The sequence below is a fragment of the Amycolatopsis sp. NPDC005232 genome, from assembly GCF_040607795.1.
GTDB lineage: Bacteria > Actinomycetota > Actinomycetes > Mycobacteriales > Pseudonocardiaceae > Amycolatopsis.
Map to the genome: position 1 here is coordinate 56,048 of NZ_JBEXHL010000033.1, position 49,587 is coordinate 105,634.

General features: G+C 69.7%; 44 protein-coding genes and 1 pseudogene (1 of these 45 running past the window's edge). 27 read left to right on the forward strand and 18 right to left on the reverse strand.

Annotation, left to right across the window (positions count from 1 at the left end):
• The 3 genes from ABZU76_RS40775 to ABZU76_RS40785 form a co-directional block, all read left to right on the forward strand.
• On the forward strand, positions 1 to 719 hold the 3' portion of the coding sequence (locus tag ABZU76_RS40775; protein WP_354880359.1) for an FCD domain-containing protein. The gene continues 7 nt to the left of window position 1, outside the view; only the last 719 of its 726 coding nucleotides appear in the window; the start codon falls outside the window, past its left edge; its stop codon occupies positions 717 to 719.
• 100 nt (positions 720 to 819) lie between these two features.
• Positions 820 to 2,280 carry an alpha/beta fold hydrolase gene (locus ABZU76_RS40780; RefSeq protein ID WP_354880362.1) on the forward strand — a complete coding sequence of 487 codons (1,461 nt, stop codon included), beginning with the start codon at positions 820 to 822 and terminating at the stop codon, positions 2,278 to 2,280.
• 46 nt (positions 2,281 to 2,326) lie between these two features.
• Complete coding sequence (locus ABZU76_RS40785) at positions 2,327 to 2,671, forward strand: nuclear transport factor 2 family protein (protein WP_354880365.1); 345 nt, start codon at positions 2,327 to 2,329, stop codon at positions 2,669 to 2,671.
• A 44-nt stretch (positions 2,672 to 2,715) separates the two neighbouring features.
• Here the strand turns inward: ABZU76_RS40785 and ilvA are convergent, their stop codons facing one another.
• Both ilvA and ABZU76_RS40795 read right to left on the reverse strand, forming a co-directional pair.
• Positions 2,716 to 3,972: a threonine ammonia-lyase IlvA gene (gene ilvA / locus ABZU76_RS40790; protein ID WP_354880368.1), complete on the reverse strand. Its 1,257-nt coding sequence runs from the start codon at positions 3,970 to 3,972 to the stop codon at positions 2,716 to 2,718.
• 355 nt (positions 3,973 to 4,327) lie between these two features.
• A complete protein-coding gene (locus ABZU76_RS40795; protein WP_354880371.1) occupies positions 4,328 to 5,755 on the reverse strand; it encodes a short-chain fatty acyl-CoA regulator family protein in 1,428 nt (475 codons plus the stop codon).
• Between the two features lie 229 nt (positions 5,756 to 5,984).
• Between ABZU76_RS40795 and aceA the strand changes: the two genes are divergently transcribed.
• Both aceA and aceB read left to right on the forward strand, forming a co-directional pair.
• Positions 5,985 to 7,274: an isocitrate lyase gene (gene aceA / locus ABZU76_RS40800; protein WP_354880374.1), complete on the forward strand. Its 1,290-nt coding sequence runs from the start codon at positions 5,985 to 5,987 to the stop codon at positions 7,272 to 7,274.
• A 66-nt stretch (positions 7,275 to 7,340) separates the two neighbouring features.
• Positions 7,341 to 8,948 (forward strand): malate synthase A, encoded by a 1,608-nt coding sequence (gene aceB / locus ABZU76_RS40805; RefSeq protein ID WP_354880377.1) that lies wholly within the window; start codon positions 7,341 to 7,343, stop codon positions 8,946 to 8,948.
• A gap of 371 nt (positions 8,949 to 9,319) precedes the next feature.
• Here the strand turns inward: aceB and ABZU76_RS40810 are convergent, their stop codons facing one another.
• A complete protein-coding gene (locus ABZU76_RS40810; RefSeq protein WP_354880380.1) occupies positions 9,320 to 9,898 on the reverse strand; it encodes a TetR/AcrR family transcriptional regulator in 579 nt (192 codons plus the stop codon).
• A gap of 94 nt (positions 9,899 to 9,992) precedes the next feature.
• On the opposite strand from ABZU76_RS40810, the gene ABZU76_RS40815 reads away from it, so the two are divergent.
• Both ABZU76_RS40815 and ABZU76_RS40820 read left to right on the forward strand, forming a co-directional pair.
• Positions 9,993 to 10,451, forward strand: a complete 459-nt coding sequence (locus ABZU76_RS40815; RefSeq protein WP_285969729.1) for a nuclear transport factor 2 family protein — start codon at positions 9,993 to 9,995, stop codon at positions 10,449 to 10,451.
• A gap of 59 nt (positions 10,452 to 10,510) precedes the next feature.
• Complete coding sequence (locus tag ABZU76_RS40820) at positions 10,511 to 11,293, forward strand: class I SAM-dependent methyltransferase (RefSeq protein ID WP_354880384.1); 783 nt, start codon at positions 10,511 to 10,513, stop codon at positions 11,291 to 11,293.
• A 51-nt stretch (positions 11,294 to 11,344) separates the two neighbouring features.
• Here ABZU76_RS40820 and ABZU76_RS40825 read toward each other — a convergent pair whose 3' ends face one another.
• From ABZU76_RS40825 to ABZU76_RS40835, 3 genes are all read right to left on the reverse strand, one after another.
• Positions 11,345 to 11,923: a metallophosphoesterase family protein gene (locus tag ABZU76_RS40825; protein WP_354880387.1), complete on the reverse strand. Its 579-nt coding sequence runs from the start codon at positions 11,921 to 11,923 to the stop codon at positions 11,345 to 11,347.
• A 152-nt stretch (positions 11,924 to 12,075) separates the two neighbouring features.
• Positions 12,076 to 12,696 carry a phosphoribosyltransferase family protein gene (locus ABZU76_RS40830; protein ID WP_354880390.1) on the reverse strand — a complete coding sequence of 207 codons (621 nt, stop codon included), beginning with the start codon at positions 12,694 to 12,696 and terminating at the stop codon, positions 12,076 to 12,078.
• A 444-nt stretch (positions 12,697 to 13,140) separates the two neighbouring features.
• Positions 13,141 to 14,394 carry a glycosyltransferase family 4 protein gene (locus ABZU76_RS40835; RefSeq protein ID WP_354880392.1) on the reverse strand — a complete coding sequence of 418 codons (1,254 nt, stop codon included), beginning with the start codon at positions 14,392 to 14,394 and terminating at the stop codon, positions 13,141 to 13,143.
• A gap of 79 nt (positions 14,395 to 14,473) precedes the next feature.
• Between ABZU76_RS40835 and ABZU76_RS40840 the strand changes: the two genes are divergently transcribed.
• The gene (locus ABZU76_RS40840; RefSeq protein ID WP_354880395.1) at positions 14,474 to 16,276 is read left to right on the forward strand and encodes a sugar-binding domain-containing protein; all 1,803 of its coding nucleotides are present in this window, start codon (positions 14,474 to 14,476) and stop codon (positions 16,274 to 16,276) included.
• A gap of 76 nt (positions 16,277 to 16,352) precedes the next feature.
• Here the strand turns inward: ABZU76_RS40840 and ABZU76_RS40845 are convergent, their stop codons facing one another.
• The 3 genes from ABZU76_RS40845 to ABZU76_RS40855 are packed head-to-tail and all read right to left on the reverse strand — an operon-like array spanning position 16,353 to position 19,166.
• Positions 16,353 to 16,841 (reverse strand): glutathione peroxidase, encoded by a 489-nt coding sequence (locus ABZU76_RS40845; protein ID WP_354880398.1) that lies wholly within the window; start codon positions 16,839 to 16,841, stop codon positions 16,353 to 16,355.
• Positions 16,842 to 16,857: 16 nt separating this feature from the next.
• Entirely contained in the window at positions 16,858 to 18,396 is a 1,539-nt protein-coding gene (locus ABZU76_RS40850) for a glycoside hydrolase family 57 protein (RefSeq protein WP_354880401.1), read from the reverse strand.
• A complete protein-coding gene (locus tag ABZU76_RS40855) occupies positions 18,393 to 19,166 on the reverse strand; it encodes a class I SAM-dependent methyltransferase (protein ID WP_354880404.1) in 774 nt (257 codons plus the stop codon). Before ABZU76_RS40855 ends, ABZU76_RS40850 begins: the two co-directional genes overlap by 4 nt.
• A gap of 53 nt (positions 19,167 to 19,219) precedes the next feature.
• Here ABZU76_RS40855 and ABZU76_RS40860 point away from each other — a divergent pair.
• Positions 19,220 to 19,646: pseudogene (locus tag ABZU76_RS40860) on the forward strand (hypothetical protein).
• On the opposite strand, the gene ABZU76_RS40865 reads toward ABZU76_RS40860, so the two are convergent.
• A complete protein-coding gene (locus ABZU76_RS40865; RefSeq protein ID WP_354880407.1) occupies positions 19,627 to 20,463 on the reverse strand; it encodes a DegV family protein in 837 nt (278 codons plus the stop codon). The pseudogene ABZU76_RS40860 and the gene ABZU76_RS40865 overlap by 20 nt on opposite strands.
• Before the next feature lie 243 nt (positions 20,464 to 20,706).
• On the opposite strand from ABZU76_RS40865, the gene ABZU76_RS40870 reads away from it, so the two are divergent.
• From ABZU76_RS40870 to ABZU76_RS40885, 4 genes are all read left to right on the forward strand, one after another.
• Positions 20,707 to 21,492, forward strand: coding sequence for an electron transfer flavoprotein subunit beta/FixA family protein (locus ABZU76_RS40870; RefSeq protein ID WP_354880410.1), 786 nt, complete (start codon positions 20,707 to 20,709; stop codon positions 21,490 to 21,492).
• Between the two features lie 28 nt (positions 21,493 to 21,520).
• On the forward strand, positions 21,521 to 22,480 hold the full coding sequence (locus ABZU76_RS40875) for an electron transfer flavoprotein subunit alpha/FixB family protein (protein WP_220237584.1): 960 nt from the start codon (positions 21,521 to 21,523) through the stop codon (positions 22,478 to 22,480).
• 163 nt (positions 22,481 to 22,643) lie between these two features.
• Complete coding sequence (locus ABZU76_RS40880) at positions 22,644 to 23,426, forward strand: GNAT family N-acyltransferase (RefSeq protein WP_354880413.1); 783 nt, start codon at positions 22,644 to 22,646, stop codon at positions 23,424 to 23,426.
• Entirely contained in the window at positions 23,423 to 24,328 is a 906-nt protein-coding gene (locus ABZU76_RS40885) for a lysophospholipid acyltransferase family protein (protein ID WP_354880416.1), read from the forward strand. The genes ABZU76_RS40880 and ABZU76_RS40885 overlap by 4 nt, the downstream gene beginning before the upstream one ends.
• Positions 24,329 to 24,850: 522 nt before the next feature.
• Here ABZU76_RS40885 and ABZU76_RS40890 read toward each other — a convergent pair.
• Positions 24,851 to 25,756, reverse strand: a complete 906-nt coding sequence (locus ABZU76_RS40890) for an NADP-dependent oxidoreductase (protein ID WP_354880419.1) — start codon at positions 25,754 to 25,756, stop codon at positions 24,851 to 24,853.
• A gap of 149 nt (positions 25,757 to 25,905) precedes the next feature.
• Here ABZU76_RS40890 and ABZU76_RS40895 point away from each other — a divergent pair, with 149 nt between their 5' ends.
• The 4 genes from ABZU76_RS40895 to mnmA all read left to right on the forward strand — a co-directional run bounded on the left by ABZU76_RS40895 (position 25,906) and on the right by mnmA (position 30,964).
• Positions 25,906 to 27,192, forward strand: coding sequence for a LuxR C-terminal-related transcriptional regulator (locus tag ABZU76_RS40895; protein WP_354880422.1), 1,287 nt, complete (start codon positions 25,906 to 25,908; stop codon positions 27,190 to 27,192).
• A gap of 45 nt (positions 27,193 to 27,237) precedes the next feature.
• On the forward strand, positions 27,238 to 28,608 hold the full coding sequence (locus ABZU76_RS40900; protein WP_354880425.1) for an MFS transporter: 1,371 nt from the start codon (positions 27,238 to 27,240) through the stop codon (positions 28,606 to 28,608).
• A 64-nt stretch (positions 28,609 to 28,672) separates the two neighbouring features.
• Complete coding sequence (locus ABZU76_RS40905; RefSeq protein ID WP_354880428.1) at positions 28,673 to 29,869, forward strand: cysteine desulfurase family protein; 1,197 nt, start codon at positions 28,673 to 28,675, stop codon at positions 29,867 to 29,869.
• A 3-nt stretch (positions 29,870 to 29,872) separates the two neighbouring features.
• The gene (gene mnmA, locus ABZU76_RS40910; protein WP_354880431.1) at positions 29,873 to 30,964 is read left to right on the forward strand and encodes a tRNA 2-thiouridine(34) synthase MnmA; all 1,092 of its coding nucleotides are present in this window, start codon (positions 29,873 to 29,875) and stop codon (positions 30,962 to 30,964) included.
• 9 nt (positions 30,965 to 30,973) lie between these two features.
• Here the strand turns inward: mnmA and ABZU76_RS40915 are convergent, their stop codons facing one another.
• The 4 genes from ABZU76_RS40915 to ABZU76_RS40930 all read right to left on the reverse strand — a co-directional run bounded on the left by ABZU76_RS40915 (position 30,974) and on the right by ABZU76_RS40930 (position 34,786).
• Complete coding sequence (locus tag ABZU76_RS40915; RefSeq protein WP_354880434.1) at positions 30,974 to 32,257, reverse strand: DUF222 domain-containing protein; 1,284 nt, start codon at positions 32,255 to 32,257, stop codon at positions 30,974 to 30,976.
• 164 nt (positions 32,258 to 32,421) lie between these two features.
• On the reverse strand, positions 32,422 to 32,874 hold the full coding sequence (locus ABZU76_RS40920) for a GNAT family N-acetyltransferase (protein WP_354880437.1): 453 nt from the start codon (positions 32,872 to 32,874) through the stop codon (positions 32,422 to 32,424).
• A gap of 57 nt (positions 32,875 to 32,931) precedes the next feature.
• Positions 32,932 to 33,975, reverse strand: a complete 1,044-nt coding sequence (locus ABZU76_RS40925) for an MBL fold metallo-hydrolase (RefSeq protein ID WP_354880440.1) — start codon at positions 33,973 to 33,975, stop codon at positions 32,932 to 32,934.
• A gap of 106 nt (positions 33,976 to 34,081) precedes the next feature.
• Positions 34,082 to 34,786, reverse strand: coding sequence for a scramblase (locus tag ABZU76_RS40930; protein WP_354880443.1), 705 nt, complete (start codon positions 34,784 to 34,786; stop codon positions 34,082 to 34,084).
• 132 nt (positions 34,787 to 34,918) lie between these two features.
• Here ABZU76_RS40930 and ABZU76_RS40935 point away from each other — a divergent pair, with 132 nt between their 5' ends.
• The 4 genes from ABZU76_RS40935 to ABZU76_RS40950 are packed head-to-tail and all read left to right on the forward strand — an operon-like array spanning position 34,919 to position 39,389.
• Complete coding sequence (locus ABZU76_RS40935) at positions 34,919 to 35,956, forward strand: methionine synthase (RefSeq protein ID WP_354880446.1); 1,038 nt, start codon at positions 34,919 to 34,921, stop codon at positions 35,954 to 35,956.
• A 46-nt stretch (positions 35,957 to 36,002) separates the two neighbouring features.
• Positions 36,003 to 36,719 (forward strand): hypothetical protein, encoded by a 717-nt coding sequence (locus tag ABZU76_RS40940; RefSeq protein WP_354880449.1) that lies wholly within the window; start codon positions 36,003 to 36,005, stop codon positions 36,717 to 36,719.
• An 11-nt stretch (positions 36,720 to 36,730) separates the two neighbouring features.
• Positions 36,731 to 38,905: an NAD-dependent DNA ligase LigA gene (gene ligA, locus ABZU76_RS40945; RefSeq protein WP_354880452.1), complete on the forward strand. Its 2,175-nt coding sequence runs from the start codon at positions 36,731 to 36,733 to the stop codon at positions 38,903 to 38,905.
• Positions 38,898 to 39,389 (forward strand): GNAT family N-acetyltransferase, encoded by a 492-nt coding sequence (locus tag ABZU76_RS40950; protein ID WP_354880455.1) that lies wholly within the window; start codon positions 38,898 to 38,900, stop codon positions 39,387 to 39,389. The genes ligA and ABZU76_RS40950 overlap by 8 nt, the downstream gene beginning before the upstream one ends.
• Before the next feature lie 400 nt (positions 39,390 to 39,789).
• On the opposite strand, the gene ABZU76_RS40955 is transcribed toward ABZU76_RS40950, so the two are convergent.
• On the reverse strand, positions 39,790 to 40,443 hold the full coding sequence (locus ABZU76_RS40955) for an amino acid-binding protein (RefSeq protein ID WP_220237598.1): 654 nt from the start codon (positions 40,441 to 40,443) through the stop codon (positions 39,790 to 39,792).
• Between the two features lie 221 nt (positions 40,444 to 40,664).
• On the opposite strand from ABZU76_RS40955, the gene gatC reads away from it, so the two are divergent.
• Genes gatC through ABZU76_RS40975 form a run of 4 tightly spaced genes read left to right on the forward strand, consistent with a single transcriptional unit; the run spans position 40,665 to position 44,499 of the window.
• Positions 40,665 to 40,964 (forward strand): Asp-tRNA(Asn)/Glu-tRNA(Gln) amidotransferase subunit GatC, encoded by a 300-nt coding sequence (gene gatC / locus ABZU76_RS40960; RefSeq protein ID WP_220237599.1) that lies wholly within the window; start codon positions 40,665 to 40,667, stop codon positions 40,962 to 40,964.
• Entirely contained in the window at positions 40,961 to 42,478 is a 1,518-nt protein-coding gene (gene gatA / locus ABZU76_RS40965) for an Asp-tRNA(Asn)/Glu-tRNA(Gln) amidotransferase subunit GatA (RefSeq protein WP_354880460.1), read from the forward strand. The genes gatC and gatA overlap by 4 nt, the downstream gene beginning before the upstream one ends.
• Positions 42,475 to 43,980 carry an Asp-tRNA(Asn)/Glu-tRNA(Gln) amidotransferase subunit GatB gene (gene gatB, locus ABZU76_RS40970; protein WP_220237601.1) on the forward strand — a complete coding sequence of 502 codons (1,506 nt, stop codon included), beginning with the start codon at positions 42,475 to 42,477 and terminating at the stop codon, positions 43,978 to 43,980. Before gatA ends, gatB begins: the two co-directional genes overlap by 4 nt.
• Positions 43,981 to 44,499, forward strand: coding sequence for a hypothetical protein (locus ABZU76_RS40975; protein WP_354880463.1), 519 nt, complete (start codon positions 43,981 to 43,983; stop codon positions 44,497 to 44,499).
• Positions 44,500 to 44,980: 481 nt separating this feature from the next.
• Here the strand turns inward: ABZU76_RS40975 and ABZU76_RS40980 are convergent, their stop codons facing one another.
• Positions 44,981 to 46,195 (reverse strand): PQQ-dependent sugar dehydrogenase, encoded by a 1,215-nt coding sequence (locus ABZU76_RS40980; protein ID WP_354880466.1) that lies wholly within the window; start codon positions 46,193 to 46,195, stop codon positions 44,981 to 44,983.
• Positions 46,196 to 46,253: 58 nt separating this feature from the next.
• Between ABZU76_RS40980 and ABZU76_RS40985 the strand changes: the two genes are divergently transcribed.
• Together ABZU76_RS40985 and ABZU76_RS40990 are read left to right on the forward strand one after the other, a co-directional pair.
• The gene (locus tag ABZU76_RS40985; protein ID WP_354880469.1) at positions 46,254 to 47,162 is read left to right on the forward strand and encodes a 2-hydroxyacid dehydrogenase; all 909 of its coding nucleotides are present in this window, start codon (positions 46,254 to 46,256) and stop codon (positions 47,160 to 47,162) included.
• A 66-nt stretch (positions 47,163 to 47,228) separates the two neighbouring features.
• A complete protein-coding gene (locus tag ABZU76_RS40990) occupies positions 47,229 to 47,804 on the forward strand; it encodes a DoxX family protein (protein ID WP_354880472.1) in 576 nt (191 codons plus the stop codon).
• A 178-nt stretch (positions 47,805 to 47,982) separates the two neighbouring features.
• On the opposite strand, the gene ilvD is transcribed toward ABZU76_RS40990, so the two are convergent.
• Positions 47,983 to 49,587, reverse strand: a 1,605-nt coding sequence (gene ilvD / locus ABZU76_RS40995) for a dihydroxy-acid dehydratase (RefSeq protein WP_354880475.1), incomplete at its 5' end; no start/stop codon positions are given.

The following is a 49,587-nucleotide window of genomic DNA, read 5'->3' on the forward strand; positions in this document are numbered from 1 at the left end:
CCGACCTGGGTTCACCGGCGCTGACGGGCATCCGGCGCCTGTCCGCGCTCGAGACCGTGCGGGCCCGCATCGCCCTCGCGATCGAGCTGGGCCTGCTGGGCCCGGGGGAGCGGTTGCCGCCCAACGGCGAAATCGCGCGTGCGCTGGGCGTCGGTGACATCACCGTGCGCCGGGCGCTGGTGTCCTTGTGCGAAGACGGCGTGCTGGTGCGCCGCCGCGGCCGCAACGGCGGCACGAGCGTGGCCCCCGACGCGCCGGCGGGCCGGGTCGGGGCGGTGAACGCGTACCGCGAGTCGGCGGACGAGGTCCACGACCTGATCGACCATCGGCTCGTGATCGAGGCGGGGCTCGTCCAGCTCGTCGCCACGCGGCGAACCGACGAGGACGTCGAACGGCTGCGCGACCTCGTCCGCCGCATGGACGACGCCGCCGGGTGGGCCGAGTTCCACGAGCTCGACGCCGAGTTCCACCTCGCCGTGGCCGCCTCGGGCGCGCCGGCGGCGGCGGTGAGGCAGTACGAACTCGTGCTGCGCGAGCTGTACCGCTTCTACCTGCCGTACCGGATGTCGGCGCTGCGGGCGTCCAACCGGGAGCACGAGGTGCTCGTCCGCGCGATCGCCACGCGCAATCCCGACGAAGCGGCGATCATGACTCGCGCCCACGTCGGTGATCTGCACCGGACGATGTTCGTCGGCCTGCCGAACGTGTCCGGTTCCTGACGCACGACAGTCCACTACGGACTGATCTCGGCTCATCGGTGACACACATCAGCCGATCGGCTGATCCGGGTCATCGCGCGCGTGTCCGATGATCATCACCATGCCGAAGTTCCGTTTACTCGTCCCGGTTGTCGCGGCCGTCGCGATGGTCCCCCTCGTGCCGGCGCTCGCGTCCGCGCAAGGGCTCGACTGGAAACCCTGCGTGTCCATCGCGAAGGGCTGGGATGCGGACGACCAGCGCACCGAGTGCGCGCTGGTGCCCGTGCCGCTCGACTACTCCGACCCCGGCGGCCGCACGATCGACATCGCCGTCAGCCGAATCCGCGCGACGGGCACGCGCACGGGCGCGATCGTGTTCAACCCCGGCGGCCCCGGCCAGTCGGGCATGAAGATGCCGCTCACGATGTCGGAGAGCAAGGCGTCCGGCCTGCTGGAGCACCACGACCTCATCGGCTTCGACCCGCGCGGTGTCGACTACAGCGCGAGCCTCCAGTGTGACGAGGACGACGCCCAGCCCGACCCGTCGTTGTCCGAAAAGGACCAGGCGCGGTTCCTCGCCGAGCACAAAGCCGCGGCCAACGCGGCGTGCTTCGCGAAGGACCCTGCGCTCGTGAAGTCGTTCACCACGCCCAACATCGCCCGCGACGTCGACCGCATCCGCGAAGCGCTGGGCGAACAGAAGATCGGTTACTACGGCGTCTCCTGGGGCACGGCCCTCGGCGCCGAGTACCGGACGCTCTTCGACAGCCACGTCGACAAGATGCTGCTCGACTCCGTCATGCCGCCCGAGCTGAGCGTCACGACCATGGACGACGACCAGGCCGCCGCGGGGGAGAACACGTTCCGCGAGTTCGCCGCGTGGGTCGCGCGCTACGACTCCGTCTACCACTTCGGCGGCATCGAACCCCAGGTCGAGAAGGCTTTGCTCGACCTGCGCGCCGAACTCGCCGCGCACCCGCGCACCGGCCCCGATGGTTCGCCGCTCAACGGCGAAACCGTCAACCAGTTCTTCGCCTACCCGCGCCGCCAGTGGGTGGAAGCCGCCGGCCAGCTCTCCGCCATCCGCGACGGCGGCGCTCCGGCAGCACAGCCCGACGCCGCGGCCTCGCCGAAAACCGGCTTCGGCTGGGACACCGAACGGACCGGTGGCAACTTCTTCCAGCAGAACGCCCTGCTCTGCAACGAATCACCCAGCCCCCGCGACTTCGACACGGTCTGGCAGCACCGCCTCGACCGCATCAAGGCCAACCCGGTCGCCGGCTCGTTCGGCATTTACGAGCAGATGTGCGTCGGCTGGCCAGCGCCCGCGACGCAGTGGCAGTTCAGCGCCGGCAAGAGCCCTCTGCAGCTCGTCGGCCACGCCTTCGAGCCGGTCACGCCCATCGGCTGGGCCCTCGCCATGCAACGGCAAATCGGCGGCTCCCTCATGACCGTCGAAGACGACGCCCACGGCTCACTCTCGAGCCTGCCCTGCGCCGCCGCGGCCGTGACGTTCTTCGACACCGGCCAGACGACCACGCAGTCCTGCCCCGGCGAGCCGATCCCAGCTCCGAAGGCGTAGCCGCTGAACGACGAAACCCACGTGACGCCGCGGATACCCTCACCTCGTGAGCGAGATCCTGCGGCGTCACGTGGCCGCGTTCAACGACCGCGACCTCACCACTCTGCTCGCGGGTTTCACCGACGATGCCGTCTGGATCACGGGCACGACGGTTGCCCGCGGCCGCGCCGAGCTGGCCGACCTTTTCGAGAGCGCCATGACCCAGCTCCTGCCGACCCTCACCATCGACGAGATCCTGATCGACGGCGACCGCATGGCCGCCCAGCTGACCGAGCGACTCACCCACGGTGGAGAGGAGCACACGTTCCCGATCGCCGGCTTCTACCGCCTTCGAAACGGCCGCATCGCTTCCGCCAAGATCTATCGCGAGGGCAGCGCAGAACGCGACTGAACCCGTTGCCGTTCAGTGGCGAATGCTTCTGACCAGCGGAAACGTCACAGTAAGAAGTGGAACAGCGGGCTCCCCGGCTCCACCTGCTCGACCTGCAGCGGGCTCGCCTCCAGCCGCTTGAGCAGGCCGGGCAGCTCGGCCGGCCGCGGGATCTCGATGCCGATCAGCGCCGGCCCGAGCTCGCGATTGTTGCGCTTCACGTACTCGAAGCGCGCGACGTCGTCCTCCGGTCCGAGAATCTCGTCGAGGAAGCGCCGCAGCGCGCCCGGCTCCTGGGGGAAGCTGACGAGGAAGTAGTGCTTCAGCCCTTCGTGCATCAGCGAGCGCTCGAGGATTTCGCTGTAGCGGCTGACGTCGTTGTTGCCGCCCGAGACGATGCACACCACCGTTTGCTCGGGTTCGACCAGGACCGTGGTCCCGAGTGCGGCCGACGCCAGCGCGCCCGCGGGCTCGGCGATCACGCCGTCGGCCTGGTACATGGCCAGCATCTCCGTGCACACGGCGCCCTCGGGCACGGAGGTGAGCTCGGCGCCGCTGTCGCGCACGAGTGGGTAGGTCACGCCGCCGGCCTCACGGACCGCGGCGCCGTCCACGAACGAGTCCACCGCGTCGATGCGCACCGGCTTGCCGGCTTCCAGCGCCGCGGCCATGCACATCGCGCCGGCCGGCTCGACGCCCACGACGCGGATCTCCGGGTGCCGCTCGCGCACCCAGGTCGCGATGCCGGCCAGCAGGCCACCGCCACCGACTGGCACCACGAGCACGTCCGGCACGAAGCCGAGCTGCTCGACGACCTCCAGCGCCACCGTGCCCTGGCCGGCGACGGTGCGAGGGTCGTCGAACGCTGGCACCAGCGTCGCGCCCGTGCGCTGGGCGTCGTCGTTGGCGGCGGCGAACGCGTCTTCGTACGTCTCGCCGACGACGATCACCTCGATGTGTGCACCGCCCAGCGTCGCGATGCGCTCGCGCTTCTGCCGCGGCGTGGTGCCCGGCACATACACCCGGCCGTTCGCCCCCAAACGGCGACACGCGTACGCCACACCCTGCGCGTGGTTGCCGGCGCTCGCACACACGACGCCGCGCGAGCGCGTAGCCTCGTCGAGCTGGACGATGAAGTTGTAGGCGCCGCGAATCTTGTACGAGCGGACCGTCTGCTGGTCCTCCCGCTTGAGCCACACCCGCGCGTCGACGCGGGACGACAGCCGGGCGTTCGGCTCGAGCGGCGTCCGGGTGACCACACCCGTGAGCCGCTCGGCGGCCTGTTCCACCATCTGGGCACTGACGGTATCGATCCGTTGCACGATCGTTGAATCTACTTCCCGCTCATCGCGACGTCCGAGGCGGTGCGGGCGGCAGCTTGCGGTCAGCCGTCACCACGTGTTGTGGGAACGGCCTAATTTGCGCAGTCATGAACGTTTCGGACGAGCCTGACCGGCCGGTCTCGGTCGCGCTCGCTGTCGCCTTCACCGGCCAGACCGTGGTGTTGCCGGAAATGGGCGCACGGCCGCCGGCGTTCGGTGGCGTCGGATTGCTCGCCGCCCCCTTGGTGCCTGGTGTTGGTGTATTCGGTGGTAGCTCATGCTCAGCGTGTTGTCACTGATCGGCCTCGTGCTCACCTACTGGCCGGCGTCCAACAACTACATCCGCCTCCGCAGCTCATGAACTCTTCGGCACCGCCGGGTACGGGACGAACGTGCTGGTGTTCTCGTCGACCGTCAGCGGCTTGCCGATCGCCGGGAACGCGCGCTGCGAGCAAGCCGGGCGTTCACAGACTTTGCAGCCCATCCCGATCGGCGTCGCCGCGGCGGGCTCGTCCAGGTCGAGGCCGGTGGAGTAGACGAGCCGTCCCGCGTGACGGAGTTCGCAGCCGAGCCCGACGGTGAACGTCTTGCCCGGGCTGCCGAAGCCGCCGATGTTGCGCGAGACCGTGCGTGCGACCCAGAAGTAGCGTTTGCCGTCGGGCAGGGCCGCGATCTGTGTCAGGATCTTGCCAGGCGAGGCGAACGCCTCGTAGATGTTCCACAACGGACACGCGCCGCCCACGCGCGAGAAGTGGAACCCCGCGGCCGACTGGCGTTTCGACATGTTCCCCGCCCGGTCCACTCGCACGAACGAGAACGGGATGCCGCGCTGCTTCGGCCGCTGAAGCGTCGACAGCCGGTGGCACACCGTCTCGAAGCCGACGCCGAAGTGGTCGCACAGCCGCTCGATGTCGTAGCGGAACTTCTCCGCCGTGGTCAGAAAAGGGCCATACGGCAAGATCAGCGCGCCGGCGAAGTAGTTCGCCAGGCCCACGCGCGCGAGTGTCCGCGCGGTCGGCCCCGAGAACGCCCACGAGTCGGCCAGCTCGGTGATCAGGTCGTCGTACTCCAGCAACGCGATCTGCGAAGCCATCCGGAACGCCTGTTGCCCCACGCGCAAGCTCGGCGCGAGCCGCAGCACGCGCGTCGCCGGCTCGTAGCGGTGCTGTTGACCTGCGGCTTCGTTCAGTCCTTCGCTCGTCACCTCCACGCCGTAGCGCTGCCAGAGGCGATCCTTCAGCGACGTCAGCGCCGAGCCTCGGCGCAACGGGATCTCCGCGGCCATGCGTTCGGCGCGCTCGTCGAGCTCCGCGACGTAGTTCTCCCGTTCGTAGAAGAAGTCGCGCACCTCTTCGTGCGGCAACGGTGCCGCGGCGCTGCCGTGCAGGCCGAGGCCGTTTTCCGTGGTCAGCGCGACCGTGCTCTCCACGGCGTTGCGGTAGCTGCGGTGCAGCTTCACCAGCGCCTGGGCGATAGAGGGCAGGTTGGAGGCCAGCTCGTTGAGCTCGCTCGTGGTCACCTCGACGCCGACGACCTCGTCGAGCAGCGCCTCCTTCACGTCCGCGACCAGACGAGACGTGTCGTTGTTGGCGAAGAACTCCGTGTCGACGCCGAACGCCTGCGTGATTCGGAGCAGCACCGGCACGGTCAGCGGCCGTGAGTTGTGCTCGATCTGATTCAGGTAGCTGGGTGAGATCTCGAGCACACGAGCGAGGTCGGCCTGGCTCATCGAACGGCTCTCACGCAGATGCCGTAGCCGCGCCCCGGCGAAAGTTTTGTCCATCGCTCCTCCGATCGGCCGGAAGGTTTCCGGCCCTGAACGATTACGTGAACGATCAAGGCCGTGGATTTTCACCCGGCTTGCCAACCAGTGATTTGCAAGCTTTGCAAGATGCTACGCATCCTTCACATAAATTGGCAAATTGGAGCTATGGACTGCCTTTTCGTGCTCGTGTCAGGGTCGTAACCAGGCAAGGCGAGCAATCGCAAACTTCGCAACACGGGAGAGTCCGATGACCGAGCAGGCCAAGCAGCTCGACCAGGCGGCGGCCGAGCTGGCCGAACAGTGGAAGACCGACCCCCGCTGGGCGGGCGTCCAGCGGACCTACTCCGCCGCCGATGTGGTGAAGCTGCGCGGCTCCGTCGTCGAAGAGCACACGCTTGCCCGTCGCGGTGCGGAGCGGCTGTGGGAGCTCCTGCACACCGAGGACTACGTCCACTCGCTGGGCGCTCTCACCGGCAACCAGGCCGTGCAGCAGGTTCGCGCGGGCCTCAAGGCGATCTACCTGTCCGGTTGGCAGGTCGCAGCCGACGCCAACCTGGCCGGCCAAACCTACCCGGACCAGAGCCTCTACCCGGCCAACTCGGTCCCGGCCGTCGTCCGCCGCATCAACAACGCGCTGGGCCGCGCCGACCAGATCAACTGGGCCGAGGGCAACACCGACATCGACTGGTTCGCGCCGATCGTCGCCGACGCCGAGGCGGGCTTCGGTGGCCCCCTGAACGCGTTCGAGCTGATGAAGGGCATGGTCGCCGCCGGCGCCGCGGGTGTGCACTGGGAGGACCAGCTCGCGTCCGAGAAGAAGTGCGGCCACCTCGGCGGCAAGGTGCTGATCCCGACCAAGCAGCACGAGCGCACGCTCAACGCCGCCCGTCTCGCCGCGGACGTGCTGAACGTGCCGACCCTCGTCGTCGCCCGCACCGACGCGCAGGCCGCGACGCTGCTGACCAGCGACGTCGACGAGCGTGACCAGAAGTACCTGACCGGCGGTCGCACGGCAGAGGGCTTCTACGAGGTCAACAACGGCATCGAGCCCTGCATCGACCGCGGCCTGGCCTACGCGCAGTACGCCGACCTGCTGTGGATGGAGACGTCCACTCCGGACCTCGAGATCGCCCGCAAGTACGCCGAGGCGATCAAGGCCGAGCACCCGGACCAGATGCTGGCCTACAACTGCTCGCCGTCGTTCAACTGGAAGAAGCACCTCGACGACGACACCATCGCGCGGTTCCAGCGCGAGCTCGGCGCGATGGGCTACAAGTTCCAGTTCATTACCCTCGCCGGCTTCCACGCACTGAACTACTCGATGTTCGACCTGGCCCACGGCTACGCCCGTGAAGGCATGACCGCCTACGTCGGCCTGCAGGAGCGCGAGTTCGCCTCCGAGGAGCGCGGCTACACCGCGACCAAGCACCAGCGCGAGGTCGGCACCGGATTCTTCGACCTGGTGTCCACGGCCCTGAACCCGGAGAGCTCGACCACCGCGCTCAAGGGTTCGACCGAAGAAGACCAGTTCCACTGACGTTTTCCGCGGGCCGGCGACCCGGTCGCCGGCCCGCACCCCTTCTTTCCCTCGCGGAGGTACGAGATGGCCGACAAGCTGAACTACCGCATCGAAATCACCGGTCCCGCCGGTGACCGGTTCGCCGAGATCCTCACCCCGGCCGCGCTGGAGTTCGTGGCCAAGCTCGACAACGCCTTCGCCGGCCGCCGCCGCGAGCTGCTCGACGAGCGCCGTCGCCGTCGCGAGCGCGTGAAGACGGGGGAGGAGCAGCTGGACTTCCTGCCCGAGACGCGCCTCATCCGCGCCGACGACAGCTGGCGCATCGCGCCGCCGGCGCCCGGTCTCGAGGACCGCCGCGTGGAGATCACCGGCCCGACGGATCGCAAGATGACCGTCAACGCCCTGAACTCCGGCGCGAAGGTCTGGCTCGCCGACTTCGAGGACGCGACTTCGCCGACGTGGCACAACATCGTCGACGGCCAGCTGAACCTGTTCGACGCCATCCGCCGCAACATCGACTTCACCACTGAGTCGGGCAAGCACTACACGATCGGCGACGACCCGGCGACGATCGTCGCCCGCCCGCGCGGCTGGCACCTGGTGGAGAAGCACATCCGCATCGACGGTCGCCCCCTGTCGGCGAGCCTCGTCGACTTCGGGCTGTACTTCTTCCACAACGCGCGCCAGCTGATCGCGCGCGGCAGCGGCCCGTACTTCTACCTGCCGAAGCTCGAGAACCACCTCGAGGCGCGCCTGTGGAACGACGTTTTCCTGTTCGCGCAGCAGGAGCTCGGGATCCCGCGGGGCACCGTCCGCGCGACCGTGCTGATCGAAACGATCACCGCGGCCTTCGAAATGGACGAGATCCTCTTCGAGCTGCGCGAGCACGCCGCCGGCCTGAACGCGGGGCGCTGGGACTACATCTTCAGCGTCATCAAGAACTTCTCCGAGCACGGCGCCGACTTCGTGCTGCCGGACCGTGCGCAGGTCACGATGACGGTCCCCTTCATGCGTGCCTACACCGAACTGCTGGTCCGCACCTGCCACCGCCGCGGCGCGCACGCGATCGGCGGGATGGCAGCGTTCATCCCGAGTAAGGATCCTGACGCCAACGCGACCGCGTTCGAGAAGGTCCGCCAGGACAAGGAACGCGAGGCGGGCGACGGATTCGACGGCTCGTGGGTTGCGCACCCCGGCCTGGTCTCCGTCTGTCGCGAGGTCTTCGACAGCGTGCTGGGCGGCTGGCCCAACCAGCTGGGTCGGCTGCGTGAGGACGTCGACGTCACCGCGGCGGACTTGCTCGACGTCGCCTCCGCCGGCGGCGAGGTGACCGAGGCCGGCGTTCGCGCCAACATCAACGTTGCCCTGCGCTACATCGACTCCTGGCTGCGCGGCACGGGCGCCGCCGCGATCCACAACCTCATGGAAGACGCCGCGACGGCCGAGATCGCGCGGTGCCAGGTGTGGCAGTGGATCCGCAACGGCACGAAGTTCGCGGACGGCACGGCGTTGACGCGCGAGCTGGCCGTGGAGTTCCTGGACGACGAGTTCGAGTCGGTCCGCACCGACCTGCCCGCCGGCCACCGCCTCGACGATGCCCGCGCCATCTTCACCGAGACCGCCTTGGGCGAGAAGCTCCCGGGCTTCCTCACGACGAGCGCCTACGCCCGCCACCTGTGCGACGCGCGATGACCACGCTCCGGCCGCCCCTGACCTGACCGGGGGCGGCCGGTTTCCCGCACCGCTTTGGGACGGTGCGGCGAGACGGGTCCGGTGGCGGAGGCTCCCCGCCACCGGACCCGGGTTTTCGTCTGTTGCCGTCCAGTGGCTAGGCGCTGGTCGGCGGCGCTTTTTGGTCTGTCGGCCGTCGGCGGCGATGGCTCTGTTGCCGCTGATCGGCGACAGGATCCGGAGCTGCCATTTCGACGTGCCGGCGCAGATTGCCGGGGGTCATCCATCGGCTGCTCGGTACAGCTACGGCTCGCCGTTGACTGGCGATTTGTCGACGACCGCGCCGATCGCCGTTCAGCGGAGACGGCCCAGCCGGCCCCTCATCGGCGAATTCAAGGCTGCCGGATCAGCGTCTCGCGGCCAACAGGGCCGCCGGATCGGCGGCGCGCGGCCAACAGCGTCGCCGCGGCTGCGCGGGCCGTGCCGGCCTCGCCGGGGTCACCCTTGATCGCGGCGAGCACCGTGGCCCCCTCCATGAGGGAGAAAAGATGGTCGGCGAGGTCGTCGTCGGCGACGAGCCGGCGCAGGTACGCCCGCACTTCGTCCTTGTGGTTGTGGATGGCCGCGGCCACGCCGGGCGCGAGCGTCCCGAACTCGCCGAACGAGTTCACGAACGCGCAGCCCCGGAAGTCGGGCTCGCTGAACCAGTCGTGCAGCCAGTCGAAAACGGCCAACGGGTCGTCGCCCCGCGCGGCGACGAACTCGCGAAGCGACCGGCGCCAGCGTTCGTCGCGCGTGTTCAAGTAGGCGGCCACGAGGTCGTCCTTCGAAGGAAACACCTGGTAGAGCCGCTTGAGTGAGACGCCGGAGCGGCTGCGCACGGCGTCCATCCCCACGGACTGCACGCCCTGGGCATAGAACAGGTCTTCGGCTGCCTCGAGTAGCCGTTCGGTGGCTTCCGCGGTGTTCACGTCGTGTCCCTCTGGTGTGGAGAATCAACGTTCTCTATGCTAGCCGACACCAGGGAGAACGGACGTTCTCCCGCAATCCGCGCAGGAGAACGCCATGACACCGCGCCCGCCGTTCCCGCCGTTCGACGAGAACACCGCCCGCCAGAAAGTCCAGGCCGCCGAGGACGCCTGGAACACGCGCGACCCCGAGAAGGTCTCCCTCGCCTACACCGAGGACTCCGTGTGGCGAAACCGCGACCAGTACGTCGTCGGCCGCGCGGAGATCGTCAAGTTCCTGACACAGAAGTGGGAGCGCGAACTCGACTACGCGCTGCGCAAGGAACTGTGGGGCTTCCGCGGCAACCGCATCGGCGTGCGGTTCCAGTACGAGTCGCACAACGCCGAGGGCCAGTGGTTCCGCAGCTACGGCAACGAGCTCTGGGAGTTCAGCGACGAAGGCCTCATGCGCCGCCGCGAGGCGAGCATCAACGACCGCCCGATCGCGGAAAGCGAACGCTGGATTTTCGGCAAGCGCCCGGAAGCCGAGCACGGCAAGGAGTTCCCCATCTTCTGATCCCTCGGCCGTGAGCGAACGCGCGTGATTTCTCCCTGATGTACAGCCAGGATCCAGTCATGAGCCTGGGATTCAGCGGAGAAGTCACGGAGTTCTACCACCGCTACCGCCGCGGTTACCCGACAGCGGTGTTCGATGCGATCGCCGCCGAGTTCGCCCTGGCCGGGGACGACGTGGTCCTCGACCTCGGGTGTGGCACGGGACAGCTCGCCGTTCCGATGGCCGCGCGGGTCCGCGCGGTCGCGGGCATGGACCCCTCGCCCGACATGCTTTCGCGCGCCCGCCGCGCCGCAGCCGACGCCGGCGTGACCAACGCGTCGTGGCTCCTGGGCGGCGACACCGACGTCATCGCGCTGAATTCCCTGCTCGACGGGCTCGGCGCCGTCACCATTGGGCAGGCGTTGCACTGGATGGACCACGCGACGCTGTTCGCCACTGTGAAGCCGATGCTCCGGCCGGGTGGCGGCATCGCGGTGGTCACCAACGGTTCACCGCTGTGGCTCCAGGGCAGCGACTGGTCTCGAGCGCTGCTCGCCGTGCTGTCCGACTGGTTCGGCCAGCCCCTCACCGCGGCCTGCGGAACGGACGACGTCAGCCAGGACCGCTACCGCGCCGCACTGGTCGGCGCCGGCTACGACGTCGGCGTCCGCACCATCGACTACACCGGCGACCTCACCGCGGACGAGATCATCGGCGGCGTCTACTCGGCCATGGGCGAGGACGAGTTGCCACCCAGCGGCGAACGGCCGGCCTTCGAGAACCGCATCCGTTCGGCGATCGAGCCCCACGCGCCGTTCCGCGAACCGGTTCGCGTGACGATCCTGACCGGTCGCGTGCCCTGAGTCTTGTCGCCACTGAGCGGCAACACGAGGTCGGCGGCAGGGTTTGGCTGTTCAGAGGCTGGTTTCGGCCGGACTTCCGAGCTCGGTCACCTCGGTGGTGACGGCGTCGAGGTGGAGAGGGCGAAGGTCGTTGACGTCCATCCCGACGTTCAGCTGCCGGCCCCGCTTGCGCCACGCGCTGTGGACGTGACCGTGCAACAGCCACAGTCCCTCGTCGGGCAGGCGGTACTGCGACCCGCGGTCCGCGCCGACGTGGTCGCCTTCGTACGGGAAATGGCTGAGCAACACGTTCTTCCCCGCGATCCGGCGCCGCGCAAACGCTTGCACCGTGGCGAAGTGCTCCAGCCACGCGCGTTGGTGCCGGTGCGCCTGGCGCAGCCCGGGCCACGGCTCGTCGTGGTTGCCGGTGATGAGGTGAATCTCGCCGTTCAGCTGCCGGAGCGTGTCGGCGAATCGTGCCAGCCGGCCCATGCCGACGTCACCCAGGTGCCACACCTGGTCGCCCGGCCGGACAGTGGCGTTCCACTGCTCGACGACGAACGCGTCGTGCTCGGGCGGCGTCTCGAACCCGCGAAGGCCGGCCACGAGCTGGTGGTCGAAGTGGGTGTCGCCGGTGAACCAGACGTCCATGATCGGGCTTCTCCTCGTTGTCGACGTCGGCCCATCGCCGGGGTGGCGACGCAGGCATACCTTGCGCCCTGAACCTCCCTTTGCGCCAGGGATTTTCGCCATTCGGCGGCGCTCGTCACTGTCCGTTGTGGATAGTGGGATGAAGGTCCCCTTCATCCCGTACCGAGGAGCCGCATCACGGTTGCGTCCGGCACCTGGGTGAAGTCGGCGTACCAGCGGCCCACGGCGCTGAATCGCCTCGGTGCGGCGACAGCGATGAACTGGTCCACCTCGCCCTCGAACTCGGCGATGGCGTCCGGCGCGCACACCGGCACGGCCAGCACCACGCGCCGCGCGTCGCGGAGGTCGCGGACGGCGGCCATCGCGGTCACGCCGGTCGCCAGTCCGTCGTCGATCACGAGCACGTCGTGGCCGGCCACCGAGACCTCCGGGCGCCCGTCGCGATAGGCCACCAAACGGCGACGCGCCTCGGCCCGCTCGCGCGCACACGCCGGCTCCATCGCTTTCGGCGTGAGCCCGAACGCGCGCAACGCCGGCATCGAGTAGTAAGGCGGCCCCTCCGCCGTCACCGCGCCGACGCCGAACTCGCGCCGCCCAGGGGCCCCGATCTTCCGAGCGACCACGACGTCCAACGGAGCCCCGAGCGCCCGGGCGACCTCGGCCGCCACCGGCACGCCCCCGCGAGGCAACCCGAGCACGACGGGCTCGACCCACGGCTGCCTGGCCAGGATCCGCCCGAGTTGCCGCCCGGCGTCGATTCGATCGAAGAACAACGTCCTCACCACAGTCGCGCCACCAACCAAGACACGATGCTCACGGCGCGCGGATTGTTAAACAATCCATTGGCTGAAAAACGGCGAGAGCCTGCCGCGCAGCGCATCCCGACGACAGCCGGAACGAGCCCGGCCGCGTGGTCGACGAACGGCAACATCATGCGTTCCAGATTCCCGCGACGAGGCCGGACGAACCAGTCACTCGCCGCGTTCAGGTAGGCCTACCTACTGCTTCCCCTATTGTTTCGCGCGCGGCGACGGACGGATGCTTCGAACACCCCACCGAATATCCAGGGAGCCGTCATGACCAGCAGACCCAGAGCCGCCGTCGCTGCTTTGCTCGCAGTTTTCGCCCTTGCTCTCACCGCAGCGCCGGCGGTTTCGGCGCCCGCGCAGGCGCACGCCGCCTGCGTTCGGCCCTGCCACTTCTGACGGCGGGCCCACTCAAAGTTCGAACGCGTTGCCCGTCGCGATCTTCGGGCGTCCCAGCTCGATTGGCTCACCCATACGCGCGCGCCGGTAGACCTCCGCGGTCGCCTCGGCGATGCGTCCCCAGTCGAAGTCCGCCGCGAGGCGCGACTGGGCCGTTCGTGCGCGCCGGGTCGCGGCGGCGGCGTCGCTCAGGACGGTGGTGACCGCCGTGGCCAGTCCCGCGACGTCGCCCGGTTCGAAGGCCAAGCCCGTCTCCCCGTCGACCACCACCTCGCCGAGGCCGCCCGCCGTCGACGCGACGAGCGGTGCCTTCGCGGCCGCGGCCTCCAGGGCGACGATCCCGAACGGTTCGTACCGGCTCGGCAGCACCACGGCGTCGGCAGCGGCCAGCAGCGCGCGCAGGTCACGGTCGGGCAGGTGGCCGACGAAGTCCACCGCGCGGCGAATCCGCAGCTTGCGCGCCTGCGTGACCAGCTCGTCGTGGTGTCGCCCCTTACCGGCGACGACCACGCGCGTGCCCGGGAACTGGCGACGGATGCGGGGGAGCGCGGCCAGCAGATCCTGCACGCCCTTCTCCCACTCCAGCCGACCGAAGAACAGTAGGAACGGCGCGCCGTCGGGGCTGTGCCGGTCACGCATCTTCGCCACCTCGGCGGCCGAGACGCGCCAGCTGCGTTCTTCGATGCCGTTGTGGATCACGGTGACGTCGGCGGCCTCGATCTCGAACAGGTGCGCCACTTCCTTGCGCATCGCCTGCGAGCAGGTGATCACGGCGTCGGCGCGGTTGGCCAGCCACCACTCGACGGAATGCACCTGCTGGTTGAGTGGGTGCGAAAGCCAGCCCGAGTGCCGGCCGGCTTCGGTCGCGTGGACGGTGCCGACGAGCGGCACGCGCGCGGCCTCAGCGATGGCGATCGCCGGGTGCGTCACGAGCCAGTCGTGCGCGTGGACGACGTCGGGCTGCCACGTGCGCAGCAGGTCCTGCGCGGCGCGGATCATGGCGTGGCCCATGGCGAGCGTCCAGGCGACGAGGTCGCGCTCGAACGTCAGGTGCATCGGGTCCTCGGCCACGCGAATCAGCCGCACGCCCTCGACGTCGCGGTCGCTGCGCGGGTGCGTGGAGGCGTCGGTGCCGGCCTGGTGGCGGCAGAGAACCACCACGTCGTGGCCCTGCTGGGCAAGGTGCCGGGCCAGCGCGTGCACGTGCCGGGCGAGCCCGCCGATGACCACGGGCGGGTACTCCCACGACAGCATCAGCACGCGCATGGGCAGAGGTTACTCGCCAGTTGCTTCCGCCGGGCGGCCCGGCTGGCGCCGCCTTCGATCTCTGTCACCATCGGAGGTGATGACTCCCAGCCAGCCTGAGTGGCAGCGCGCGGACCCGCCCCTGACGACGCCGTGGACCGACCTCGTCAGCCCCTCCGACGTGCTCCCCGAGTACCCCAGACCGCAGCTGAAGCGGCCGCGGTGGCTGAACCTCAACGGCGTCTGGGACTACGCGGGGTGGCCGTCGTCGCCCGAGGAACCGCGCCCCGTCGGCTACGGCGAGCGCATCTTGGTCCCCTTCGCGCCGGAATCGGCACTCTCGGGAATCAACCGGCGCGACGAGGTCCTCTGGTACCGGCGGCTGTTCGAGATTCCCGACGACTGGCGTGGTGAACGCGTGCTGCTGCACTTCGGCGCGGTCGACCAGACGGCGAAGGTCTGGGTGAACAACCAGCTCGTGGTCACCCACGAGGGTGGCTACGCGGCGTTCGAGGCGGACGTCACCGATGCGCTGCGTGCGTCCGGGCCGCAGGAGCTGACCGTTCGCGCCGAGGATCGCACCGACATCTCGCCGTTCCCGCTCGGCAAGCAGCGCAACGCACCGGGCGGCATCTGCTACACGCCGATGTCCGGGATCTGGCAGACGGTGTGGCTCGAAACTGTGCCGTTCGAGCGCATTGAGGACCTGGAGATCACTCCGGACCTCGCGGGCTTCACCGTATCTCCCCAGGTCAACGGTGGTGCTCAAGTCGAGCTGAGCGTTTCGCCACCCAGCGGCGACGAGATCGTCAGCGTTCGTGGGGCCGCCGGCACGAGGTTGCGGGCGGACGTCCCGGAGCCCCACTGGTGGACTCCCGATGATCCGTATCTCTACGACCTCACCGTGCGCCTGCTCGACCACCACGGCGAGGTGCTCGACGAGGTCACCAGTTACGGCGGACTGCGCACCGTGGAGCTCGTCCCGGACTCCGCCGGCCGGCCCCGCATCGCCCTCAACGGCCGGATCACCTTCCTCCACGGCCCGCTCGACCAGGGTTATTGGCCCGACGGCGGCTACACCGCGCCCACCGACGACGCCCTGCGTTTCGACCTCGAGAAGACGAAAGAGCTCGGCTTCAACTTCGTCCGCAAGCACGTGAAGGTCGAGCCCGCGCGCTGGTACCACTGGACCGACCGGTTGGGGCTGCTCGTCTGGCAGGACATGCCGTCGCTCGTGGCGTCGTTCGACGGGCCGCCCGGGCCGGCGCCGGACCCGGTGCCCGAGGGCAAGGGACGCTTCGAGGCGGAGCTGCGGGAAATGGTGCGGCAGCTGCGGAACGTGCCGTCGATCGTCGCGTGGGTGCCGTTCAACGAGGGCTGGGGCGAGTTCGACACGGCGGGGATCGCCGAGCTCGTGAAGGAGCTCGACCCGACTCGCCTCGTCGTGGCCAACAGCGGCGTCAACTGTTGCTTCTCCCGCACGGACACCGGCGCAGGCGACGTCTACGACGACCACACGTACGTCGGCCCCGGCGAGCCGCGCGTGCAGGGCCACCGGGCGCTCGTCGACGGCGAGTACGGCGGCCTCGGGCTCGTCCTCGACGACCACCGCTGGCCCGGCCCGCCCAACGCGTACGAGATGACCGCTGACGCCGATCACCTCACGCGCCGTTACGCGGAGCTCGGCACCCGACTGGAGTCCCTGGTCGGCGAACTGGGCCTCTCAGGGGCGATCTACACCCAGACCACGGACGTCGAAAACGAGGTCAACGGCCTCCTCACCTACGACCGCCGCGTGACCAAACTCGACGCGGACGTCGCGGCGGCCCGCAACCGCGCGGTCATCGCTCGGGGCTCGGTCCCGGCCGTTGAAGCCGCTCAGGAGCCACAAAACCCCAGCTAGAGACGTTTTGCCGCTGAACGGCGACGCGAAAGGGCGGGAGCCCAACGGAGTCCCCGCCCTTCGCCGGCCGTGAAAATCAGGCAGGCACCACGGCCTCGATCGCCTTCACCACGGTGTCGTCCTCGGGCTCGGTCCGCGGACGGAACCGGCCCACGACCTCGCCGTCGGAGTTGATCAGGAACTTCTCGAAGTTCCACTGCACGTCGCCGGAGTCACCCTCGGCGTCGGCGGTCTGGGTGAGCGTGGAGTACAGCGGGTGACGGTCTTCGCCGTTCACCTCGACCTTCTCGAACAGCGGGAAAGTGACCCCGTAAGTGGTGGAGCAGAACGTCTGGATCTCGTCGGCCGTCCCGGGCTCCTGGCCGGCGAACTGGTTGCACGGGAACCCGACGACGGAGAAACCCTTGTCGCCGTAGCGTTCCTGCAGCCGCTCCAGGCCGGTGTACTGCGGGGTCAGGCCGCACTTCGAGGCAACGTTGACCACCAGCAGGGCCTTGCCGCCGAGCGCGCCCAGGGTGGTGTCCTCACCCGAGAGCGTCTTCAGCGGGATGTCGCGAATGCTCATTCCTTCGGTGTCCCTTTCACTTGTGTGGCAGCAGCTGTCGTGCGTCCAGCTGTCCGAACGGTCCATCGGCGCGGCGATACTCCGCCGCGAGCTCGTGCGCGCGAGCGCGAGCGCGGTCGCCGGAGCGCAGCAGCTCCGCGAGCTCGTCGAAACGCGAGGTGTGCACGCGGGCGCGCCGGCGCGCGTAGTCCGCGGCGGAGTCCTTGGTGACCATGAACGCCCAGTCACTCGACAACGCCAGCATCGCCTCCGCGACGGCCTGGTCGGCCACGGTGTCGCGAGCGGTCCCCCCGCGCTCCCCGAAGTGCCCGGAAACGAGGTCCAGCAAGCGTTTCTGCAACGCCGTGTTGTCCTGCACCATGTCGGCCACCTGCTCGCCGTCCCACACGCGCCAGTCCTTGCCCGAACCCCACGACGATGCCGGCAGGTCGATCGGCGCCCCCACGTGGCCGGCCTCCAGCGCGCCCTTCAGCGTCGTCACGCGCACGCCCACCTCGGGCAACGCGCGCAGAACCCCCTCGAGCCACGCGGGACCCTCGTGCCACCAGTGCCCGAACAGTTCCGTGTCATACGCCGCGACCACAAGCGACTCACGCCCATGCTGCGCCCGCAGCGAACGCAGCCGCGCGACGACCGTGTCGACGAAGTCCTTCACATGCGTTCCGAGCACGTCGGCCGCGAGCGCCGGATCGTACGGCGCCTTCTCGTGCGGCGGCACCTGCTTGCCGGTGACGCGCGACGCCTTCAACCCCACTTCGTGCGCCCACGTGTGGAAATCGCGGTACGTGGCGTGGCCGGGGTAGCCGGCTTTCGGCGACCAGACGCGGTACGTCACCTCGAGATCACGCCCGAAACACACCACGTCGGACGAGCCGACCGTGCGCGCCGCCGACGTGTCGCCGTGCAGCGACGGCCCGTCGACCAGGAACCGCTGCACGCCCGCGGCCGCGTAACCCCGCTCCATCCCGGGCTCGTAGCCGCATTCCGGCGCCCAGATGCCCTCCGGCCGCCGCCCAACGCGCAGCTGAGTGTCAGCCAGGCCTTCGCGCAGGGCGAACGCGCGAACGTCCTCGTCCAGCAACGGCTGGAACGGGTGCGCGAGCGGTCCCCCCAGCAGCTCGATCGTGTCACTGTCCACAAGCGACCGCAGGATCGGCGAGAACCCGTGGCGCCAGCGCGTCTCCAGCTCCTCCGTCGCGCGCACGGCCGTCTGGTGCTCGGCCGCGGCCAGGTCGCGCAGGAGCGGGTCGCCGCCCCACAGCGTCGACGCGTGCTGCGCGCGCAGCTGCCAGTGGCCGAGCCAGTCGTGGCAGGCGCGGATTGCGTACGGGTCGTCGAGCTGTGCCGCGAGTACGGGCGTCATGCCGAGCGTCAGGACCTCGCGTCGCCCCTCAGCGGCGAAACGCTGCAGCAGGTCGACGACTGGCAGGTACGAATGCGCCCACGCTTGGTAGAGCCACTCCTCGCCGACCGGCCAGCTGCCATGGTGCGGCAACCAGGGGAGGTGGCTGTGCAGGACGAGGCAAAAAGTGCCTTCCGAGGCGGGCGGAGTCACGGGCGCACCGCCACCGCGACCAGATCGAGGCTCGCGTCCAAGTCGTCACCGCGGACGGAGAAGTCGTCCGCCGCGATCGCCGCGACGTCGGCGAGCAACCCCGTCGGCCACACGACCTGCCCGGGCAGCGAGCCAATCACGACCTCGAGCTGCGCGTCGATGATCGAGCCGCGGTACGTGCGTTCCAGCTCCCGCAGGCGTGCCCCGTGATGCAACCCGTGTAGCGATTGGACGACGAACCCCGCCGCACGCAGCAGACCGTCCAATTCGGACGGTGCGAGCTCCCGCGTGTGGTACGGGTTCAGCGGCGTGTCGGAATCCGGCGTGAATGTGAGCCGGTTCGGGGTCGTGACCAGCAGCTTCCCGCCCGGCCGCAGCACGCGGAAACACTCGGCGAGGAACCCGTCTTGGTCCCACAGGTGCTCGATCACCTGGAAGTTCGCGACCACGTCCACGGATTCGCCACCCAACGGCAAATACGCGAGGTTCGCGCGCGCCACCGCAACGTCGGGGTATCGGCGGGCGACGTGCTCCGTGGTCGGCACGTCGTAGTCCAGCGCCAGCACGCGCCGCGCCGTCTTCGCGATCAGCCCCGCGCCGTAACCCTCGCCGCAGCCCGCCTCCAGCACCGTCGCGCCGGCGCAATAGGGGAGCAGGGCCACGTAGGCGGCTTCGTGGCGACGGAACCAGTAGTTCTCCTCGGGGATGCCGGGGACGGTCCGTTCGCCGGTGAGGTGCAGTGCCTCGGCCCGGGTGGCTGCGTTGGTCACCTGCGCGACCCTAGCGCGTGTCACGTTCCTGACCGCCGTCTCGTTCCTGCCCTATGCAACGGACCCTCACGCGCGTACTGCTGGTGCTGCTCGGCGTCGTCACGGCGGCGACGGGGCTGTGGCCCACTCCTGTCGCCCCTGGGCTTCTACCAGGACTTTCCCGGCTTCCGTCACGGCTGGGTCAGCATGGACGGAGCGTTCGACGAACACCTCATCCGCGACTTCGGCGCCCTCAACCTGGCGCTGGCGGCGACGCTGATCGGCGCCGCCGTGATCGGCACCACAGCCGTCGCGCGGCTGGCGGCCTTGGCGGCGCTGTTGTTCGCCGTGCCGCACTTCGTCTACCACCTCGGGCACGTCGGCCACTTCGCGACCGTCGACCAAGTGATGATCCTGTCAACGCTCGCGCTGGGCGTGGTGATCCCGCTCGTGGTGCTGTTCGTGCCGGAACGGAACCAGGTCAGGTCGGCGACACCGTGATGCTCAGCGCGCCCGGGCCGACGTGCGCGCCGATCACCGTGCTCGCGTCGCCGACCACGACGTCCGTGATCCCGGGAATCCGGTCCCTCAGGCGTCGCACGACCTCGGTCTCGTCGGAGCCGAAGCGAGTCACGGCGACGTCCACGCACTGGTCGCCCGCGGCCTTCACCGCGAGGTCGACGAGCCGGTTCATCGCGCGCTTCGTGCCGGGAACGCGAGCCAGCGGCGAGACCTCGCCGTTACGGACAGTGAGCAATGGCTTGATCGAGAACGCCGTACCCACCAGCGACTGGGCGGCTCCGACGCGTCCCGTGCGCCGGAGGAACTCGAGCGTGTCCACGTAGATCAGCTCGGTGGCGGCGCGCACGCGGCGCTCGGCGGCTTCGAGCACGCGCGCGAGCTGACCCCCGGCGCCGGCTACGCGCGCGGCCGACACCGCTGCGTAACCGAGGCTCATGCTGGCCGTTCCGCTGTCGATGATGTGCACGGGGATCCGGACCTGCTGCGCCGCCTCGCGCGCCGCCTGCACAGTCTCCGAAAGGCGACCGGAGATGTGCAGGCTGACGATGGCGGACGCGCCGCGGGCGGCGGCGTCCTGGTACGTCCAGAAGAACGCACCCGGGTCGGGGGGTGAGGTGGTGACGTTGTGGCCGGACTTCATGGCGGCGATGAGCTCGTTGCGGTCGAACCGGTGTTCGTCGTCCGTCTGATCTCCGACGTGCAGCTGGACCTGCACCACGCCGATGCCCCAACGGGCGGCGAGTTTGTCGGGCAGGCACGAGGTCGAGTCCGTGACTACGGCGATGTGCGCGGGCATGGTGCGGGAGGTTAACCCCTGTCGGCCTACTGCCAGTAGCCCACCGTTGGTCCGATCGGGCGAGCGGTGTGCTGGACGGGTTAACCGGCGGACTATCGGGACGATGGTCCCAAAAGATTGCTCATCCAGGTGAATGCCGTCACCTCGGCGGGTCTCCTCGCCTGAATGGCCCTAATCTACCGGCCAGTAGAGCACTGTCCCGCGGCCGAGAGCCGGCCCCAACCGGGAGGTCGAAGAAGACCCATGACGAATATCGTTGTCCTGGTCAAGCAGGTACCGGACACCTACTCGGAGCGGAAGCTCTCCGGTGCCGACAACACGCTTGACCGCGAATCCGCAGACGCCGTGCTCGACGAGATCAACGAGAAGGCCGTCGAAGAGGCGCTGAAGATCAAGGAGGCGGGCGAGGGCGAGGTCACCGTGATCTCCGTCGGCCCCGCCCGCGCCACCGACGCCATCCGCAAGGCGCTGTCCATGGGCGCCGACAAGGCCATCCACGTCTCCGACGAGGCGCTGCACGGCTCCGACGCCATCGCCACCGCCAAGGTGCTGGCCGCCGCGATCGGCAAGGTCGAGGGTTACGACCTGATCATCGCCGGCAACGAGGCGTCCGACGGCCGCGGCGCCGCCGTGCCGGCGATCGTCGCCGAGCTGCTCGGCCTGCCGCAGCTGACCTACGTGCGCCAGCTGACCGTCGAGGGCTCCAGCGTGAAGGCCGACCGGGAGACCGAGGACGGCATCACCCACCTCGAGGCGAATCTGCCCGCGCTCGTGAGCGTCGGCGAGAAGATCAACGAGCCGCGCTACCCGTCGTTCAAGGGCATCATGGCCGCGAAGAAGAAGCCGGTCGAGACGTTCACCGTCGCCGACCTCGGCATCGACGCCGGCGAGGTCGGTCTCGCCAATGCGTGGTCCACCGTGCTCGAGTCGTCCCCGAAGCCGCCGCGCACTGCCGGCGAGAAGGTTGAGGACGAGGGCGACGGCGGCACCAAGGTCGCCGAGTACCTGGTCGCGCAGAAGCTCATCTGAGACACGGTTTCGAGGAGGATCACGAAAAATGGCTGAAGTACTCGTCCTCGTCGACCACGTCGACGGTGATGTCAAGAAGGTCACGCTCGAGCTGCTGACCGCCGCCCGCGCGCTGGGTGAGCCCTCGGCCGTCGTCGTGGGCCCCACGGGCACCGCGGCCAAGGCCAAGGAAGCGCTCGCCGGCCACGGTGCCGCGAAGGTCTACGTCGCCGAGGGCGACGACGCCACGAGCTACCTGGTGACCCCGAAGGTCGACGTGCTGACGAAGCTCGCGGAGCAGGCCTCGCCGGCCGCCGTGCTCGTCGCCGCCAGCGCCGAGGGCAAGGAGGTGGCCGCGCGCGTCGCCGTGCGGCTGGGCTCCGGTCTGCTCTACGACGCGGTGGGCGTGAACGCCGACGGTTCGGTGGACCAGTCCATCTTCGGTGGCGCGTTCTCCGTGAAATCCAAGGCTGCCAAGGGCACGCCGGTGATCTCGGTGCGTCCGGGTGCCGTCGAGGCCGAGGCCGCCGACGGTGCTGCCGCCGAGGAGACCGTCGAGATCCCGGCGCAGGACGCGGCGAAGTCCGCGAAGGTGACCGGAATCGAGCCGATCGTCGGTGGCGACCGTCCGGAGCTCACCGAGGCGTCGATCGTCGTCTCGGGTGGCCGTGGTGTCGGTTCGGCGGAGAAGTTCGACGTCGTCGAGAAGCTGGCCGACTCGCTCGGCGCCGCTGTCGGGGCTTCGCGTGCGGCCGTCGACTCCGGCTACTACCCGGCGCAGTTCCAGGTGGGCCAGACCGGCAAGACGGTGTCGCCGCAGCTGTACATCGCGCTCGGCATCTCCGGCGCGATCCAGCACCGCGCCGGCATGCAGACGTCGAAGACGATCATCGCCGTCAACAAGGACGCCGAGGCTCCCATCTTCGAGATCGCCGATTTCGGCATCGTGGGCGACCTGTTCAACGTCGCGCCGCAGCTGACGGAGGCCGTCGACAAGCGCAAGGGCTGAGGTTTTCCCGCTTCGAAGGCCGCTGGGCGATGTGCCGCTCAGCGGTCTTCGGCGTTTGTCGGACCCTGAGAAAAGCCTGAGAACCTGCAATTAACTCAACGTGCACTAATCGGTCATCGATTGGCACTCTCCGCGGTTTCCAGGTCGCAGGTACACAGTGTTCATGACGTCGTCTCAGCTCCTCGTCAGCACTGATCAGGCGGGTGTCGAGCTCCCGGCCGATGCGCCGAGGTACTCCCTGCTCGTGGCCCACGCGAACGAAGAAGTGCTCGCCGCGCAGAAGCTGCGGCACCAGGTTTTCGCCGAGGAGATGGGGGCCCACCTCAATTCCCTGAAGCCCGGTCTCGATGTCGACTACTTCGACGAGTTCTGCGACCACCTCGTGGTGCGCGACGACAAAACCGGCGACATCGTCGGCTGCTACCGCATGCTGCCGCCAGAGCGCGCCTCGCAGGCCGGCAGCCTGTACTCCGACAGCGAATTCGACCTGACGGCCCTTTCCAGCCTGCGCTCGACGCTCGTGGAGACCGGCCGCTCCTGCGTGCACCCGGACCACCGCAGCGGCGCCGTCGTGAGCCTGGTCTGGGCGGGGATCGCGCGGTACATGCTGCTTTCCGGCCACCGCTACCTCGCCGGCTGCGCGTCCGTGCCACTGAGCGACGGCGGCAGCTACGCCGCGGGCGTCTGGGATGTGTTGCGCGCCAAGCACTACGCCGACGAGTCGCGCCGCGTTTCGCCGCTGCACCCGTGGAATTCAGGCTCCGTCGCCCGCCCCGATCGCGCCGTCCTTCCGCCGCTGATCAAGGGCTACGTGCGGCTCGGCGCCGAGGTCTGCGGCCCGCCGGCGCTCGACGAGGACTTCGGTGTCGCCGACTTCTTCGTCCTGCTCGACTTGCACAAGATCGACGAGCGCTACCTCAAGTTCTTCCTCGGAGTGCAGGTATGAGCCACGCCTGGATGCCGACGTCCCCCTGCGGCGACGGCTGCCTCACCGAAGGTGCCGCCACGGTCTCGTTCCCGCGTCGCGTGCTGCGCTTCGCCTCGGCGATCGGCGTGGTCCTGGCGGCCCTGCTGACGGCGCCGCTGCTGCTCGTGCTGCACGGCCGGGGCCGGGAACGCCTGGTCCGGACCATTTTCCGCTCGGTGCTGCGCGCGTTCGGCGTGAAGCTGGTCGTCCGGGGCGGCGCCGACTTCCTCGCCGCCCCCGCCGGCCGAGGTGCGCTGGTGGTGAACAACCACATCTCATGGCTGGACATCGTCGCCATCAACGCCCTGCGCCCCATGCGCGCCCTCGCGAAGGTCGAGATCGGCTCCTGGCCGGTCCTCGGCACCCTCGTCCGCGGCGGCGGCAGCATCTTCTTGGACCGCGAACGCCTCCGCACCCTGCCCGACACCATGACCGAGCTCGCCGACTCCCTCCGCTCCGGCTCGCTCGTCAACGTCACCCCCGAAGGCACCACGTGGTGCGGCCTCGCCTCCGGCCGCTTCACAACGGCAACCTTCCAGGCCGCCATCGACGGTGGTGTGCCCGTCCGCCCCATCGCCCTGCGCTACCGACTCGCCGACGGCCGCGAGACCAGCATGCCGGCGTTCATCGGACCGGAGTCCCTCATCGCCTCCCTTCGGCGAGTGGCCTCCCTGCGTGGCCTGGTCCTCGAGGCGCACGTCTGCCCGGAGATCGCCCCCGGTCGTGCGGAGGACCGTCGCTCGCTGGCCGCCCTTGCGGAGGCCTCGGTGCACTCGGCTCTCGGGACGGTCCGGATTCCGGCCCAGGGTCGCCGGCGGGTGTCTCCGGCTTCTCCTGCCAAGGCTGCCGTCGAGACGGCCGAGGCGCACCCGGTTCACTGAGCTGGCTTTGTCGTTTGACCTGCAGGTTCGCAGGTGTCGCCACTGAACGGCGACACCCGCGAACTGCGTTTTGCTCCGATGTGACCCTCGTATGCCTCGGCCACGGGCGTCACTGACTGGCGAAACCCTGCATCGACCCTTGACCGACTTCGGATCCGTACTGGCCGCCACACGCCGAACTCGCTCTAGTCGCCGCTGGGCGGCGCCTCGCTGAGTCGTCGCCACTCAGCGGCAAATCGCGTACGCGGGCTCCCAACTCACCAAGAGAGGTGATTTCCCAAGCCGGAAACCGGCCTTCCTGCGCGTCGCCACTCAGCGGAAACGGCGGCGAGCGCCCCCCAGCCAACCTCCGGAGAAGACCTCAGCCAACAGACCCGACACCATTGCCGTTCAGTGGCAAAACTCTCTGACCAGGAAATTATGCCAAGAAATCGGCTTGATGATCGGCGACCTCCACACGATCAGGTGGAGCGCGTCTCAACCGAATCGCTGTCCGGCTGAGACGGCCGACCCCACAGATCGTCAGGAAACGACGATCGTGATCTTCCCTCCCGGATGCCCCGCCTGGCTCTCCTCCTGCGCGGCCGCGGCCTCCTCCAACGGGTAGCTCGTCCCCTGTGCGATCTGCAGCCCGCGCCCCGCGTACTCGAGGATCTCCTCCAGCACCTCGGGCTTCTGGTCGTCCGCGCCACCGGCCGAGAACGGCAGCCCGAGCTCGAACGCCGCCCCGTCCGCGATGGTCACCACCCGCTCCTTCGACCCGCGCAGCTCCACGGAATCCGGCAGCACGCCGTGGCCTGACGCGTCGAACACCGCGTCCACCGGCCGGTCCGCCGCCTCGCGGACGCGCTCCGGCCAGCCGTCGCCGTAGAGGACGGGGATGGCGCCGAGCGACTTCACGTCGTCGAGGCTGCGCTGCCCCGCCGTGCCGATGACAGTCGCCCCGAGCGCGACGGCCGCCTGCGTGGCGAAGCGCCCGACAGTGCCGCTCGCTCCGTGGATCAGCAGCAGGTCGCCGGCCTTGACCTCCAACAGCCGCAGGACGCGTAGCGCCGTTTCGCCGGCCACGGGCAACGCCGCGGCGTCCTCCCACGACAGGCTCGCCGGCTTGCGGGCGACGGCCTTGGCCAGCGCGTACTCCGCGTAAGAGCCGGTGGCCGACCACCCGAAGACCTCGTCGCCGACGGCCACTGTCGCGCCGTCGCCCACCGCGTCCACGACGCCCGAGAACTCAGCGCCCGGGACCTGCGGACTCTTCGGCGCGGAGCCCTGGGCCATGGCGCCGCTGCGGACCTTCCAGTCGATGGGGTTCACACCCGCACGCCGCACGGCGACACGGACCTGTCCGGGGCCGGGTTCGGGCAGCGGGACGTCGCTGAGCTGCAGGACGTCCGGGCCGCCGTACGCGGCGAAGGTGATGGCTCGCATGGTTCCTCGTACTCTCGTTCGATTCGGGACGGTCGTTCGTCCTGCTTCGAGTCAACTGTCCCGCGTCGCGATCCGAACCGCTCGGACGAGCAGCGTTCACTATCCGGAAGAGCAGGACCGGTCCCTTCGTACACACCTACCGTGGACACATGGACGCCTCCTGGACGAACCCGGCCCACGTGCTCGACGTCGCCGTGCGCGTCATCTCCGCGCCGCGGCCCGAGATGCTGCCGCGCTTCTCGCAGGAGCTCGCCGCCGTGCTGCCGCACCGTGCGGCCGCGATGCAGACGGGCGACTGCCCGCGCAGCCCGTTCAAGGTCACCGGCGACACGTCCATCACCGGCGCAGTAACCAGCGCGGAGCTGGACCACCTCGCCGAACGGGCCATCCCGGGCGAGGCCGTGGTCCTCGACGGCGTGCTCGCCGGCACCGAACGTCGCCTGATCCTGCTCACCGCTCGCCCCGCCATCGGCAACGGCGCGATGATCGCCCTTGTGCCTTCCGACGCCGAGCCGTCCGTTGAGGCATTGGGACTCGCCGCCCGCCTTTGGCACCTGACCAGCACCGACGCCGGTCAACGCGCCGTCGACCCCGGTCCCGACGTTCTCGCCAGCAACCTCGCCGCCGCGGCCGCGCGCGCCCAGACCGTCACCGACCTCGGCCAGACGCACGCGGCCACGCTCGTCGCACTCCTGGCCGTCCTGCGCTCGGGCCGGCTCGGCGACGCCGCCGCGCGCCAAACGGCGACCGACCTGGCCGCACGCGCGCTCCTCGACCTACGTGCGGTGGCAGACCGTGACCAGGCGCTGTCCGCGGAGTCCGCTCGCGCCGCGTTCGGCGTGCTCGCCGACCAGCTTTCGCCGGTGGTCGGCCACGCCGACGTCGCCGTCGACCTCGTCGCCCCCACCGACGACCGCCAGCTGCGGCAGGACATCGCCCACACGGCGCGCACCGTCACGCGCGGGCTCGTCATCGCCGCCCTCGACCGCCCAGGCACGACTCGCATCCGCGCCTCCTGGCGCCTCGACGGCGCAGCCCTCCGCATCACCGTCCGCGACGACGCCCCCGACATCCCCGACGTCGTCCTCGACCCCGGCCTGACCGAACGCATCACGCCCCTCGGCGGCAGCTGGGAGGTCGACGCCGTCCCCGGCTGGGGCGCGACGATCACCGCCGCACTCCCGCTGGACACCGTCGAAACGCCCGAGCTGCGCCCGCTCGACAGGCTCAACGCGCGGGAGGTCGAAGTCCTGTCGGGCATTTCGCAGGGGCTGCGCAACCGTCAGATCGCCGCGCAGCTGCAGCTCAGCGAGCACACGGTGAAGTTCCACGTGCGCAACCTCCTCGAGAAGCTTGAGGTCAGCTCTCGCGGCGAGGCCGCCGCGCTCGCCCGCGATCTGAGGCTTGATCCGGTCGCGGTGCATCGGACCGCGTGAAATCGACTTGACCTCCATAGCGCTGGAGGTTGCAGGCTGGCGATCATGAGCCGGATCCTCGACGCCCAGCCCCAGCCCCGAAGAAGCGTGCTGTGGAGCCGCGAGCACCGGCTCACGACGATCGGCTTGTTGCTAGTCGTCACGTTGGTGGCCTTCGAAAGCATGGGCGTCGCTACGGCGATGCCCACGCTCGTCGCCGAGCTGAACGGCCTCGCCCTGTACTCGTGGCCGTTCACGACGTTTCTGATCGCCAGCGTCGTCGCGACCGTGCTGTCCGGCCGCATGGGCGACCGCCGCGGCCCGGCGCCCGCGCTCCTGGCCGGGCCGGCGCTGTTCGCCGCGGGACTGGTGGTGGCCGGCAACGCGAAGTCCATGCCGGTGCTCCTGGCCGGCCGCGCCCTCCAGGGTCTCGGGTCGGGATTCCTGCTGGTCGCGGTGTCCCTGCTCATCGCCCTGACGTTCACCGACCGCGAACGCCCCGTCATCTACGCAGTGAACGCCGCCGCGTGGGTTCTGCCCGCGGTGATCGGCCCTTCGGTCGCCGGCCTGATCACCGTCAGCATCGGGTGGCGCTGGGTGTTCCTCGGCCTGGTGCCGCTGGTGGCCATCGGTGTCGCGCTGCTGGTCGTCGTCGTCCGCGGCTTGCCCGACCACGTCCCGGCCATGGAGGCCCGCCGCGCCGGCGTCGTCCCGGCGGTCGTCGCCGCGCTCGGGGTCGCGGCCTTGACGTGGGCGGGTCAGCACCCGTCGCCTCTCGCCCTCGGCTACGGCGCCGCCGGCCTCGTGGCCCTCGGTTTGGCACTTCGGAAGCTGCTCCCGACGGGCACCCTGACTTTCCGCCCCGGCCTGCCCACCGTCGTCGCCTCCCGCGCCCTGCTTTCCGGCGCCTACGCCGGGATGGAGGCCTACCTGCCCCTCACGATGAGCGCTGTCCACGGCTACGGCCCCGCCCTGGCCGGCCTGCCGTTGACGATCACCGCCCTCGGCTGGTCGGCTGCCTCCGGACTGCAGGGAAGGTTCCTCGACTGGTCCCGCGAGGCGACGCTCCGCATCGGCTTCGCCCTGGTCGCCGTGGCTTTGGTGGGCTTCGGCTTCGTCGCGCAGCCCTGGTGCCCGGCGTGGCCGGCCTTCGTGATCTGCGCCATCGGCGGCGCGGGCATGGGCATCGCCATGCCCGCGATCTCCGTCCTCCTGCTCCGCTACTCCCCGGAAGGCGAACGCGGCTTCAACACCTCCGCCATGCAGCTGGCGGACTGGGTCGGCTCGGCCCTGCTCATCGGCCTCGGCGGCGTCCTGCTGGCCGTCGTCGCCTCGGCCGTCCACCCGTCGCCGGCGATGGCGATCCTGGTCGCCGCCCTCGTTCTGCTCGCTTTGCTGGGGGTTCGTGTGACCAGCCGATGGCCGCAGAAGGTGTGACAGGCCACTTTCGCGCCCAGGGTGGACTTCGTCACGGGCTGGAGCGGACTACCCTGATGTGGCGATGACCTATCTCGACCATGCGGCGACCACCCCGATGCTGCCCGAAGCCGTAGCGGCGATGACTGAGGCTTTGTCCACCGTGGGCAACGCTTCCGCGCTGCACTCTTCGGGACGTCGTGCACGCCGCGTTGTGGAGGAATCCCGCGAGATCATCGCCGAAGCCCTGGGCGCCCGGCCTTCCGAGGTGATCTTCACCGGCGGTGGCACGGAGAGTGACAACCTCGCGGTCAAGGGCATCTACTGGGCTCGCCAGAGCGCTGACCCGGGCCGCCGCCGCATCCTGTGCAGCGTCGTGGAGCACCACGCCGTCCTCGACACCGTCGAATGGCTCGAGTCCCAGTGCGGCGCCGAAATCACCTGGCTCGAGGTCGACGACCAGGGCCGCGTCTCGCCGGCCACCTTGCGCGCCGCGATCGACGCCTCGCCCGAGACCGTCGCCCTCGCAACGGTCATGTGGGCCAACAACGAGGTCGGCAGCATCAACCCGATCGCCGAGCTCGCCGCCATCTGCGCCGAGCACGACATCCCGCTGCACACCGATGCCGTCCAGGCCGTCGGCGCCGTCCCGGTCGACTTCGCCACCAGCGGCGCCTCCGCCCTCACTTTGACGGGCCACAAACTCGGCGGCCCGTACGGCGTCGGCGCTCTCCTCCTCGGCCGCGACACCGAATGCACCCCGGTTCTCCACGGTGGCGGCCAGGAACGCAGCGTGCGCTCCGGGACCCTCGACGTCCCGGCCATCGTCAGCTTCGCCACCGCCGTCCGCGTGGCGGCGGAGAGCCGCGCCGAATACGCCGCGCGCGTCGAGAAGCTCCGCGACGAACTCATCGAGGCCGTCCAGCGCGAGATCCCCGACGCGATCCTCAACGGCGGACGCGGCGAGCGCCTGCCGGGCCACGCCCACTTCACCTTCCCCGGCTGTGCCGGCGACAGCCTGCTGATGCTGCTGGACGCCAAGGGAATCGAATGCTCCACCGGCTCGGCCTGCACCGCGGGTGTCGCCCAGCCGAGCCACGTGTTGCTGGCGATGGGCGCTGACGCCGCGGCCGCCCGCGGCTCGCTGCGCTTTTCGCTGGGCCACACGTCGACACTGGATGACGTGACCGCGCTCGCGCGGGAGATCGGCGGGGTCGTCGCCCGGGCGCGGCAGGCGGGACTTGCCGGCATGCGCAAGCAGACCCAGAAGCAAGAGGTGTAAGCGATGCGGGTACTGGCTGCAATGAGTGGAGGAGTCGACTCGGCCGTCGCTGCGGCTCGGGCGGTTGACGCCGGCCACGATGTCGTCGGCGTGCACCTGGCGCTATCCGCGAAACCAGGCACGCTGCGGACGGGCTCACGCGGCTGCTGCACTATCGAAGACTCGCACGACGCCCGTCGCGCAGCCGACATCCTCGGGATTCCCTTCTACATCTGGGATTTCGCCGAGCGCTTCACCGAAGAGGTCGTCGAGACCTTCGTCGGCGAGTACGCGGCCGGCCGAACTCCCAACCCGTGCGTGACTTGCAACGAGAAGATCAAGTTCGAGGCGTTGCTGGAGAAGGCGATGGCACTCGGCTTCGATGCCGTGGCCACCGGCCACTACGCGCGCCTCGCGACGGTTGATGGTGAGCTCGAGCTTCGCCGGAGCGCCGACGAGGGCAAGGACCAGTCATACGTTCTGGCTTCCCTTACGCCCGAACAGCTCGGTCACGCGATGTTCCCGCTGGGCGACTCGTGGAAGTCCGACGTCCGCGCCGAGGCGGAGCAGCGTGGCCTTTCGGTGGCTCACAAGCCGGACAGCCACGACATCTGCTTCATCCCCGACGGTGACACCAAGCAGTTCCTCGAGAATCGACTGGGGCAGCGACCGGGTCAGCTGGTCGATGCGGAGACCGGAGCCGTTCTCGGGCAGCACACGGGCGTGCACGGCTTCACCGTCGGCCAGCGCAAAGGCCTCGGCATCGACGCGCCGGCCACTGACGGGCGACCCCGGTACGTGCTTTCGCTCGAGCCTGTTTCGGGCACGGTGAAGGTCGGGTCGTCGACCGGCCTTGGCGTTGACGTGATCGAGGCTGACCGGGCGATCTGGCCCAGTGGTCGCGCGCTCGACGGTCCGACCGAATGCGTCGTGCAGGTTCGTGCGCACGGTGGCATCGCCGAAGCGGTGGCCGAGACCGACGGCGAGCACGTCAGCGTCCAGTTGCGCGAGCCGCTCCGGGGCGTTGCTCCGGGGCAGGTCGTGGTCTTGTACCGACCGGACGCCGGTGCCGGCGATCTCGTCCTCGGCAGCGCGAAGATTTCCAGTACGCGCTGACCTCGTCGCTCAGGCTCCCTTTCGCGTCTCCACAGGGTGCTCGACTTGCCGGTCGGGTTCATGCAGCGGCGGCGGGATGCTCTCGACCTTTTGGCCGGTCGGCGTCGTGATGACGAGCTTTCCGTCGTCGAGGACCTGATACTTCCAATCGGCGCGATTCTTGAGGCGCCTGTGGCGGATGCAGTAGCTCAGCGTTCCGTCAGGGTCGGTTGCCGACCCGGCCTTCGTCGGCGTCGGTTCGGTCAGGCAGTTGTGCGCAGGCCGCGGGCAACCGGGCTGACGGCACTCACGGTCCCGGACCCGCACGAACTCCTCGACGTCGATGCTCGGCCGGTAACGGAACTTGCCGACTTCGATCACCTGCCCGGTGAGCGGGTCGGTGATGATCCGCCGCAGGGTCGTGTCGGGACCGGTCGCGATGTGCCGGGCGACCTCGGCCGGAACGTGCCCGTGTCCGGCCAGCTCAGCTGGGTCGTCGTTAAGCCCCAGGTAGGTCTGGAGGTCGACGTACAGGTAGACCTCGGCCTGCTCGGCGATACCACCCTTGTCCGTCAGCAGGAGGTCGAGCGCGACGTCCGCGCGCAGCTGGTCGAGCGTCCGCTTCTCGTCGCTTGTCTTGAGAGCCCGGGCGATTTTGTCGATACGGAGATAAGCGGCAGTGGCCTTCTCCGTGGGCGCGTTGTCGATGGAGAGCTGCGAGATGCCCTCGGACTGGTGGTGCAGCACGGTCCGACGCTCAGCGCGCCGTTGCGTGACGCGGTTCGCCGCTCCTTCGGGGTCGGTCTTCATCGCGGCGTACGCGGTGGCTTTGCGGATCTGCGTCGGGTTCTTGTCGGACAGGCGGTCTTCGAGCAGGGTGTCGACGATTCGGGCGTGGTGATCGGACAGCCACACAGTGCCCTCGGTGACCTTCATGGCGCGATACAGGTCGACAAACCCGCTGTCCATCAGGCGAAAGGTCCGAGGGAGTCGGTTCGCCAGGGCCTCGGCCGCGGAAATCATGGCGCCGGCCCGGTTGTCTGTGAGGTGCAAGGTCAACGCCACTTCAGAGGCCAGTTCTCGGGCGTCCGATCTTCGTCTGCGCAACCCGGCGAGGCAGTGGAGTTGAAGCGCTTGAAGTCGGGCGATCTGGTGACCCGCGTCCTTGGCCACCTGCATGAGCTGCCCTGTCTGCAAGCGTTCGAAAATCTCGAGATTCGCTTGCATGGCACGGAGAAGGAAGTCGAGATCGGCGGTTTCGGGGGTGTTGTTGGAATCGTCGGCGGCTGCGTTCGCCGACTTCGATTTGGTCATGGCGGCGACGATACGCATCAGTTGGTGCGTGGTCATCAAAACGGCACGAACGGGCCGTTCGCGCACTTTTCTTGGCGCCAACGGGGATTCGTGGCAACGTGTGGAGTCGTCGGGAGCTGCGGCGGCCAGGGCGACCTGTGCTGAATGGACAGTCGGAGGAAAGGTCAGAGGTGCAGCTTGAAACCAGTGTGGCTGGCCACGAAACCGAGTCGTTCGTAGAACCGATGTACTGCGGTCCGGGAGGCGTCGGAGGTGAGTTGCACCAGGGCGCATCCGCGCCGGCGGGACTCGTCGATCGCCCATTGGATGAGGTCTCCGCCGAGCCCGGCGCCTCGATGGTCGCCCTGGACCCGCACCGCTTCTATCTGCCCGCGCAAGGCGCCCTGACGCGCGAGGCCGGGAATGATCGTCAGTTGCAGGGTCGCCACGGGTTCGTCGTTCGACGTTGCCACGACCAGAAGCTGTTGCGGGTCGGCGTCGATGGCTTCGAACGCGCGAAGGTAGGGCTCGAGGTCGTCGGCTGAGTCTCTCGTCGCGCCGAGTTGGTCGTCGACGAGCATGCGCACGATGGCTTCGACGTCGTCGCGGCGCGCTTTCCTCACGGTGATACCGGGCATGGTGATCAGTATTCCAGCGTGGCCGTTGTGGTTGGAGGCGTCGCCGCTGGTGGCCGATCAGTTCGTCAGGTAGTGGCGAACTCCGTCGATCTGCTGGACCGTCAGCTTGTTCTGCGACACCAGGAGGTCGAGGTGGGCGCCCGTTTCGAGGACGGCGAGCATCTGGTTGAACGCGTCCATTTCGGACAGTTTGCGGCCACGGCGGGTCCAGCCCAGCCGGCTGGCGGTCTCGAACGCGGTGCTGGCTCCGGCGTCGACCTGGGCGGCCATCTTCTCGAGGCGCTGGCGGTGGTGTTCGAGCAGTTCGTCGATGCGTTTGTGCACGCTGTCCGCCACCGGGCCGTGCGCCGGCAGCATGCGCTGGTCGGGCAGGGCGCGGACCAGGCGCAGTGAGTCGAGGTAGTCGTTGAGCGGCAACTCGGCCGGCACCGGCTGGAAGCCGATCGACGGCGTGATGTGGGGGAGCACGTGGTCGCCCGAGAACAACAGGCCTGCGGCGTCGTCGAGGAAGACGACGTGGCCGGTGGTGTGGCCAGGAGTGTGGACCACTTCGAGCTCGCGGTTCGGCAGGACCTGGCGGCGGCCAGGAGTGAGCCACTCGTCCGGGTCCTCCCACAGGTCGAGGTCGGTGCGGCGGGGGACGTCGGCGAATATTCGCCCCAGAGCGGCGATGACTTCGTCGGCGCCGGAGTGGCGGAGGAGCTCGATCTGGGCGTGCATCGGGAGCTGGTCCGGGTCGGCGGTGACCTTCAGCGAAGGTTCCTCCAACTGGCCCAAGGAGATCTTGTTTCCGAATTCGCGCCGAAGGGCGACGGCCTGGGTGTAGTGGTCGCGGTGCACGTGAGTGACGAGGAACTCACGCACGTCACCGAGTTCGGCGCCGATGCCCTTGAGCGCCTCGGCCAGGAGTTGGCGTGCTTCGGTGAGGGCCCAGCCGGAGTCGACGAGGGCGAGGGTGGTGCCGTCGGTGACGGCGTAGACGTTCACTGCGCGGAGGGCGTCGTTCGGCAACGGCAACGGGATCCGGTAGACGCCGGCGGCCACTTCGTAGACCCCGGGTTCTGTCCAGTTCCGGTTGCTGTCTTCGGGCAACGGCTCCACGGCGACCTCCGTCCAGGCAGGACTCCGGCGTCCCGGCCTTTCGCCTCACATTGGGCTGTCACCGGCGCGGTGTCCACCTGGGCGGCCTGAGACAACGGTCACGTGTTCAGGAGGTCTGGCGGGTGAGGGCGGTGTCGATCGTGAGTGTTGTGGCGACGACCATGCTGGCCAGGGGTTCGGGCAGCTGGTGCGGGATTTCGACGAGGTAGGTGTCGCCGGCGATCGGCGAGGGTCCGGACGGCGGGCGGCTGACGCGGGCGACCTCGGTGTCGGCGTGGTTCTTGATGGTTACGTCCCACGCCTGCCGGCCGGAGGCGGCGACGCGGCCCACCGTGCGGCCTTCGACGACGAAAGTGAAGCGGGTCTCGCCCGGGGTGCGGGTGGGGACGATTTCGCCGATCGGGGTTTCGTCAGCGCGGGTGACGACGAAGCGCGTGCGCAGGTCCTTGGCCGGTCTGGCTACTTTCAGCACGGTGCTGTGGTTGGCGTCGCGGACTTCGAACTTGTGGGTGACGTACTGGTCGTACTTCGGCAACAGGCGTGCGGCCTTGTGCAGGAAGCCTTGGCTGACGTCGGCCACGCCGCCGACGCGGGTGCCGTCGCGGTCGAAGACGCTGTATTCCTCGGTGGTCTCGACGACCTCGGCGCGTCGGCTGACGATGAGGACAGCTTCGGTGAAGAGGGTCCCGCCGAAGAAGCGGCCCGGGTAGCGGCGTTCAGGGATGCGCGGCTCGTCGTCCCACCGGCGCAGCCGGGTGGGACTCACCTCGTCGGGGTGCCGGCCCGGCGGTGGTGGCGAGGAGCTCGTCATGGCCATCCAGAGTATCGCTGTCTCCGCGAATTCGGTGCTGGCAAAGGGATATGCGGCGAATGTCCGGCTCACCCGGGTGACCCCGGCGAGGGCGGTGGGAGGCATGCGGGTGGGTTCGGCGAGAATTCGCCCGTGACTGAACGAGCTTGGCCCGACGGCGCGGCCACCGCGATCGGCTCGATGCCCGGGGCGGATCCGGCCGAGGCGGCTGCCGTCGTGTTCGGCGAGCTGCCCGACTTCCCGCACTTGCCGGAGTTGCCGGGGCGTGGGGTGGGGGCCGACATCCTCGGCCGCACCGCGGCGCTGCTCGTGGACCTGGCCGTCGAGGTGGTGCCGAGCGGGTACCGCGTCGCGGGGAGGCCCGGGCACGATCACCGGCGGGGGCGCGACCTCCTGCAGTGGGACCTCGACGCCGTGCAGGAAGCGCGTGAAAAGGCCGGCGTCGTGCCGCCGGTGTTCAAGACGCAGGTGGCCGGGCCGTGGACGCTCGGTGCCGGCATCGAGCTGCAGCGCGGGCATCGGGTACTCACCGATCGTGGCGCGTTGCGGGACTTCACGTCCTCGCTGCTGGACGGCCTCGCCCAGCACGTCGCCGAGCTGAAGGCGCGCATCGGGGCGCCGATCGTCGTGCAGATCGACGAGCCGTCGTTGCCTGCGGTGCTTGCGGGGAGCCTGTCGACGCCGTCGGGCTACGGCAACGTGGCGGCCGTCCCCGAGCCGGAAGCGCGGGAGCTCCTGTCGACCATGATCGAGGGCGTGCGGGCGATCACGGACCAGCCCGTCGTCGTGCACTGCTGCGCGCCGAAGCCGCCGCTCGCGCTGCTCAGGGCGGCCGGCGCGGACGCCATCGCGTTCGACGTCACGCTGCTCGGCAAGGCGTCGGCCGAGACGCTGGACGCGATCGGCGAAACGTGGGACAGCGGCACGTCGCTGTTCCTCGGCCTCGTCCCGGCGACGGACCCCGGGTCGCGCCCGACGCTGAAGGACGTCGCCGGCCCCGCGTTCAGGCTCGTGGACCGCCTCGGCTTCAACCGGTCGATCCTGGCCGAACGCGCCGTCCCGACGCCGACCTGCGGCATGGCCGGCGCCACGAACGAGTGGATGCGCCGCGCGCTCGCCCTCACCCGCGACCTCGGCAAGGCCTTCGTGGAGCCGCCCGAGACGTGGTGAGCGCGCGGTAGCGTGTCGGGCAACGATCGACAACGGGGGATGTTCCATGGGCCTGTTCCGCCGCCGCGCTGCCCGCGCCGGTACCGACGCCAAAGCCGCGCCGCCCGACCCGCGCACGCCGTGGCCGGCCCAGCTCGTGCCGTCCGACGTCGAGGCGGCCGCGGCGAGGTTCTGGGAAGGCTGGTTCGAGCTCCTCCCCGTGGTCAACGCGGCCTTGGGTGACCGCGAACCGCACCGCGTCGAGCACGATCTCTGCGTGCTGGTCGAGACCCTGCACCCGCAGCTGCATTTCTCGCTCGAACGCGGCCGCCAGGCGATCTACGCCCTCGTGGTCACCGGCCAGGAGGACCCGGAACTGCGGCCGTTCACGGACGCCTGGAAGGCCGCCGCCCCGCCGGACGACGCCATCTGGGAGCACCACGACTCCGTGCCGCCGGTCCCGGACCCGACCGAGGTCACGGTGAACCTCGGCGACCACCGCATCTCGCTGGCCGATGTGCGTGTCGTCGCGCAGGTGGACGAGGACGTGGTCGACGTGGCCGTCTACCACCCCGCGCTGGCCGACCTCGAGCCGGCGGCGCGCACCACCATGACCTTCCTCCCTCTGGACGCCACACTCGGTGAGCGTGTCGCCGCCGAACGGCTACGCCGCGTCGAGACAGCCGAGACCGAACCGGAGGGCACGATCAGCCTCCTGGAGCTCCGTGACCTGGTCCGGGGTCTGAACGGGCAAGAAGGCGAAACTGTCGGCACCTCCGGCTAGGGTTACCACCCGTGAGCAGCGACCTTCCCCACGACCAGTTGGCCGCCCCCGCCGAACCGGCAGTGGTGGCCCAGGACGTCACCGACGTCCCGGCCGACGTGCGCGAACGCCACGGCGCCCTCGCCGAGGACGTCCGCGGGCACCAGTTCCGCTACTACGTGCTGGACTCGCCCATCGTCTCCGACGGGCAGTTCGACGCGCTCCTCGGCGAGTTGCAGGCGATCGAGGACGAGTACCCGGCGCTGGTCACGCCGGATTCGCCGACGCAGAACGTCGGCGGCACGTTCTCCACCGGGTTCACCGCGTACGACCACCTCGAACGCATGCTGAGCCTGGACAACGTCTTCGACACCGACGAGTTCCTCACCTGGGTGGAGCGCGTCGAGAAGGAGATCGGCTCCACGGAGTACCTCGCCGAGCTGAAGATCGACGGCCTGGCCATCAACCTCCTCTACGAGGACGGCAAGCTCACGCGCGGCCTGACCCGCGGCGACGGCCGCACGGGCGAGGACGTCACGCTCAACATCCGCACGCTGGAGCAGGTCCCCGACGAGCTGACCGGCACCGACGAGTTCCCCGTGCCGAAGCTCATCGAGGTGCGCGGCGAGGTCTTCTTCCGCGTCGAGGACTTCGTGGAGCTCAACGCGAAGATGGTCGAAGCGGGCAAGCCGCCGTACGCGAACCCGCGCAACACGGCTGCGGGGTCGTTGCGGCAGAAGGACCCGCGCATCACCAAGGAACGCCGGCTGCGGCTGATCTGCCACGGCCTGGGCAAGCGCGAGGGCTTCGAACCGGTCACGCAGTCGCACGCGTACGACGCGCTCGTGGCGTGGGGGCTGCCGGTTTCGCCGCACACGCGTGTGCTGCACACGGCGAAGGAGCTCACCGACCACATCGCGTACTGGGGCGAGCACCGGCACGACGCCGAGCACGAGATCGACGGCGTCGTGATCAAGGTCGACCAGGTCGCGCTGCAACGCCGGCTGGGCACCACTTCGCGCGCGCCGCGCTGGGCGATCGCCTACAAGTACGCGCCGGAAGAGGCGATCACGACGTTGCTCGACATCCAGGTGGGCGTCGGGCGCACGGGCCGCGTCACGCCGTTCGCCGTCACGGAGCCGGTGAAGGTCGCGGGTTCGACGGTGGCGCGCGCGACGCTGCACAACGCGGAAGAGGTCAAGCGCAAGGGCGTGCTGATCGGCGACCGCATCGTGATCCGCAAGGCGGGCGACGTCATCCCCGAGGTGATGGGACCGGTCGTCGACGCGCGCACGGGCGACGAGCGCGAATTCGTCATGCCCACGCACTGCCCGGAATGCGGCACGGAACTCGCCTACCAGAAGGAAGGCGACAAGGATATCCGCTGCCCGAATACCCGTTTCTGCCCCGCGCAGCTGCGGGAGCGGCTGTTCCACCTGGCCGGGCGCGGCGCGTTCGACATCGAGGTGCTCGGGTACGAGGCGGCTGTCGCGCTGCTCGACGCGCGCGTGGTCGCCGACGAGGGCGACGTGTTCGACCTCAGCGAGGACGCGCTGTCCGAGGTGGAACTGTTCCGCACCAAGGCGGGCGACCTCTCGGCCAACGCGCGGAAACTCCTGACGAACCTCGACGTGGCGAAGGACCGTCCCTTGTGGAAGGTGATCGTCGCGCTGTCGATCCGCCACGTCGGGCCGACGGCGGCGCAGGCGCTGGCGCGCGAGTTCGGCTCGATCGAGCGCGTCGAGGAGGCGAGTGAGGAAGAGCTCGCCGACGTCGACGGCGTCGGGCCGACCATCGCGCACGCCGTGCAGGAGTGGTTCGAAGTCGACTGGCACCGGGAGATCGTCGAAAAATGGCGACACGCCGGCGTACGGATGGAAGAGGAACGCGACGACTCGATCCCGCGTCACCTCGAGGGGCTGTCGATCGTGGTCACGGGCTCGCTCGACGGGTTCTCCCGCGACGAGGCCAAGGACGCCATCATGGCCCGCGGCGGCAAGGCGGCGGGGTCGGTGTCGAAGAAGACGGCGTTCGTCGTGGCGGGCGAGGCGCCGGGGTCGAAGTACGAGAAGGCCGTGCAGTTGAAGGTGCCGGTGCTCGACGAGGGCGGCTTCCGCGTGCTGCTGGAGCGGGGTCCGGACGCGGCCGCCGAGGTGGCGCTGGATACCGGCACCGCCGAGCCGGACGAAGAGCCCTCCGATGGGTGACGTCGAGATCAGGGTGCCGCGGGCCGAGGAGCTCGCATCGGTGGGGGAGCTGACGGTCGAGGCGTACCGCCTGGACGGCCTGCTCTCCGACGAGGTCGGGTACGAGAACGAGCTGCGCGACGTCGCGCACCGGGCGGAGCACGCCGAGCTGCTGGTGGCTGTTGATGGCGACGCGGTCCTCGGGACGGTCGCGGTGGTGCGACCGGGCACGTCGTACGCGGAGATCTCGCGTGAGGGTGAGCTGGAGTTCCGGATGCTGGCCGTCGCCGGTTCGGCGCGTGGGCGTGGGATCGGCGAGGCGCTCACGCGGGCGGTGCTGGAGCGAGCACGGGAGCTGGGGTTGGGGAAAGTCGTGTTGAGCAGTCTCGATCGGATGCGGACGGCTCATCGGCTGTACGAGCGCATCGGGTTTCGGCGATTGCCGGAGCGGGATTGGAAGCCGTTTCCGAACATCAGCTTGATCGCGTATGAGTACGATTTGTAGGCTGTTTTGGCTGGTCAGGGTCTTTTGCCGCTGAGAGGCGACGGTTCGGGCCGGGCTGGGACCGGGTGTCCGGAGGGACGCGGGCAGGGTTCGATTGCAGGCCTGATTGTGGCGGCTGATCTCGTGTAGCCGCGGGGTCTGAGGTGCTCGACAGCCAACCCGTGTCGGCGACGGTCGGGCGAGCGGCCCGAGCGCCGGGAGGCCGTCGTTCGCCGACTTGGAGTGTTGCCGCCGTGCTCGCGCGTGGATTGGTCGGCGCTTCTCGGCTGAGACGTCATTGCCTCTCAGCGATGACCCCGCCGAACGGTCAGAAAGCGCCCCGGAGGGGACCGTCGCGCGCCGAAGGAAGGCGTCGCCGTTCTGCGGCGAATCCCAGCTCAGCGCCTGAATACGGGACCCGTCAGCCGTCCAGGACGACGGCGACGATGCCGGCGAAGTGCGCCAGGCGGGCGACCTCCGCGGCACGGAAGTTGGGACCGCCGGGCCGGGCCACGAGAAGAGCCTTGCCCGGCTTGCCCAGCGGTGTCGCCGCCAGCTCCGTGCCCAGCTCCTTCCACGTCTCAGGGATCCAGTCCTCTTCGCCGTCGAGGACGGTGGCGCGCTCCAACGGCAGCCAGGGCAGGTCCGTGAACGGGTTCTCCGGCGCCGCGCTCGACGAAGCCAGCCGGCGCGTGCCCGATTCCCGGTGTTCCACGACGACAGCCCAACCGGCGCGGATGATCTTCGGCACACCTTCGGCAAGCAGGTCGAGCCCGGTCTTCGGCTGGGCCGCGATCTCCTCGACCAGCTCCAGCTCGCGGTGGGTGTCCAGAATCCCGGCGTAAGGCCGGACGGCGTCGACCTCGACGCCTTCGATGCTCTCGGCCGCGGTGATGAGGGCGTCCGGCAGGCGGCCGGACGGGAGCTCGACCACGAGGTCGTCGATGGCGACCCCGCCGCCGCGCTCCACGACATCGACGCTGAGGATGTCGGCGCCGACGGTGCCGAGCGCCGTCGCGACGGCGCCGAGGGTGCCGGGGGAGTCCGGAAGCTGGACCCGCAGCAGGAACGACACCACACGCCCCTCTCGCCTCAGGCGTTCCGTCTTGTCGCGGAACGCGGTAACCGGGCGCCGATTGTGACAGACCGGGTACTTCTTGGGGACCGCTGTCCGGCGAACGGGACACCCCGGGTCGCAGCAGGTCCGGCCATAACCCGGTCGAGCCGTCCGGCGCCGCCACCATAGACTTGCAGCTTCCGACCGCACCCGCACAGCACACCCCGGGAGTCACCCGCGTGCCCAACATTTCCCGAGACGAGGTCGCGCACCTCGCCAAGCTGGCCAGGCTGGCCGTCACCGATGACGAGCTGGACGTCTTCGCGGGCCAGCTCGACCAGATCCTGGACTCGGTGGCGAAGGTGAGTCAGGTCGCCGCGGCAGACGTCCCGCCGACCTCGCACTCCGTGCCGCTCACGAACGTCTTCCGCGAGGACGAGATCCGCCCCTGCTTGACGCAGCAGCAGGCATTGGCCGGCGCGCCGGCCGCCGAGGAGGGCCGGTTCCGGGTGCCGCGGATTCTGGGAGAAGAACAGTGAGCGAACTCGTCAAGCTGACCGCCGCCGAGCTGGCGGCGAAGATCCACGCGCGTGAGGTCTCCGCGGTCGAGGTCACCCAGGCGCACCTGGACCGGATCGCCGAGGTCGACGACCACGTCCACGCGTTCCTGCACGTCGACACCGAAGGCGCGCTCGGCGCGGCCAAGTCCGTCGACGAGAAGCTGGCCGCGGGGGAGCAACCCGCGTCGTCGCTGGCGGGCGTCCCGCTGGCGCTGAAGGACGTGCTGACCACCGAGGGCATCCCCACCACGTGCGGCTCGCGCACGCTGGAGGGGTGGATCCCGCCGTACGACGCGACGGTTACGCGCAGGCTGCGCGAAGCCGGCGTCGTCATCCTCGGCAAGACGAACATGGACGAGTTCGCCATGGGTTCGTCCACGGAGAACTCCGCCTTCGGCCCCACGCACAACCCGTGGGACCACGCCCGCATCCCGGGCGGTTCGGGCGGTGGCTCGTCGGCGTCGATCGCGGCGTTCGAGGCGGCGCTGGCCATCGGCACGGACACCGGCGGCTCGATCCGCCAGCCGGGCTCCGTCACGGGCACGGTCGGCGTGAAGCCGACGTACGGCGGGGTTTCGCGCTACGGCCTCGTCGCCTTCTCGTCGTCGCTCGACCAGGCTGGCCCGTGCGCGCGGACGGTGCTTGACGCTGCGCTGCTGCACGAGGTCATCGCCGGTTACGACCCGATGGACTCGACGTCGATCGACGCACCGGTCCCGCCGGTCGTCGCCGCGGCGCGCGAGGGGGCCAGCGGCGACCTCAAGGGCGTGCGCGTCGGCGTGGTGAAGGAGTTCGCCGGCGACGGCTACCAGGCCGGTGTGCTGCGGTCGTTCCACGCCGCCGTCGAGCAACTGCGCGCGCTGGGCGCCGAAGTGGTTGAGGTCTCGTGCCCGCACTTCGTCTACGCGCTGCCGGCGTACTACCTGATCGCGCCGAGCGAGGCGTCGTCGAACCTCGCGCGGTTCGACGCGATGCGTTACGGCCTGCGCGTGGCCGACGACGGCACGCACAGCGCCGAAGAAGTCATGTCGCTCACGCGCGAAAAGGGCTTCGGTGCCGAGGTGAAGCGCCGCATCATGCTGGGCACGTACGCGCTTTCGTCGGGCTACTACGACGCCTACTACGGCTCGGCCCAGAAGGTGCGCACGCTCATCACGCAGGACTTCACCTCCGCGTTCGAGCAGGTGGACGTGCTCGTGTCGCCGACCACGCCGACCACGGCGTTCAAGATCGGCGAACGCGTGGACGACCCGATGGCGATGTACCTCGCCGACCTCTGCACCATCCCGTCGAACCTCGCGGGCAACGCCGCCATGAGCGTCCCGAGTGGACTGTCCGACGAGGACGGCCTGCCGGTCGGCCTGCAGATCATGGCCCCGGCGCTCGCCGACGACCGGCTCTACCGCGTCGGCGCCGCCTACGAGGCCGCACGCGACACCGCCGCCGGCGGGTCGCTCGTGCACCAGGTCCCGGAGCTGGGAGGAACGAAGTGACTGCCGTGGCCGAGTTGATGGACTACGCCGAGGTCATCGAGCGCTTCGACCCGGTGCTCGGGCTCGAGGTCCACGTCGAGCTCAACACGAAGACGAAGATGTTCTGCGGCTGCGCCAACGAGTTCGGCGGCGAGCCGAACACGAAGACGTGCCCCACGTGCCTCGGCCTGCCCGGCGCGCTGCCCGTGGTGAACGGCAAGGCCGTGGAGGGCGCGATCCGCATCGGGCTGGCGCTCAACTGCGAGATCGCCGAGTGGTGCCGCTTCGCGCGGAAGAACTACTTCTACCCGGACCAGCCGAAGAACTTCCAGACCTCGCAGTACGACGAGCCGATCGCCTTCAACGGCTACCTCGACGTCACGCTCGACGACGGCGAGGTCGTGCGCGTGGAGATCGAGCGCGCGCACATGGAGGAGGACACCGGCAAGTCGCTGCACATGGGCGGCGCGACCGGCCGGATCCACGGCGCGGACTATTCGCTGCTGGACTACAACCGCGCCGGCGTGCCGCTGATCGAGATCGTCACCAAGCCGATCGAGGGCACCGGCGAGAGGGCGCCGGAGGTGGCGCGCGCGTACGTTTCCGCGCTGCGCGACCTGCTGCGGGCGCTCGACGTGTCCGACGTCCGTATGGACCAGGGGTCCCTTCGCTGCGACGCGAACGTGTCGCTGATGGACAAGGACGCCACCGAGTTCGGCACGCGCACGGAGACCAAGAACGTCAACTCGCTGCGCAGCGTCGAGCGCGCCGTGCGGTACGAGATGACCCGCCAGGCGGCGATTCTCGCGGACGGCGGCTCGATCAAGCAGGAGACGCGGCACTTCCAGGAGGCCGACGGCACCACGTCCGGCGGGCGCACCAAGGAGACCGCGGAGGACTACCGGTACTTCCCGGAGCCCGACCTGGTCCCGATCGCGCCGGCGCGCGACTGGGTCGAGGAGCTGCGCAAGACGCTGCCGGAGATGCCGGCCGAGCGGCGCAAGCGGATCCAGACCGAGTGGAACCTGTCGGATGAAGCGTTGCGCGACCTGCTGAACGTCGGCGCGGTCGACCTCGTCGCGGCCACGGTCGAGGCCGGCGCGAAGCCGGACGAAGCCCGCGGCTGGTGGGTCAACACGCTGGCGCAGGAGGCCAACACGCGCGAGGTCGAGCTCGCCGAGCTGGCGATCACGCCGGTGCAGGTGGCCGAGGTGATCGCGCTCGTGTCCTCCGGTGAGCTGACGAACAAGCTCGCCAAGGAGGTCGTGCAGGGCGTGCTCGCCGGCGAGGGTTCGCCGCGCGAGGTGGTGGACAAGCGCGGGCTGAAGGTTGTTTCCGATGACTCCGCGCTGATCGCCGCCGTAGACGAGGCCCTGGCCGCGCAGCCGGACGTCGCGGAGAAGATCCGCGGCGGCAAGGTGGCCGCGGCGGGCGCGATCGTCGGCGCGGTCATGAAGGCCACCAAGGGCCAGGCCGACGCCAAGCGCGTGCGTGAGCTCATCATCGAGCGCGTCGGTTCCTGAGTGGCGTTCTCTGTCAAACGCGTCACGTGGCGCGAGTGGCTCGGTCTGGGGGCCGGGCTGCTTGCGCTCGTGGCGGTGTTTCTTCCCTGGACGGTCCTCAGCGCCGACACGGCCACGGCCGATGTCCGTGACGCTTTCAACTCCCTGCCCCACGACGACGTCGTGCGCTCGGCCTGGCACTCGGACTTTTTCTCGTGGTTCCCGCCGCTGGTGCTGGTGCTGGTAGGCCTCGTGGTGGTGTTCTTCGGGCAGGTCAGGAAGGTCCGGGTCAGTGGCCTGCCGCACCTGTGGCTCGTCGCGGGCCTCGCCGCGCTGCTGCTCATGGTCATCGGCTGGACGACACTGGACTGGGTCTTCGACAGCGACCAGCGGGCGTTCCTCGAAACCGCCGGCGTGATGATCAACCCGGGGGTCGGCCGGTACGTCGCGCTGCTCGCCGTGCTGGCGTCGATCGCCGCGTCGATCCTGGACATCCGGGCGGCGCGGGCCGAAAGCCGCGCCCCACGGGCTCGCCGCTGAGGGGCGAAACCGCCGTTGCCTCTCAACGGCGACGGCTATCTCGCCTGTGGGCGGGCAACGCGTTCGCCTCTGAACGGCGATTGTCGGCTCGCCTGGGAACGGCAACCGGGATTGGCGACTGCCGCGCCGCCGGGGAAAGCCAGCCGGATTGGCCACTGAGTGGCGACTGCCGCTTCGCGTGGGGGCTGCAACGGGTTTCGCCACTCAACGGCGACTGCCGGCTCGTCTCGGAACGGCGACCGCGATTCGCCGCTGAGTGGCGACCGCTGCGGCGCCGAGGTGCGGCGACCAATCGCCGCCGAACGGCGAAAGGCTTCGTGCTATCGAGAGGTGGCTGGAGTCCGGGCGTTCGTCGGTGGATGGCGACGCGATCGGGCGAGCAGGCTGAGGCAACGAGCCGGGGCAAAGGCCAGCCCGGAACCAACCCGTCGCCGCTCAACGGCGACAACCACAAACCCCCAGGTCAGACCGGAGCCGGACCTCAGTCCTTCCCCGGACCGCCCTCGGTTTGGACGATCGTGATGAGGACGACGCGGTCGTCGCTGGAGACGGGTTTACCGCCGTCCTTGTTGGTGGTGCCGGCGACCGCCAGCTGGGGGCTGATCATGCTCATGGCTGCGAGGCGGCCGTAGGTCGTGGGGGGCTTGCCCTTGCCGTCGAGGCTGACGCTGGGTTTGCCGGTCACCGCGCCGTCCGGGTTGACCGGCAGGTTCTGCAGGCCGGCGGACGACGCGATGCTCAGGGTGCCGTCCAAGTCGGAGAAGTCGGCGCAGCCCCGGACGCCTGGCTTGTCCGGCCAGGTCCACGCGGGCGTCGACAGGGTCTGGCCCGCCTGGACGCGGTACAGCGCGTCGGGGCCGGCGGTCTGGTCGGTGACCCACACGCGTTTGCCGTCGGGGGAGGTGCAGAGGCCGCCGGGGGCGTGGAGGCCCGAGGCGTACACGGCGGAGCCCGCGGTCGGGTTGCCGGCGGCCGGGCTGCCCGACGTGTCGATGCGCAGCACCTTGCCCGCCAGCGACTTCGGGTCCGCCGCAGATGCGGGGTTGCCCGCGTCGCCCGTCGCGACGAGCAGGGCGCCGCGGCCGTCGCCGATGAGGGCGCCGCGGTTGCCGGTCGCGCCCTTCGGGATGCCCGTGAGCACCGGCTTCGGCGGCTGGCCCTTCGCGAAGCGCACGACGCGGTTGTCGGTCGCCGTGGTGATGTACGCGAACACCAGCTGGTCCTCGACGTAGCTCGGCGACAGCACCAGCGAGGTCAGGCCGCCGTCCCCAGTGGCGACGACGTCGAGCTGCTCGAACGGCGTCGCGTCGCGGCCGGCTGTGGCGAGAACCACGCGGCCCGATTTCCGTTCACCGGCGAGAGCCGCGGGCGTCGAGCCGTCGCCCGGGAGGCCGGCGACGGCCGCGACCGTGTCCAGGCACGTGGCGATCACGGCCTTGTCGAAGTCCTTGCACCCCTGCGGCGGCGGGATCGGCGTGGGCGACTGCTGCTGACCGCCCTGGCCCACGCCGCCTTGGCCGTCGCCGGACGGGTCGTTCGGGTCCTGCACCTGCGGCGGCGACTCGGGGCTGGGCACCGGGGCGGCGCTGAACGTCTGGCCGGCCGCGGTGTCGTCGAACCGCGCGCAGCCCGACAGCAGGAGTCCGCCAGAGGCGAGGAGGGCCAGCGGCGCCGACCACCGGTACCGGGTACGCATGATGCTCCAGCCTAGGTGCCCCCACGTGAGCGCGGAGTAAGTGGCTAACGTGGCGATCATGACGCTGACTGTGCTGGTCCCCGACGACGAGGGCGTCGAGGCGCTCTCGGAGCTCCCGATGGTGCAGGCCGTGCGCTACCAGTGGGGCGACCCCGTGCCGCCGGAAGCCGCGAAGGCCGAGGTCCTCATCCCCGGCCGTCACCCGGCGGGCGACGAGCTGTGGCGCGAGCTGCCGAACCTCAAGCTCGTGCAGCTGCTCTCCGCCGGCGCCGAGGACTGGGTCGGCAAGCTCCCCGACGGCGTCCTGCTCTCCACCTGCCGCGGCGCCCACGGCGGCAGCACGGCCGAATGGGTCGTCGCCGTCTTGCTGTCGATGTACCGGCAGCTAGACGTCTTCGCCGACGCCCACCGCGAACGCCTCTGGGAACGCCGCTCCGCCGAAACGCTCCAGGGCCAGCACGCACTCATCGTCGGCGCCGGAGACCTCGGGCGGCAGCTGCGGCGCCGGCTCGAACCGTTCGACGTCCGCTGCACGATGGTCGGCATGTCGGCGCGCGACGGGGTCCACGGCGTCGCCGAGCTGCCCGAGCTGTTGCCGCACCACGACATCGTGGTGCTGATGGTCCCCCTCACGTCGCGCACGCGGGGGATGGTCGACGCCGAGTTCCTCGCCGCGATGCCCGACGGCGCCGTCCTCGTCAACGCCGCGAGGGGACCGGTCGTGCGCACCGACGCGCTCCTCGCCGAGCTCACCGCCGGCCGCCTCCGCGCCGCGCTCGACGTGACGGACCCCGAGCCGCTGCCGGCCGACCACCCGCTGTGGCACGCGCCGGGTCTGCTGCTCACGCCGCACGTCGGCGGCGCCGTCGCCGGTGTGCGGCGACGCTCGTACGCCGTCGCCGCGGCCGAGATCGCGCGTTACGCGGGCGGCGAGCTGCCCGACAACATCGTGCACGGCGAATACTGACGCGAAGGGCCCCTGACCTCGGCGCGCTCGCTCGCGGCCGGGGTCGGGATCCCCTACCCTTCGCGCGTGACCAGTCAAGGGGACGACTACCAGAGCGGCCTGCTGTCCGGGGTCGGGGACACGACCAACGACAACGACGACGAGGTACGCCAGGGCGGCCTGGGCCTCGGCCTGCTGATCCTGCGCCTGGGGCTCGCCGCGATCGTGGGGGCGCACGGCCTGCAACACCTGTTCGGTGCGTTCGGGGGACCCGGCATCACGGGGTTCGCGCACCTGCTCGAGACATTCGGCTTCCACAAGCAGACCATGCTGCTCTCGTGGGTCACCGGCATCGTCGAGGTCGGCGGCAGCGCGCTGCTGCTCGTGGGCCTCTTCACGCCGCTCGCGGCCGCCGGGATCCTGGGCGTCGCCGCCAGCGCCGTCTTCGCGAAGTTCCACGGCGGCTTCTTCGAGGGCGACGGCCGCGGCTGGGAGTTCGAACTCCTCATCGGCGTGGTGGCCCTCGCCCTGATTTTCACCGGCGCCGGCCGGATCTCGCTGGAGCGGAACACGCCGTGGCGCAAGCGGCCGTTGCCCCTGGGTGTCGTCTCGCTGCTGTTGGCCGCGGCGGCTTCGGTGGTGGTCATCGTTTTGACACGCTGACCTGGGGTTTGCCACGGGGCGGCGAAAGTAGTTCCGCCGTCCGGTGGACGGAGTGATCCGAAGCTCTCGCCGGGCCGCTGACCAGTACGAAGACCGCCGTCGCCATTCAGCGGCAACGAACGAAAAGGGCCGTCCACCCCCTCGGGGATGGACGGCCCGTCTCATTCAACCGTCAAGCTCACTTGTTCGGGTCCCGCACCGCGCCGGTGTCCGCGGAGGTGGCCATCCGCGCGTACGCGCGCAGCGCCGCCGTGATCGGGCGCTGGCGCTCCTTCGGCTGCCACGGCCGCTCCGCCGTCTCCATCTTCGACCGGCGCTCCGCCAGGATCTCGGCGTCGACCAGCAGCTCGAGCCGGCGTTCGTGGACGTCCAGCAGGATGCGGTCACCGTTCTCGACCAGGCCGATCAGGCCGCCCGCCGCCGCCTCCGGCGAGATGTGGCCGACGGAGATGCCCGACGAGCCGCCCGAGAAGCGCCCGTCCGTGATCAGCGCGCACTTCTTGCCCAGGCCCGAGCCCTTGAGGAACGCGGTGGGGTGCAGCATCTCCTGCATGCCCGGCCCGCCCGCCGGACCCTCGTAACGGATCACCAGCACCTCGCCCGGCTGGATCTCCTTCTTCAGGATCGCCGACACGGCCTCCTCCTGGCTCTCGAGCACCCGCGCCGGGCCCTCGAAGTGCCACAGGTCCTCGTCGATGCCGGCGGCCTTGATCACGGCGCCGTTCTCGGCCAGGTTGCCGCGCAGGATCGCGAGGCCGCCGTCCTTCGTGTACGCGTGCTCGACGTCGTGGATGCAGCCGCCGGCGGCGTCGGTGTCGAGCGACGACCAGCGGTTCTCCGTCGAGAACGCCTTGGTGGTGCGCACCCCACCCGGCGCGGCGTGGAACAGCTCCAGCGCCTTCTCCGACGGCGACTCGGCGCGGATGTCCCACTCGTTCAGCCACGAGGCGAGGTCGGGGGAGTGGACCGAGTGGACGCCGGTGTTCAGCAGGCCACCGCGGTAGAGCTCGCCCAGGATGGCGGGGATGCCGCCGGCGCGGTGGACGTCTTCCATGTGGTAGTCGGAGTTCGGTGCCACTTTCGACAGGCATGGCACGCGGCGGCCGATGTCGTCGATGTCGCTGATGGTGAAGTCGACCTCGCCTTCCTGTGCGGCGGCGAGGATGTGCAGCACGGTGTTGGTCGAGCCGCCCATGGCCATGTCCAGGGCCATCGCGTTCTCGAACGCGGCGCGGGTGGCGATCGAGCGGGGCAGCGCCGACGCGTCGTCCTCGCCGTACCAGCGCTTGCACAGGTCGATGACCGTGCGCCCGGCGCCGGAGAACAGCTCGCGGCGCGCGGCGTGCGTGGCCAGTGTGGAGCCGTTGCCCGGCAGCGACAGGCCCAGCGCCTCGGTGAGGCAGTTCATGGAGTTCGCGGTGAACATGCCGGAGCACGAACCGCAGGTCGGGCACGCCGAACGCTCGACGATCGACAGCCCGTCCTCGTCGACCTCGCTGCTCGCCGACGCGGCGATCGCGGTGATCAGGTCGGTGGGTGCCTGCGCGACGCCGCCGACGACCACGGCCTTGCCGGCCTCCATCGGCCCGCCGGAGACGAACACGGTGGGGATGTTGAGGCGCATGGCGGCGTTGAGCATGCCCGGGGTGATCTTGTCGCAGTTGGAGATGCAGACGAGGGCGTCGGCCTGGTGCGCGTTGACCATGTACTCCACGGAGTCCGCGATGATCTCGCGGGAGGGCAGCGAGTAGAGCATGCCCGAGTGGCCCATCGCGATGCCGTC

Excerpts from the sequence above, each read along its gene's own strand:
- aceB (WP_354880377.1), top strand. The coding sequence starts at position 7,341 with ATGGCCGACAAGCTGAACTACCGCATCGAAATCACCGGTCCCGCCGGT.
- ABZU76_RS40905 (WP_354880428.1), top strand. The coding sequence starts at position 28,673 with ATGACCTATCTCGACCATGCGGCGACCACCCCGATGCTGCCCGAAGCC.
- ABZU76_RS40835 (WP_354880392.1), bottom strand. The coding sequence starts at position 14,394 with ATGCGCGTGCTGATGCTGTCGTGGGAGTACCCGCCCGTGGTCATCGGC.
- ABZU76_RS40815 (WP_285969729.1), top strand. The coding sequence starts at position 9,993 with ATGACACCGCGCCCGCCGTTCCCGCCGTTCGACGAGAACACCGCCCGC.
- ABZU76_RS40840 (WP_354880395.1), top strand. The coding sequence starts at position 14,474 with ATGACTCCCAGCCAGCCTGAGTGGCAGCGCGCGGACCCGCCCCTGACG.
- ABZU76_RS40820 (WP_354880384.1), top strand. The coding sequence starts at position 10,511 with ATGAGCCTGGGATTCAGCGGAGAAGTCACGGAGTTCTACCACCGCTAC.
- ABZU76_RS40795 (WP_354880371.1), bottom strand. The coding sequence starts at position 5,755 with ATGGACAAAACTTTCGCCGGGGCGCGGCTACGGCATCTGCGTGAGAGC.
- ABZU76_RS40780 (WP_354880362.1), top strand. The coding sequence starts at position 820 with ATGCCGAAGTTCCGTTTACTCGTCCCGGTTGTCGCGGCCGTCGCGATG.
- ABZU76_RS40865 (WP_354880407.1), bottom strand. The coding sequence starts at position 20,463 with ATGCCCGCGCACATCGCCGTAGTCACGGACTCGACCTCGTGCCTGCCC.
- ABZU76_RS40880 (WP_354880413.1), top strand. The coding sequence starts at position 22,644 with ATGACGTCGTCTCAGCTCCTCGTCAGCACTGATCAGGCGGGTGTCGAG.
- aceA (WP_354880374.1), top strand. The coding sequence starts at position 5,985 with ATGACCGAGCAGGCCAAGCAGCTCGACCAGGCGGCGGCCGAGCTGGCC.
- ABZU76_RS40950 (WP_354880455.1), top strand. The coding sequence starts at position 38,898 with ATGGGTGACGTCGAGATCAGGGTGCCGCGGGCCGAGGAGCTCGCATCG.
- ABZU76_RS40875 (WP_220237584.1), top strand. The coding sequence starts at position 21,521 with ATGGCTGAAGTACTCGTCCTCGTCGACCACGTCGACGGTGATGTCAAG.
- ABZU76_RS40870 (WP_354880410.1), top strand. The coding sequence starts at position 20,707 with ATGACGAATATCGTTGTCCTGGTCAAGCAGGTACCGGACACCTACTCG.
- ABZU76_RS40980 (WP_354880466.1), bottom strand. The coding sequence starts at position 46,195 with ATGCGTACCCGGTACCGGTGGTCGGCGCCGCTGGCCCTCCTCGCCTCT.
- ABZU76_RS40825 (WP_354880387.1), bottom strand. The coding sequence starts at position 11,923 with ATGGACGTCTGGTTCACCGGCGACACCCACTTCGACCACCAGCTCGTG.
- ABZU76_RS40915 (WP_354880434.1), bottom strand. The coding sequence starts at position 32,257 with ATGACCAAATCGAAGTCGGCGAACGCAGCCGCCGACGATTCCAACAAC.
- ABZU76_RS40930 (WP_354880443.1), bottom strand. The coding sequence starts at position 34,786 with ATGACGAGCTCCTCGCCACCACCGCCGGGCCGGCACCCCGACGAGGTG.
- ABZU76_RS40940 (WP_354880449.1), top strand. The coding sequence starts at position 36,003 with ATGGGCCTGTTCCGCCGCCGCGCTGCCCGCGCCGGTACCGACGCCAAA.
- ABZU76_RS40920 (WP_354880437.1), bottom strand. The coding sequence starts at position 32,874 with ATGCCCGGTATCACCGTGAGGAAAGCGCGCCGCGACGACGTCGAAGCC.
- ABZU76_RS40885 (WP_354880416.1), top strand. The coding sequence starts at position 23,423 with ATGAGCCACGCCTGGATGCCGACGTCCCCCTGCGGCGACGGCTGCCTC.
- ABZU76_RS40900 (WP_354880425.1), top strand. The coding sequence starts at position 27,238 with ATGAGCCGGATCCTCGACGCCCAGCCCCAGCCCCGAAGAAGCGTGCTG.
- ABZU76_RS40985 (WP_354880469.1), top strand. The coding sequence starts at position 46,254 with ATGACGCTGACTGTGCTGGTCCCCGACGACGAGGGCGTCGAGGCGCTC.
- ABZU76_RS40895 (WP_354880422.1), top strand. The coding sequence starts at position 25,906 with ATGGACGCCTCCTGGACGAACCCGGCCCACGTGCTCGACGTCGCCGTG.
- ABZU76_RS40890 (WP_354880419.1), bottom strand. The coding sequence starts at position 25,756 with ATGCGAGCCATCACCTTCGCCGCGTACGGCGGCCCGGACGTCCTGCAG.
- ABZU76_RS40845 (WP_354880398.1), bottom strand. The coding sequence starts at position 16,841 with ATGAGCATTCGCGACATCCCGCTGAAGACGCTCTCGGGTGAGGACACC.
- mnmA (WP_354880431.1), top strand. The coding sequence starts at position 29,873 with ATGCGGGTACTGGCTGCAATGAGTGGAGGAGTCGACTCGGCCGTCGCT.